Here is a 57,671-nt window from a genome sequence, read left to right on the forward strand (position 1 = left end):
GACGCGCTGCCCGCCAAAGGTGTTATTGAGTTGGATGGTCGTGCAATCAGTGCCGGTGATGAAATCAGTCGTGCAGACATCGAAGCGGGCAAGCTGACCTTCCTGCCTGATGCCCATGAAAGTGCTACGGATTATTCCAGCTTCCAGTTTCGGGTACACGACGGTGAGCTTTCATCATTCCCTCAGGCATTTACCTTCTCTGTCACCCCGGTTGTCGATGCTGCTGAGCTGTCGTTGAATCTTCCAGATGCTGCGGCAGTTTACTCAGACCCCGCTTATGACTACAGCATCAGCAGCCTTGAGGATGTACCCTTATCATTAGAGCTAACTCAGTCTCTGGTAGACACTGACGGTTCCGAAAGCATCAGTTTAAAACTGTCAGGTTTGCCTGCTGACAGCGTTTTAACAGATGGCACCAACACTGTTACGTCTGACGGCAGTGATCTTGATATCAGCAACTGGCAGCTCAACCAGTTGCAAATGACGCCCCCGGCTAACAGCAATACAGACTTTACGCTGACATTTACTTCTACAACCACTGAGTCTGCAACCGGAGAAACAGCTTCCGTCGCCAAGAGTCTGCATGTTGATCTGATTCCGGTTAATGATGCTCCTGAAACGGTCAGTACTGCAGCAACGATTGATGAAGATACGCCCTATATTTTCTCATCCAGTGATTTTGCATTCACCGATATTGATACCGGGGATGCCTTTGAGCGTATACAGATTGCTGAGCTTCCTGTTGCAGGGAAGCTGTTATACAACGGTTCAGAGATTACCGTTGGCCAGGATGTATCAAAGCTTGATCTTCTTGCAGGACGTTTAAAATTTGAGCCGGACCTTCATGAAAATGGTGCGAACTATGCATCCTTTGAATTTAAAGTCAGCGACGGAGAGCTTCTTTCTGAAGCTGTCAGTTTTGGTTTCAATGTTACACCGGTCAACGATGCTCCTGTCGTTGATGGCTACGCTGATAACAATAACCTGATCATTGAAGAAAACAGTGTCAATGGCTCAGTGGTTGCGACCATCAATGCCACCGACATTGAAGGCGATACTCTGACCTACAACCTGACAAACGATGCTGACGGACGCTTTGTTATCAACAGCAGTTCCGGAGAAATCACTGTTGCCGATGGTTCCCGCCTGAATCACGAAGACAGTGCCAGTCACTCTATCACGGTAAAAATCAGCGATGGCGAGGGTGGAGTCACCACCAGAAACTACACGGTTGATATTTCCGACCAGAGTGAAGCCGCCCTTATCGACGGTGAAGATGCTAGCAGTGTCACAGAAGACGATGCCAGTATGCTGACAACCAATGGCATTCTGGATCTAACGGAACAGGACGAAGGTGAAGACAGCTTCGTTGCAGAAACAGTTACTGGCAGTTATGGCTCCCTGACCATTGATGCTAGTGGCAACTGGAGCTATTCGGCGGATAACAGTCAGTCAGCTATCCAGGCACTGGGCGACGGTGACAGCCTGACGGAAACCATCACGGTTAAGTCTTTTGATAACACCACCCACGATATCGTCATTACCCTCAACGGTACCAACGATGACGCAGTGATTGGTGGTGTTGATACCGCCTCGATAACGGAAGACGACGCGGCCACATTAACCGCTTCTGGTGCGTTGACCGTTTCTGATACCGATACTGGCGAAGCCAGCTTCGCTGCAGAAACGGTCAGTGGTAGTTATGGTTCCCTGACCATTGATGCCAGTGGCAACTGGAGCTATTCCGCAGACAACAGTCAATCAGCTATCCAGGCACTGGGCGACGGTGACAGCCTGACAGAAACCATCACGGTTAAGTCCTTTGATAACACCACCCACGATATCGTCATTACCCTCAATGGCACCAACGATGCGGCAGTGATTGGTGGTGTTGATACCGCCTCGATAACGGAAGACGACGCAGCCGCATTAACCGCTTCTGGTGCGCTGACTGTCAGCGATACCGATACCGGCGAAGCGAGCTTCGCCGCAGAAACGGTCAGTGGTAGTTATGGCTCCCTGACGATTGATGCCAGCGGTAACTGGAGCTATTCCGCAGGCAACAGTCAATCAGCTATCCAGGCACTGGGTGATGGTGACAGCCTGACAGAAACCATTACGGTTAAGTCCTTTGATAACACCACGCACGATATCGTCATTACCCTCAACGGTACTAACGATGCGGCAGTGATTGGTGGTGTTGATACCGCTTCGATAACGGAAGACGATGCGGCCACATTAACCGCTTCCGGTACACTGACTGTCAGCGATACCGATACTGGCGAAGACAGCTTCGCCGCAGAAACGGTCAGCGGCACTTATGGCTCCCTGACGATTGATGCCAGCGGTAACTGGAGCTATTCCGCAGACAACAGTCAGTCAGCTATCCAGGCACTGGGCGACGGAGACAGCCTGACGGAAACCATTACGGTTAAGTCCTTTGATAACACCATCCACGATATTGTCATTACCCTCAACGGTACCAACGATGACGCAGTGATTGGTGGTGTTGATACCGCCTCGATAACGGAAGACGACGCAGCCACATTAACCGCTTCTGGTGCGCTGATGGTTTCTGATACGGATACCGGCGAAGCCAGCTTCGCCGCAGAAACCATCACCGGCAGTTATGGCTCCCTGACCATTGATGCCAGTGGCAGCTGGAGCTATTCCGCAGACAACAGTCAGTCAGCTATCCAGGCACTGGGCGACGGTGACAGCCTGACGGAAACCATCACGGTTAAGTCCTTTGATAACACCACGCACAATATCGTCATTACCCTCAACGGTACCAACGATGCGGCAGTGATTGGTGGTGTTGATACCGGCTCGATAACGGAAGACGACGCGGCCACATTAATGGCTTCTGGTGCGTTGACCGTTTCTGATATCGATACCGGCGAAGCCAGCTTTACTGCAGAAACGATTAGTGGCACTTATGGCACCCTGACCATTGATGCCAGTGGCAACTGGAGCTATTCCGCAGACAACAGCCAGTCAGCTATCCAGGCGCTAGGCGACGGTGACAGCCTGACGGAAACCATCACGGTTAAGTCCTTTGATAACACCACGCACAATATCGTCATTACCCTCAACGGCACCAACGATGCGGCAGTGATTGGTGGTGTTGATACCGCCTCGATAACGGAAGACGACGCGGCCACATTAATGGCTTCTGGTGCGTTGACCGTTTCTGATATCGATACCGGCGAAGCCAGCTTTACTGCAGAAACGATTAGTGGCACTTATGGCACCCTGACCATTGATGCCAGTGGCAACTGGAGCTATTCCGCAGACAACAGTCAGTCAGCTATCCAGGCACTGGGTGATGGTGACAGCCTGACGGAAACGATCACGGTTAAGTCCTTTGATAACACCACGCACGATATTGTCATTACCCTCAACGGTACCAACGATGCGGCCGTCATAGGTGGTGTTGATACCGGCTCGATAACGGAAGACGACGCGGCCACATTAACCGCTTCCGGTGCGCTGACTGTCAGCGATACCGATACCGGCGAAGCCAGCTTCGCCGCAGAAACGGTCAGTGGCAGTTATGGCTCCCTGACGATTGATGCCAGCGGTAACTGGAGCTATTCCGCAGACAACAGTCAATCAGCTATCCAGGCACTGGGCGACGGTGACAGCCTGACGGAAACCATCAGCATCAAGTCATTCGATAACACCACGCACAATATCGTCATTACCCTCAACGGTACCAACGATGACGCAGTGATTGGTGGTGTTGATACCGCCTCGATAACGGAAGACGACGCAGCCACATTAACCGCTTCTGGTGCGCTGATGGTTTCTGATACGGATACCGGCGAAGCCAGCTTCGCCGCAGAAACCATCACCGGCAGTTATGGCTCCCTGACCATTGATGCCAGTGGCAGCTGGAGCTATTCCGCAGACAACAGCCAGTCAGCTATCCAGGCACTGGGTGATGGTGACAGCCTGACGGAAACGATCACGGTTAAGTCCTTTGATAACACCACGCACGATATTGTCATTACCCTCAACGGTACCAACGATGCGGCCGTCATAGGTGGTGTTGATACCGCCTCTGTCATGGAAGACGACGCAGCCACATTAACCGCTTCCGGTGCGTTGACCGTTTCTGATACGGATACCGGCGAAGCTAGCTTCGCCGCAGAAACCATCACCGGCAGTTATGGCTCCCTGACGATTGATGCCAGCGGCAACTGGAGCTATTCCGCAGACAACAGTCAATCAGCTATCCAGGCACTGGGTGATGGCGACAGCCTGACAGAAACCATCACGGTTAAGTCCTTTGATAACACCATCCACGATATCGTCATTACCCTCAACGGTACCAACGATGACGCAGTGATTGGTGGTGTTGATACCGCCTCGATAACGGAAGACGACGCAGCCACATTAACCGCTTCTGGTGCGCTGACTGTCAGCGATACCGATACTGGCGAAGCCAGCTTCGCCGCAGAAACCATCACCGGCAGTTATGGCTCCCTGACCATTGATGCCAGTGGCAACTGGAGCTATTCCGCAGACAACAGCCAGTCAGCTATCCAGGCACTGGGTGATGGTGACAGCCTGACGGAAACGATCACGGTTAAGTCCTTTGATAACACCACGCACGATATTGTCATTACCCTCAACGGTACCAACGATGCGGCCGTCATAGGTGGTGTTGATACCGGCTCGATAACGGAAGACGATGCGGCCACATTAACGGCATCCGGCAAGCTCGATATCACCGATGTTGATACTGGCGAGGCTGCCTTCTCAGCAGAAACAGTTTCTGGAACCTATGGTTCACTGACTATTGATGCTGATGGCAACTGGAACTACGAAGCCGACAACACCCAGAGCGCTATCCAGGCACTGGGCGACGGTGACAGCCTGACTGACACCATCACCGTTCAGTCGGTGGATGGTACGAGTAAAGACATCACGGTCACCATCAACGGCAGCAACGATGTTGCGGTGATTAGCGGCACAGAGGCAGCCTCAGTCACTGAAGACGACGCAGCCACATTAACGGCATCCGGCAAGCTCGATATCACCGATGTTGATACCGGCGAGGCTGCCTTCTCAGCGGAAACTGTCTCTGGTACTTACGGTAATCTCACCATCGACGCCGGCGGCAACTGGAGCTACGAAGCCGACAATACCCAGAATGCTATTCAGGCATTGGGCGACGGTGACAGTCTGACAGATACCATCACGGTTCAGTCCGTTGACGGCACAGCTAAAGACATCGTTATTACCATTAATGGCAACAATGATGTTGCGGTGATCAGCGGTACAGAGTCTGGCTCGGTTACTGAAGACGAAGCCGCCATATTAACTGCATCCGGCAAACTCGATATCACCGATGTTGATACCGGCGAGGCTGTCTTCTCAGCGGAAACTGTCTCTGGTACTTACGGTAATCTCACCATCGACGCCGACGGCAACTGGAGCTATTCAGCAGACAACACCCAAGATGCTATTCAGGCATTGGGCGACGGTGACAGTCTGACAGATACCATCACGGTTCAGTCCGTTGATGGCACAGCTAAAGACCTCGTTATTACCATTAATGGCAACAATGATGTTGCGGTGATCAGCGGTATAGAGTCTGGCTCGGTTACTGAAGACGAAGCCGCCATATTAACTGCATCCGGCAAGCTTGATATCACCGATGTTGATACCGGCGAGGCTGTCTTCTCAGCGGAAACTGTCTCTGGTACTTACGGTAATCTCACCATCGACGTCGACGGCAACTGGAGCTACGAAGTCGACAATACCCAGACAGCTATTCAGGCACTGGGCGACGGTGGCAGCCTGACAGACACCATCACCGTTCAGTCGGTGGATGGTACGAGTAAAGACATCACCATCAATATTAACGGCACCAATGATGTTGCAGTGATCAGCGGTACAGAGTCTGGCTCGGTTACTGAAGACGAAGCCGCCATATTAACGGCATCCGGCAAGCTCGATATCACCGATGTTGATACCGGCGAGGCTGTCTTCTCAGCGGAAACTGTCTCTGGTACTTACGGTAATCTCACCATCGACGCCGACGGCAACTGGAGCTACGAAGCCGACAATACCCAGACAGCTATTCAGGCACTGGGCGACGGTGACAGCCTGACAGAAACCATCACGGTTAAGTCCGTCGATAACACCACGCACAATATCGTCATTACCCTCAACGGCACCAACGATGCGGCAGTGATTGGTGGCGTTGATACCGCCTCGATAACGGAAGACGATGCGGCCACATTAACCGCTTCCGGTACACTGACTGTCAGCGATACCGATACTGGCGAGGCTGCCTTCTCAGCAGAAACCGTTTCTGGCAGTTATGGTTCACTGACTATTGATGCTAATGGCAACTGGAACTACGAAGCCGACAACACCCAGAGCGCTATCCAGGCGCTGGGCGACGGTGACAGCCTGACTGACACCATCACCGTTCACTCGTTGGATGGCACTGCTAAAGACATCGTTATTAGCATTAATGGCACCAACGATGCGCCCGAGCTGACAGGTACTCTGGAAGATCAGACGACGGCGGAAGAAACCGCATTCTCTTACACCATTGATGCGAATGCCTTCACAGATGCAGAGGGTGAGAGCATTACCTACTCGGCCAGTCTCAATAACGGCGATCCATTGCCTGACTGGTTAAGCTTCGATGCCGCCACCCGAACCTTCAGTGGTACACCGGATGATGCCGACCTTGGTACCCTTCAGGTGACCGTCACCGCCAGCGACGGTGCCTTAAGTTCGTCTGCTGATGTCAGTATCACTGTCACCGGTGTTAATGACACTGCCGTGATTACCGAAGTCGCAGTGCCTAATCCGGATGTGGTTGCAGCCTATGACATGAGCAGCAACAGTGACATTTCCGGTCATAATCACGATGTGACCTTTGGCAATGGTGCTGTTATTGCCAATGGTGCGGTTGACCTAAATGGTGCCGGAGGCAACCTCGGTGCCATCCAGATGGGCGGTGCAATCACTATCGCAACGTCGTTTACCTTCGACAGCTTCCATGGCTGGGCGCGTATTGTCGATTTTGGTAACGGCGGTGGCGGAGACAACATACTCATAGGCACTACCAGTGAAGGGTCGCTGGGCGTTGACATTTACCGCAGTGGCGAAGGTGCCAAATTCCTCAGGGTCAATGACTTCTACGAACTGGGAGAAGAGTTCCACGTCACACTGACCGTTGACGACAATGGTCATATGCGCCTGTACAAAGACGGCGTACTGATGGGTGAAAACGCCAACGGCCATACACCCAATGATGTGGTGCGAACCAACAGTTACATCGGTCAAAGTAACTGGGCAGAAGCCAATACCGACGGCTCCATGAGCGACCTGATACTGCTGAACCATAGTCTTGATGCTAATGGCGTCAATGACCTCTACACATCGGTCAGCAACAACGACTTCAGTGCTTACTCAGCATTAACCACCGACTATGCCGTCACAGAAGACAACGCTGCGACACTGGCGACCTCTGGCAAGCTGGATATTACCGACGCTGATGCGGGTGAAGAAAGCTTTACTGCAGAAACCATCACCGGCACTTACGGCGACCTGACCATTGATGCAGAAGGTAACTGGAGCTACGAAGCCGACAATACCCAGAATGCTATTCAGGCACTGGGCGACGGTGACAGCCTGACCGACACCATCACCGTTCAGTCGGTGGATGGTACGACCAAAGACATTACCGTCACTATTAACGGCACTAACGATGTTGCGGTGATTACTGGCGTAGAGACTGCCGCAGTCACTGAAGACGACTCAGCCACCTTAAGTGCTTCCGGCAAACTCGATATCACCGATGTTGATACCGGCGAAGCTGTCTTCTCAGCGGAAACGGTTTCTGGTACTTACGGCGATCTCACCATCGACGCTGACGGCAACTGGAGCTACGAAGCCGACAGTACCCAGTCAGCCATCCAGGCACTGGGCGACGGTGACAGCCTGACCGACACGATCACCGTTCAGTCGGTGGATGGCACGACCAAAGACATCATCGTTACCATTAACGGCACCAATGATGTTGCAGTGATCAGCGGTACAGAGTCTGGCTCGGTCACTGAAGACGACGCAGCCACATTAACGGCATCCGGCAAGCTCGATATCACCGATATTGATACCGGCGAGGCTGTCTTCTCAGCGGAAACGGTTTCTGGTACTTACGGCGATCTCACCATCGACGCTGACGGCAACTGGAGCTACGAAGCCGACAGTACCCAGTCAGCCATCCAGACACTGGGCGACGGTGAGAGCCTGACAGATACCATCACGGTTCAGTCGGTGGATGGCACAAGCAAGGACATCACCGTTACTATTAACGGTACCAACGATGTTGCAGTGATCAGCGGCACAGAGTCCGGCTCGGTCACTGAAGGCGACGCAGCCATCTTAAGTGCTTCCGGCAAGCTCGATATCACCGATGTTGATACCGGCGAGGCAGCATTCTCAGCGGAAACCGTTTCTGGCTCTTATGGCGACCTTACCATCGACGCCAACGGCAACTGGAGCTACGAAGCTGACAATACCCAGACCGCTATCCAGGCACTGGGCGACGGTGACAGCCTGATAGACACCATCACCGTTCAGTCGGTGGACGGTACGACCAAAGACATTACCGTCACTATTAACGGCACTAACGATGTTGCAGTGATTAGTGGCGCAGAGACTGCCGCAGTCACTGAAGACGCCGCAGCCACATTAACCGCTTCCGGCAAACTAGATATCACCGATGTTGATACTGGCGAGGCTGCCTTCTCAGCAGAAACAGTTTCTGGTTCTTATGGCGACCTTACCATCGACACCGACGGCAACTGGAGCTACGAAGCTGACAACACCCAGTCAGCTATCCAGGCACTGGGCGACGGTGACAGCCTGACCGACACGATCACCGTTCAGTCGGTGGATGGCACGACCAAAGACATCATCGTTACCATTAACGGCACCAATGATGTTGCAGTGATCAGCGGTACAGAGTCTGGCTCGGTTACTGAAGACGAAGCCGCCACATTAACCGCTTCCGGCAAGCTCGATATAACCGATGTTGATACCGGCGAGGCTGTCTTCTCAGCGGAAACCGTCTCTGGAACCTATGGTTCACTGACTATTGATGCTGATGGTAACTGGAACTACGAAGCCGACAACACCCAGACCGCTATCCAGGCACTGGGCGACGGTGACAGCCTGACTGACACCATCACCGTTCAGTCGGTGGATGGCACAAGCAAGGACATCACTGTCACCATTAACGGCAGCAACGATGCTGCGGTGATTAGTGGCGCAGAGACTGCCGCAGTCACTGAAGACGACGCAGCCACATTAACGGCTTCCGGCAAACTCGATATCACCGATGTTGATACCGGCGAAGCTGTCTTCTCAGCGGAAACGGTTTCTGGTACTTACGGCGATCTCACCATCGACGCTGACGGCAACTGGAGCTACGAAGCCGACAGTACCCAGTCAGCCATCCAGGCACTGGGCGACGGTGACAGCCTGACCGACACGATCACCGTTCAGTCGGTGGATGGTACGAGCAAAGACATTACCGTCACCATCAACGGTACCAACGATGCTGCAGTGATCAGCGGTACAGAGTCCGGCTCGGTGACTGAAGACGCCGCAGCCACATTAACCGCTTCCGGCAAGCTCGATATCACCGATGTTGATACTGGCGAGGCTGTCTTCTCAGCGGAAACGGTTTCTGGCTCTTATGGCGACCTTACCATCGACGCCGACGGCAACTGGAGCTATTCAGCAGACAACACCCAAGATGCTATTCAGGCATTGGGCGACGGTGACAGCCTGACAGACACCATCACCGTTCAGTCGGTGGATGGTACGAGTAAAGACATCACCATCACTATTAACGGCACTAACGATGCTGCGGTGATTAGTGGCGTAGAGACTGCCGCAGTCACTGAAGACGACTCAGCCACATTAACCGCTTCCGGCAAACTCGATATCACCGATGTTGATACCGGCGAAGCTGCCTTCTCAGCGGAAACCGTTTCCGGTTCTTATGGCGACCTTACCATCGACGCCGACGGCAACTGGAGCTACGAAGCTGACAACACCCAGTCAGCTATCCAGGCGCTGGGTGACGGTGACAGCCTGACCGATACCATCACCGTTCAGTCGGTTGATGGTACGAGTAAGGACATTACCGTCACTATTAACGGCGTCAATGACGCTGCCGTCACAACACAGGTTGACCTTGGCAGCACCAACGAAGATACCGCGATAGTTATCACCAAAGACCAGCTGTTAGCCAACGCATCCGACGCTGATGGCGACACCTTAAGCGTCAACAGTCTTGCACTGGCTGATAACAGTCATGGCTCTCTGGTGGACAATGGCAACGACACCTGGACGTTTACGCCGGCTGCTGACTTTAACGGTGATGATGTTGCGTTTACCTACAACGTTAATGATGGTTCTGTCGATACCGCAGGTAGTGCAGTTATTGATGTTGCAGCTGTTAATGACGCACCTGATGTGACCAGCCCGGCTCCGGATCAGCTGGACTTTACCTGGGGTGGCAGCAGTATCGGTAACTCAGCGGGTAGCTATGCATTCCCGGATGACTACCAGATGGGTGAATCCGTCTGGTTAACCATGTCGGATAATACCCATACAAAAGCGGTTCAGATCGAGATTAATGAGAACGACAGTGGCACCCTGACAGTCAGGACTCTGCAAGCTAAATACACAGATACAAGTGTATGGAATGGTCTTACGGAAGCCCAGCAAACCACGTATTTTGATACATCAGGCATACCTTTTTCTGTTTCAACATCCGACAGTCAGTCTGGTTATGGCATAAAAGATATCTCCATAAATGGCGGCGAAGTGGTAACAGGCTTTGTGGACACCATCACCGGTCAGGATGTAGTGCCTCCCTATCATTTCCGCATTGATGAAAACAGTATTGACGGAGCCGTGGTTGCACAAGTCAATGCAGCGGATATTGATAACGACACACTGACCTTCAGCCTGACCGATGACGCAGGCGGACGGTTTGCTATTGATGCCAGCACAGGTGAGATCAGTGTTGCAGACGGCTCCCTGCTGAACCATGAGGCAGAGGACTCACACTCCATCACCGTACAGGTGGACGACGGTAATGGTGGTGTAACAGAAAAGAGTTACACCCTGAGCGTTAACGATATCAATGATGCACCGTTGCTCGACTCCCATGTATTAATTGACGAAGTCACAGCGGCTTTCAGCTTTGACGATACCACCGATGCCACTGGCAACGGGCATAGCCTGACCCTGAGTGGCAGTGCCACCCTGGGAACGGGTCATGATGGTTCGGGTACCGCTTTTGAAATGAATGGCACTAGCGGTGGCGGTGAAATTGAAGGGTTGGTGACAGGTGGAGCTATGTCGGTGTCTACCTGGGTAAGGTATGACAACTTCAACCAAAACTATATCCGAATTTTTGATTTTGGTGATGGGCAAGCTGATAACAATATTCTGTTGGCGCGTAACAATGACGACCTTCGCCTCCATATTGTCAACGACCCGAACGTAGGTGGGATTCAGGTTGCGGTTCAGGACTTTTTCACGGTGGGTGAGTGGGTACACGTTACAGCGACCATAGCCGATGATGGCACCATAAGTCTCTATAAAAACGGTGAGCTGGCGGGAGAAATGGCAGGCATTGTCCCTACTGAAATGGTTCGGAACAATAACTACATCGGTAAGAGTAACTGGGATCAGAATGGTTACCTGGATGGTGCTGTCGACGAGTTTGCGGTCTACAGCAAAGCGCTCAGTGCCGCTGAAGTACAGGCGGTCTTTATGGCCAGTGATGTCGATAACCAGCTCGGTCACTCAATGCACATTCAGGAGAACAGTGCCGATGCGACAGTGGTTGGCACTGTGTCCTCTCAGGATGAAGATAACGACAGTGTTACCTACTCGCTCACAGACGACGCTGGCGGACGTTTTGCTATTGATGCGTCAACGGGTGAAATCACCGTAGCCAATGGCGCACTGCTTGATCATGAGGTGGCGGACAGTCATACGGTGACGGTTGAGGCCAGTGACGGCAGTGCCAGCTCAACCCAAACTTATACCGTTTATGTAACCGATTCTAACGATGCAGCGTTGACCAGCACGGTAGACTTGGGTGCCACTGATGAAGGTAATTCTATTGTCATCACCGAAGCGCAATTGCTGGCCAATGCCAGCGATGTGGACGGTGATAGCCTCAGCGTTAACAGTTTAGTCTTGGCTGATGCGGGTCAGGGTACCCTGGTGGATAACGGTGACAGTACCTGGACGTTTACGCCTGCTGCTGACTTCAATGGCAACGATGTAGCCTTTACCTATAACATCAACGACGGCACAGTGGATACTGCAGGCAATGCTTTGATTGATGTGCGTGCGATAAACGATGTGGCCGTAACCAGCACCGTAGACTTGGGTACCACGGATGAAGACACGGCCATCATCATCACCGAGGCGCAATTGCTGGCCAATGCCAGCGATGTAGACGGTGATAGCCTCAGTGTTAACAGTCTGGCTCTGGCTGATACGGGTCAGGGCAGACTGGTGGATAACGGTGACAGCACCTGGACGTTTACGCCTGCTGCTGACTTCAATGGCAACGATGTAGCCTTTACCTATAACGTCAACGACGGCGCAGTGGATACTGCAGGCAATGCCCTGATTGATGTGCGTGCGGTGAACGATGCAGCTGTGACCAGCACAGTTGACCTTGGCAGCACCAATGAAGATACCGCAATTGTTATCACCAAAGACCAGCTGTTAGCCAACGCATCAGACGTTGATGGCGACACTTTAAACGTCAACAGTCTTGTACTGTCTGATAGTAGTCATGGCACTCTGGTAGATAATGGTGACGACACCTGGTCGTTTACACCTGCGGCTGACTTCAATGGTAACGATGTTGCCTTTGCCTATAACGTCAACGACGGCACAGCGGATACTGCAGGCAATGCCCTGATTGATGTGCGTGCGGTGAACGATGCAGCTGTGACCAGCACAGTTGACCTTGGCAGCACCAACGAAGATACCGCAATTGTTATCACCAAAGACCAGCTGTTAGCCAACGCATCAGACGTTGATGGCGACGCCTTAAGCGTCAACAGTCTTGCACTGGCTGATAACAGTCATGGTTCTCTGGTGGACAATGGCGACGACACCTGGACGTTTACGCCTGCTGCTGACTTCAATGGTAACGATATAGAATTTACCTACAGCATAAACGATGGCTCCGGGGATACCGCAGGCAGTGCCGTTATTGATGTGACGGCAGTGAATGACGGACCGGACTTTGCTCCTGTCGGCCTGGTTCAACTGGACTTCACCTGGGCGGGAGGCAGTTTAGGCGAGGGTTCCGGTAGCTACACATTCCCGGAGAATTATCAGTTAGGCGAGTCGCTCTGGATAGCCAGACCGGGCTCTCCCCATATAAAAGCGGTTCAGATTGAGATCGCTGAGAACGACAGTGGCACCCTGACGGTCAAGACACTCCAAGCTAAATACACCGAGACCAGCGTATGGGATGGCCTGACAGAAGCCCAGCAAGCCACATATCTTGATACCTCCGGTACTTCTCAACCTGTTGCCACATCCGGTGATGAATCGGGATATGGCATAAAGGATATTTCCATTAACGGTGGAGAGACCGTATCGGGCTTTGTGGATAACCTCTCCGGCACCGATGTAGACATTAATGCCGACCGTCTCTACCTGAGGGTTGATGAAAACAGCTCTGACGGCACTGTTGTTGGCCAGGTCAGTGCGACGGATACTGAAAACGACACACTGACCTTCAGCCTGACAGATGATGCAGGCGGACGGTTTGCCATCGATGCTGCTACTGGCGAGATCAGTGTTGCAGACGGCTCCCTGCTGAACCATGAGGCAGATGCCTCACATACCGTCACCGTGCAGGTGGACGACGGTAACGGTGGTGTGACAGAAAAGAGTTATACCCTGAGCGTTAACGATATCAGTGAGACAGCCGTGATTGACGGCACCAATGCCGCTACCGTCACAGAAGATAATGCTGCCACTTTGACCGTTTCCGGTGCCTTGACTGTTGCTGATGAAGACGCTGGTGAAGCTGGCTTTACCGCCGAAACGGTGACCGGAACTTATGGTTCTTTGACTATCGACTCTGATGGCAACTGGAGCTACTCAGCGGACAATACCCAGACCACTATCCAGGCACTGGGCGACGGTGACAGCCTGACTGACACCATCACCGTTCACTCGTTGGATGGCACTGCTAAAGACATCGTTATTAGCATTAATGGCACCAACGATGCGCCCGAGCTGACAGGTACTCTGGAAGATCAGACGACGGCGGAAGAAACCGCATTCTCTTACACCATTGATGCGAATGCCTTCACGGATGCAGAGGGTGACAGCATTGCCTACTCGGCCAGTCTCAATAACGGCGATCCATTGCCTGACTGGTTAAGCTTCGATGCCGCCACCCGAACCTTCAGTGGTACACCGGATGATGCCAACCTTGGTACCCTTCAGGTGACCGTCACCGCCAGCGACGGTGCCTTAAGTTCGTCTGCTGATGTCAGTATCACTGTCACCGGTGTTAATGACACTGCCGTGATTACCGAAGCCGCAGTGCCTAATCCGGATGTGGTTGCAGCCTATGACATGAGCGGCAACAGTGACATTTCCGGTCATAACCACGATGCGACCTTTGGCAATGGTGCTGTTATTGCCAATGGTGCGGTTGACCTAAATGGTGCCGGAGGCAACCTTGGTGCCATCCAGATGGGCGGTGCAATCACCATAGCAACGTCGTTTACCTTCAACAGCTTCCATGGCTGGGCGCGTATCGTTGATTTTGGCAACGGTGCAGGATCGGACAATATTATAATGGGTACCACCAGCCAGGGAACACTGGCGGTTGATATTTATCGGGGTGCCAGAAGTGTTAAAAGCATCAGTGTAGACAACTTCTACGAACTGGGTGAAGAGTTCCATGTCACTCTGACGATCGACGACAACGGTCACATGCGTCTGTATAAAGATGGCGCATTAATGGGCGAAAATGCCAATGGTCATACACCGAACGACCTGGTTCGCACCAACAGTTACATTGGTCAAAGCAACTGGGCAGAAGCCAATACCGACGGCTCCATGACCGACCTGATACTGCTGAACCATAGTCTTGATGCTGATGGCGTCAATGACCTCTACACATCGGTCAGCAACAACGACTTCAGTGCTTACTCAGCATTAACCACCGACTATGCCGTCACAGAAGACAACGCTGCGACACTGGCGACCTCTGGCAAGCTGGATATTACCGACGCTGATGCGGGTGAAGAAAGCTTTACTGCAGAAACCATCACCGGCACTTACGGCGACCTGACCATTGATGCAGAAGGTAACTGGAGCTACGAAGCCGACAATACCCAGAATGCTATTCAGGCACTGGGCGACGGTGACAGCCTGGCCGACACCATCACCGTTCAGTCGGTGGACGGTACGACCAAAGACATTACCGTCACTATTAACGGTACCAACGATGTTGCAGTGATCAGCGGCACAGAGTCCGGCTCGGTCACTGAAGACGACGCAGCCACATTAACGGCATCCGGCAAGCTCGATATCACCGATGTTGATACTGGCGAAGCCACCTTCTCAGCGGAAACCGTTTCTGGTTCTTATGGCGATCTTACCATCGACGCCGATGGCAACTGGAGCTATTCAGCAGACAACACCCAAGATGCTATTCAGGCACTGGGCGACGGTGACAGCCTGACAGACACCATCACCGTTCAGTCGGTGGACGGTACGACCAAAGACATCATCGTTACCATTAACGGCAGCAACGATGCTGCGGTGATTAGTGGCGCAGAGACTGCCGCAGTCACTGAAGACGACGCAGCCACATTAACGGCATCCGGCAAGCTCGATATCACGGATGTTGATACCGGCGAAGCCACCTTCTCAGCGGAAACAGTTTCTGGTACTTACGGCGATCTCACCATCGACGCTGACGGCAACTGGAGCTACGAAGCCGACAATAACCAGAATGCTATCCAGACACTGGGCGACGGTGACAGTCTGACAGATACCATCACGGTTCAGTCCGTTGATGGCACAGCTAAAGACCTCGTTATTACCATTAATGGCAACAATGATGTTGCGGTGATCAGTGGTACAGAGTCCGGCTCGGTCACTGAAGACGACGCAGCCACATTAACCGCTTCCGGCAAGCTTGATATCACCGATGTTGATACCGGCGAGGCTGTCTTCTCAGCGGAAACGGTTTCTGGTACTTACGGCGATCTCACCATCGACGCCGACGGCAACTGGAGCTACGAAGTCGACAATACCCAGACAGCTATTCAGGCACTGGGCGACGGTGACAGCCTGACTGACACCATCACGGTTCAGTCCGTTGATGGCACAGCTAAAGACCTCGTTATTACCATTAATGGCACCAATGATGTTGCGGTGATTAGTGGCGCAGAGACTGCCGCAGTCACTGAAGATGACGCAGCCACATTAACGGCATCCGGCAAACTCGATATCACCGACGTTGATACTGGCGAGGCTGCCTTCTCAGCAGAAACAGTTTCTGGAACCTATGGTTCACTGACTATTGATGCTGATGGCAACTGGAACTACGAAGCCGACAACACCCAGACCGCTATCCAGGCACTGGGCAACGGTGACAGCCTGACCGACACGATCACCGTTCAGTCGGTGGATGGTACGAGCAAAGACATTACCGTCACCATCAACGGTACCAACGATGCTGCAGTGATCAGCGGTACAGAGTCCGGCTCGGTCACTGAAGACGCCGCAGCCACATTAACCGCTTCCGGCAAACTCGATATCACGGATGTTGATACTGGCGAAGCCGTCTTCTCAGCGGAAACCGTTTCTGGCACTTATGGTTCACTGACTATTGATGCTGATGGTAACTGGAACTACGAAGCCGACAATACCCAGACAGCTATTCAGGCATTAGGCGACGGTGACAGCCTGACAGACACGATCACCGTTCAGTCGGTGGACGGTACGACCAAAGACATTACCGTCACTATTAACGGCACTAACGATGTTGCAGTGATCAGTGGCACAGAGTCCGGCTCGGTCACCGAAGACAACGCAGCCACATTAGCGGCATCCGGCAAGCTCGATATCACCGATGTTGATACTGGCGAGGCTGCCTTCTCAGCAGAAACAGTTTCTGGAACCTATGGTTCACTGACTATTGATGCTGATGGCAACTGGAACTACGAAGCCGACAACACCCAGACCGCTATCCAGGCACTGGGCGACGGTGACAGCCTGACCGACACGATCACCGTTCAGTCGGTGGATGGTACGACCAAAGACATCATCGTTACCATTAACGGCACCAACGATGTTGCAGTGATCAGCGGCACAGAGTCCGGCTCGGTCACTGAAGACGACGCAGCCACATTAACCGCTTCCGGCAAACTCGATATCACCGATGTTGATACTGGCGAAGCTGTCTTCTCAGCGGAAACCGTTTCTGGTACTTACGGCGATCTCACCATCGACGCCGACGGCAACTGGAGCTACGAAGCTGACAGTACCCAGTCAGCCATCCAGGCACTGGGCGACGGTGACAGCCTGACTGACACCATCACCGTTCAGTCGGTGGATGGCACAAGCAAGGACATCACTGTCACCATTAACGGCACTAACGATGTTGCAGTGATTAGTGGCGTAGAGACTGCCGCAGTCACTGAAGACGACGCAGCGACCTTAACCGCTTCCGGCAAGCTCGATATCACCGATGTTGATACTGGCGAAGCCGTCTTCTCAGCGGAAACAGTTTCTGGCAGTTATGGTTCACTGACTATTGATGCTGATGGCAACTGGAACTACGAAGCCGACAACACCCAGAGCGCTATCCAGGCGCTGGGCGATGGTGACAGCCTGACTGACACCATCACCGTTCACTCGTTGGATGGCACTGCTAAAGACATCGTTATTAGCATTAATGGCACCAACGATGCGCCCGAGCTGACAGGTACTCTGGAAGATCAGACGACGGCGGAAGAAACCGCATTCTCCTATACCATTGATGCGAATGCCTTCACAGATGCAGACGGTGACAGCATTACCTACTCGGCCAGTCTCAATAACGGCGATCCATTGCCTGACTGGTTAAGCTTCGATGCCGCCACCCGAACCTTCAGTGGTACACCGGATGATGCCGACATTGGCACCCTTCAGGTGACTGTTACTGCCAGCGACGGTGCCTTAAGTTCGTCTGCTGATGTCAGTATCACTGTCACCGGTGTTAATGACACTGCCGTGATTACCGAAGTCGCAGTGCCTAATCCGGATGTGGTTGCAGCCTATGACATGAGCAGCAACAGCGACATTTCCGGTCATAATCACGATGCGACCTTTGGCAATGGTGCTGTTATTGCCAATGGTGCGGTTGACCTAAATGGTGCCGGAGGCAACCTCGGTGCCATCCAGATGGGCGGTGCAATCACTATCGCAACGTCGTTTACCTTCGACAGCTTCCATGGCTGGGCGCGTATTGTCGATTTTGGTAACGGTGCAGGATCGGACAATATTATAATCGGTACCACCAGCCAGGGAACACTGGCGGTTGATATTTATCGGGGTTCCAATGATGTAGAAATACTCAGAGTCGAAAACTTCTACGAACTGGGTGAAGAGTTCCATGTCACTCTGACGATCGACGACAACGGTCACATGCGTCTGTATAAAGATGGCGCATTAATGGGCGAAAATGCTAATGGTCATACACCGAACGACATGGTTCGGACTAACAGTTACATTGGTGAAAGCAACTTTAATGAGGCCAACACCAATGGGTCAATGAGCGACCTGATTCTTCTGAATCACAGTCTGGATGCAGATGGTGTTACAGAGCTCTATGAATCAGTCAGCAACAATGACTTCAGCGCTTATGCAGGGCTGACAAATGCCTATGCCGTTACGGAAGACAGCGGCGCAACACTGGGAACATCAGGTAAGTTGGATATCACCGATGTCGATGCTGGTGAGTCGGCGTTTGTGGCAGAAACGGTTTCAGGTACTTACGGTTCTCTGACCATTGATGCCAATGGCAACTGGAGCTATTCAGCGGATAACAGCCAATCAGTCATCCAGGCTCTTGGTGATGGTGACAGCCTGACGGAAACTATCACTATTAAATCTGTTGATAACACCACGCACGATATTGAGATCACTATCAATGGCACTAACGATGCCGCCGTCACAACTCAGATTGACCTTGGCAGTACCAACGAAGATACCGCGATTGTTATCACCAAAAACCAGCTGTTAGCCAACGCATCCGACGTTGATGGCGACACCTTAAGCGTCAACAGTCTTGCACTGGCTGATAGCAGTCATGGTGCTCTGGTGGATAACGGTGATGACACATGGACGTTTACCCCTGCAGCTGATTTTAATGGCAATGACATTGAATTGAGTTACAACGTCAATGATGGTTCAGAGGATACTGCTACCAGTGCGGTTATCGATGTCATCGCTGTGAATGACGCACCTGTGTTTAAACCTGCCGAACTGGTGGCTCATTTCACTCTGGATAACATTACCAGCACAACTTCAACGATCACCGATACGGTGGCGGGGCTGGAAGGTACTGCTGTGGGTACTCTGGAGGAAGGCGTTGGTGAGTCGAAGGACGGAGGGCATGCCCACTTTGACGGTACTCAGGAAATTCAGGTAGCGAGCACCGGTGTCGATGCCGAAGCGTCAGATGTCACGGTTAGCTTCTGGATGAAATGGGATGGAAGCAGCAATGTGATGCCGGTTACGTTTGGGTCTTACGCCCTCTGGATCCAGTCAGGGCGCATTGGTTTCAATACGGGTAATAATGAAATATTCGGAACTTCTTTTAATCAGTTGAGTTTGCCGGAAGGTTCTGTCGGGCTGGCGAATGAATGGCACCATATTACGGCGACTTTCCATGATGGCGACTCAACCCAGTCGACTCTGCGCATCGACGGGATAACTCAGGATATGGGTTTTGTTTTTGGCAACGGTACCAGGCCTGCAAATGCCAATATTCATCAGGGCATGACTATTGGTGGTAATCGTTTTTCAGCTCTTTATGGTTTTAAAGGCGAGCTGGACGATGTTCAAATCTTCGACAGAGCCTTCACGGATGCCGAAGCAACAGAACTTTACAATGCCGCCCGGAACGAATTTCCAGTGGATGAAAATACTACGGCAGGTACTTTGATACTGGATGGCTCAGCTACAGATGTCGACACTGGCGATACGCTTACTTACTCACTGGCCGACGATGCGGGTGGGCGGTTTGTAATAGACAGCCTCACTGGTGAGGTTTCTGTGGCTGAAGGTGCAGACCTGAACTTCGAAGCCATCAATGAGCATAGCCTGACCATCAGGGTAACGGATTCGGGAGGTCTGTTCTCTGATAAAAACATTACGGTCCGTCTGAACGATATCAATGATGCACCGGATCTAATTGGAGACACAGATTCAGGCAATGCCAGTGGTGGCGGTCAGACCATTACCGGAGCCACTAGTGTACTGAGCAATGATTCAGACGAAGATGGTGACAGCCTGACCGTTTCTGATGTGAATGGTACGGCAGTATCTGGCTCAACGGTGATTGCCGGAGTCTTTGGTGACCTGACCATCGCAGAGGACGGTAACTGGACTTATACACCAGCATCCCTTGATCTCGACCTTGAGTCTGACCTGATTGCTCACTGGACCTTTGACGAGGCATCCGGTTCTGTTGCCAGTGATATAGCCCCGGGTGATGCAGAAGCTGATGACATGACTCTGCAGGAGGGTGCACTCTTTGTGGGAGATGGCGTCAATGGCGGGGCGATGGAGTTTGATGGCGGCAGTTCACGGGCATCCTTCGATAGTTCCGTAGAAATAAGTCACTACGATGGCAGTAAAAACCAGCGCACGATTAACTTTGAATTCCAGCTGGATGCTGACAATGACTTGAGTGGCCGGCAGGTTGTTTACCAAGAGGGAGGAGCCGCCAGCGGCTATAACATTTACATCGATAACGGCACACTTTATGTGGGGGCATGGTCAGATTCAAATGGCTGGGATGGTGCCTGGATCAGTGCTGATATCAGTGGTCTGGATTCATCGCAATGGCATCAGGTCGCCCTGGTTCTGAATGCGGATAACAATACAATGGAAGCCTGGTTAGAGGGGCAGTCTATCGGCTCGTCTACAGCCTCTCTGATGGCATCCCATGATTACGGAAGCTTTGGTAGCCTGATCGGAAATACTAAATTTCATGATGGTGACAGCGTCTCGTCTGAAGACTATGGCTTCAATGGCCGTATCGACGAAGCACGCCTCTACGACCGCGCCTTGAGCCATCAGGAAGTCAACGCACTCAAGCAGGAGTTTGAGTCAGACAGTCTGCAGGATATCTTCACCTATACCGTTTCTGATGGTACTGACACCGCCAGTACTACCTTAACCATTGATGTTAACCGGGTTCCGGAAGCATTAAGTGGCACTCTATCGGCTACGGAAGATGGTGGCAGCATTGTGGGGCAGCTTGAAGCTATTGACCATGATACCAGCGACACCCTGACTTACAGCGTTGAAACCCAACCGGCGGAAGGCAGTGTCACCATTAATGCCGATGGCAGCTACAGCTTTCACCCCGGTGCAGATTTCCAGGATCTGGCGCAGGGTGCCACACGAGATGTGACCTTTGACTACCGGGTGACGGATTCACAGGGCGACTCCAGCACTGCGACGGTAACGGTAACGGTGACGGGAGTGAACGACGCTACCGTCACAACACAGGTTGACCTTGGCAGCACCAACGAAGATACCGCGATTGTTATCACCAAAGACCAGCTGTTAGCCAACGCATCCGACGTTGATGGCGATACTTTAAGCGTCAACAGTCTTGCACTGGCTGATAACAGTCATGGCACTCTGGTGGACAATGGCGACAGCACCTGGACGTTTACGCCGGCTGCGGACTTCAATGGCAACGATATTGAATTTACCTACAACGTTAATGACGGTTCTGTCGATACCGCAGGTAGCGCGGTTATTGATGTCGCAGCTGTTAATGACGCGCCAGAAGTGGTCACAGCCCTGACTGAACCGTTCGCTTCAGCAGAAGCTCTGTTCACTTACACACTGCCTGCCGAAGCCTTTAACGATCCGGACGGCGATACCATTACGTTCTCTGCCAGCCTGCCCAATGGTGACCCGTTACCAGACTGGTTAAGCTTTGATGCAGCCACCCGAACCTTCAGTGGTACACCGGAGGTGCAGGATATTGGCTCTCTGGCCGTAGAGATTACGCTGTCGGATGGTTCTGAGACAACTGAGGTACTCTGGTCTATCGAAGTGACTGAAGTCAATGACCCGCCCTTACTGGACTCTCATGTCTTAATTGATGAAGTAGTGGCAGCTTATAGCTTTGACGACAATGATGATGCCACAGGAAACGGGCATAACCTGACGCTGAGTGGCAGTGCTACTCAGGGAACTGGTTATGATGGCTCAGGTACAGCCCTGGAAATGAATGGAACCAGTGGTGCGGCTGAAATAGGCGGGCTGGAAACCGGTGGAGCCATGACCGTGTCTACCTGGGTACGGTTCGACAGTTTTGCCCAGAGCTGGTCCCGGATTTATGAATTTGGTGATGGACAGGGTGATAACAATATATTTTTAGGTCATGCTGGCACCAGCAATGCACTGGCTCTTCATGTTATTAATGATCCAAATGCAGGTTCGTTCACGTTTGAAATACCGGACTTCTTCACAGCTGGTGAGTGGGTACACGTCACGACGACCTTTGCTGCTGATGGCACCATGAGCGTCTATAAAGACGGTGAACTGGTTGAAGCACGAGACGGTGTAGTAATCACTGAGGCGGTTCGGAACAATAACTACATCGGTAAGAGCAACTGGTGGTATGATGGTTATCTTGATGGTGCCATTGATGAGTTTGCTGTGTTTGACAAAGCCCTCAGTGCTGAGGAAGTCAAAGCAGTCTTTATGGTCAGTGATGTTGATAACCAGCTGAACGATGCCCTGCATATTGAGGAAAACAGTGCTGATGCCAGCGTGGTTGGCACAGTATCGGCTCAGGATGTACAGAATGACAGCATTACTTATTCGCTGACAGACGACGCCGGTGGACGCTTTGCCATAAACGCTACAACAGGTGAAATCACCGTAGCGAATGGCGCGCTGCTTGATCACGAGGCTGCAACCAGCCATACCGTGACGGTTGAGGCCAGTGATGGCCGTGCCAGCTCTACCCGGGACTACACCGTTTATGTGACCGATACCAACGATGCGCCCGAAGCCAGCGATAACACCTTGCTTCTCAGTGAGAATGACAGTTACACCTTCAAGGCAAGTGACTTTAATTTCAGTGATGATGACGCTGGCGAGACGCTGCAATCGGTTACCATTACGGCACTGCCTGCATCCGGTTCGTTAATGTTGAGTGGTGCAGCTGTTACCGCTGACCAGGTCATTACTGTGGCAGATATAGAAAATCTGTCCTACGTATCACCGACAACCGATACCGATGTCAGCAGCAGCTTTAACTTTATCGTCAGCGATGGCAACCTGAGCAGCCAGGCACAGACATTCTCCTTGAATGTGAAAGGTTCATTATCTGATAACTTCACCGGAACCGATCAGTCGGAAGTCATTCACGGCACTGGTGGCGCAGATATTGTTGAAGCCGGAGATGGTGGTGATACGCTGATCGGTGGCACAGGAGATGACATCCTGACTGGTGGTGGAGGGGATGACATCCTGACCGGAGGCGACGGTTCGGACAGCTTTATCTGGCATGCGGATGATGTGGGTACGGCAGCCAGCCCGGCAGAAGACACGATTACGGATTTCCACGCCGGGCAGGGTGGTGACGTGCTTGATCTCAGTGATGTACTGGTGGATGAAGAAAACCATCAGCTGGATGAGTACCTGCACTTTAATTTTGCCGATGGTGACACAACCGTAGAAATCAGCAGTGAAGCTAATGGTGATGTGACTCAAAAGGTGACACTGAAAGGTGTCGATTTATCCTCCATGGGCAGTACGGACTCTGAAATCATCAGTAACTTGCTGGATGATGGTAATTTGCAGATTGATCAATAATCGACCTGTAGTGGCTATTCAATCAATGTCTGGCTGTCCATACCTGCGTGGGTCACTGTTCAGTCGTTGACGTTTGAGTTGTTGATGAAAGTTGCAACAAAGTCGCTTTGTTTGAATCTGGCATTAAGCAGGTCTGTCTGCCTGATGCGAGACTGCCCAAAGCGACATTGACCAAAGGCTGGTTCCTGTTGGTTATTCGTCTTCCATTACGTGATTTGCCAGATCCAGAACGACATGGCGAATGTGGTAATCGTCCAGTTCATACAACATCTGCTTTCCCTTTCGAGATGATTTCAGGATGCGTGCTTCCCTCAGTCCTCGCAGATGGTGACTGGTAAGAGGTTGAGACATGCCTGCGATTTCAGACAGGCAACATACCGGCTGTGGGCCATCAAGGCAGGCCATGACGAGTCGTAACCGTCCCTCATCACCCAGCAGGCGAAACAGTGAAGCGAGTCGGGCCAAACGCTCATCAGATAAGCTGGGGATATCTGCACAACATGTCTGCTGGGAGTCTGTCATAGATTACTTTTTCTGGGTGTTACTGATTTCAGTGCTCGCTATGGAGTCTAACCTCTTCAATCAAATAGAAAAAGTCAGTGTTCACCTGAAACGAAAAACCATTGAAGCTAGCTTTTTTTAAATTTGTTTTAGAGGCTGTCTGAACGTGTTTTTATCAGTCTTATGCGGCAGATACTCAGAGTCATGAGACTGACGACTGGTTAGCATTAAAAAGAATATAGCGTATTGGAAACGAGAAAAGTTCTAAAAAAAGAAGGCAGCTTTATTATTCTTGTTATTTCGCTGCTCGACTGCAGGAAGGGAATTATTGTTATTATTGGGACTGTTATTATTCTTGTCACCTGTACTTATACAACCAACGTGCCAGTTTTCGAGGTTCTACCAAAACAAAAGAGGTACGTAGTTTCCCTTAGTGTATTTGATCTATACTGAGCAAAATTCAGCCAGGCAATGTGTTACGTATCGATACAAAAAGTGTAACGTCAGATCCTATGTGTTACGTCACTGAAACACTAAAAGTCTTTAGTCGTCTACTAGATTGGGTGTCGTTTAACAATCAGAATCATCGTAATCAGCACAGATATTTAAAAAACAGCTTGTTTCCTGTTTTGCTCAAGAAGGTGCGGTGCATTCACGCATGGCGTTGCGGTATGTCCTGTCTGTTTTATGATCACTGCTACCTCTAGTATTCACATACGACCTCTTTTTTAAACATGAGTGAGCAATTTCGCAATGAGCCGAGCTGAATCCCACAATATCCATACAGGTTTGTCCGGACGGATGTTGTTAGAGAACCCACTGCTGAATAAAGGCACAGCCTTCACTTTGGAAGAGCGGAGCGAGCTGGACCTTCATGGTCTTCTGCCACCTCGTGTTGAAACACTGGAAGAGCAGTGTCGTCGAGCCTACAAGTCGTTTTCGGTTAAGCCCACTCCGATTCTGAAACATATTTATCTGCGCTCCCTGCAGGATACGAACGAAACCTTGTTTTTTGCCCTGGTGAAGCGTCATCTGGAAGAAATGCTGCCCATTATTTATACGCCGGTAGTCGGGCAGGCCTGTCAGCGTTTCAGCGACCTTTACCGTCGTCCCCGTGGCCTTTACATCTCCTATCCGGAACGTGCCCGCATGGATGCTATGCTGGCAAACTTCAAACGCAATATTGAAGTGATTGTTGTAACCGACGGTGAACGTATTCTTGGCCTGGGAGACCAGGGTGTTGGTGGTATGGGCATCTGTATCGGTAAGCTGTCGCTTTACAGCGCTGTTGGTGGCATTACGCCAAATCAGACGCTGCCGATCATGCTTGATTGCGGTACCAACAACCAGAAGCTGTTGGAAGACCCGAACTACCTGGGCTGGAGACACACACGAATTGACGATGAGCAATACTACGAGTTTGTAGAGAGCTTTATTAAGGCTCTGAAGCGTCGCTGGCCAAATGCCCTTCTGCAGTTTGAAGATTTTGCCATTAACCATGCTACTCCGCTTCTGGAAACTTACCGCGACGAGCTGTGCAGCTTTAACGATGATATTCAGGGTACTGCAGGCGTTGCTGCTGCAACGCTGCTGGCGGCTGCCAAGGCTGCTGATAAATCCATTGAGGATATGAACGTTGCATTCCTTGGTGCTGGTTCTGCAGGCTGCGGTATTGCAGAACAGATTGTCCGTCTGATGATGGCGAAAGGTTTGTCTGAAGAAGAAGCCCGCAAGCGTATCTACATGGTGGACCGTTTTGGTCTGGTACACGATGAAATGTCTGACCTGCGCGCATTCCAGCAGAAACTGGCGCAAAAGCACGATGATATTCAGCCATGGATGACTGATGGCTCTGTGTCACTGGCTGATGTTGTGAAGCATGCCAGACCTGACGCCATCATTGGGGTTTCCGGGCAGCCGGGTCTGTTCACTCAGGAGATCATCGAGCAGATGTCTCTGAACCACGAACAGCCCATTATCTTCCCGCTGTCTAACCCGATCAGTCAGGTTGAAGCCGCTCCTGAAGATATTATCAAGTGGAGTAAAGGCAAGGCTCTTGTTGCTACTGGCAGTCCGTTTGATCCGGTGAGCTTTGAAGGTCGTAGCTACCCGGTCGCCCAGTGCAACAATATTTATATTTTCCCGGGTCTGGGTCTGGGCGCACTGGCTAGCGGCGCACGTCGTATTTCTGATGGCATGCTGGACGCTGCGGTTCAGACTCTGGCTCTGTCCTCCCCGGCACTGATTAACCGTGAAGCGCCTCTGTTGCCTACTCTGGACAACATTCAGCGAGTGACAAACGACATTGCGCTGGCAGTGGCTTTGCAGGCTCAGAAGGAAGAGCTGGCTCCGGAAACCGAGCTTACGGAAATTGAACAGCGTATTCGTGAAAAGCGCTGGAGCCCGGAATATAGACGTATTCGTATGTCTTACTGCTGATTAAGGCATCTGACTGGGTCGGACTTTCAGGAGGCTGGAATCAGGTGAAATAAAAAAGAAAGTAAGTGGATTGGTTTTCAGACCGTTGCGAACAACCCTGCAAACCAATCCACTTAACACCAGCCTTTATTATTTTTATTATCGGCTGACTCACTGCCTTATTATTATTTTTATTGCGGCAATGTTTGCTTTCAGTCGTGTATATACAAGCTGTATGCCAACTTTTTTATGACTCACTAACCAACTGATTTTTATAAGCTTATTCTTTATTTCAATCCATAGCTCCAGGCTGGAAGCGACTTCATTGCGTTACCTGCTTAACGGAATATGTAACCTTTCTGTTTGCACGTAACGCTGACGTTTATTGGAGAACGGTTCTTGATCGCAGTCCCCACTACACTCACAATGTGCAGCGCAAAGCTTTAAAACAGCAGATTTCAACCCAATATAATCAAAACGACGTATTCCAGGGCTTGGGAGCCATATTGATGACAACAGATACACACTTTGACTATCTGGTAATTGGTGGTGGCAGCGGCGGCATCGGTACGGCAAACCGTGCCGCCATGCACGGTGCCAAAGTAGGTCTGATTGAAGCTAAATACCTCGGCGGTACTTGCGTGAATGTTGGATGTGTTCCTAAAAAAGCCATGTGGTTTGCCGGTCAGATATCCGATGCGGTGAAGTATGGCCCGGATTATGGCTTTGATCTTGACCATGATTCTGTACTTAAAAACTTCAGCTGGAAAAAACTGGTTGAAAGTCGCGAAGCGTATATTGGTCGCATTCATCAGTCTTATGATCGGGTACTGGGCAACAACAACGTTACGGTTATTAACGGCTATGGTCGTTTTGTTGATGCAAAAACCGTTGAAGTCAATGGTGTACAGTACACCGCTAACCACATCACGATTGCCACCGGTGGTGAGCCAGCCATTCCACAGGTTCCCGGAGCTGAATACGGCATTGACTCTGATGGCTTCTTTGATTTGAACGACCGCCCTGAACGGGTTGCAGTTTTGGGGGCTGGATATATCGCAGTGGAGCTGGCAGGCGTACTTCATGCACTGGGCAGTGAAACGCATCTGCTGGTTCGAAGACATAAGCCTCTGCGCAGTTTTGATGACATGTTGTCTGATACGCTGGTGGACATCATGGCAGCAGAAGGCCCGGCCCTGCATACGCATTCCGTACCAAAAGAAATCACCAAAGAAAACGACGGTAGCCTGACGGTTCATCTGGAAGATGGTAACAGCCTGAACGTCGACACAGTCATCTGGGCAGTGGGACGGAAACCTCACACTCATAGCATTAATCTCGAAGCCGCAGGTGTTGAGACCGATCAGCGTGGTTATATCGCTGTGGATAAATTCCAGAATACCAATGTACCGGGCATTTATGCGGTGGGTGACAACATTGGCAAGATAGAACTGACACCTGTTGCCGTAGCGGCTGGTCGTCGCTTGTCTGAGCGACTGTTTAATAACAAGCCGGAAGAACACCTGAATTATGACAATGTAGCGACCGTTGTCTTCAGCCACCCTACCATTGGAACCGTTGGCCTGACTGAAAAAGAAGCCGTTGAACGTTACGGTGAAGATAATATCAAAGTGTATGGCAGTGGCTTCACTGCGATGTACTCAGCCCTGACCAGTCATCGACAGCCCAGCAAAATGAAGCTGGTAACGGCTGGCAGAGAAGAGAAAATTGTGGGCATTCACTGTATCGGACACGGTTCTGATGAAATGCTGCAAGGCTTTGCTGTTGCCTTAAAAATGGGGGCAACTAAGGCAGATTTTGACAATACCGTTGCGATTCATCCAACGTCAGCGGAAGAGTTTGTTACCATGCGGTAGTGAATTTTTTGGTTGACCGTAAAACTTCCGTCAACTGGTAAAAATTTGGTCAACTAGGAAAATATTGGTCAACTTCACCCAGTTGAACTACCCTCCATAGGAGTACTCTACAGTACTCCTTTTTTGTTTTTTAGTCCCCTGTTTTCTACTGTATTGAGAATGTGCCTGATGTCAGTTGCTCCCAAACTTAGCTACGAAGCTTGGCAAGCTTTCGTTGAAAAGAATGGATATCGAGGATACATCACCAACCGGAATTTCAGCTCACATGCTACCTCATCAGAGTGGTATAGTTTCAAAAATGAACGCATGATTTTCTCTGCATCTCCGTCTGAGAAGAGGCATCACTTTAACCTTGAGTTTGAGGATGAGGTTTCATCGTACTTTGATCAATTTCCAATTCATCCTGAAATCAGTGAGCGAGTCTGCAGGCAGAATGGTTTAAGGCACCATCTTAACGGTGAATTTGTTGTAACAGTGGATGCACTAAAAGTCTTGTCTGATCGAGATGATGCTACCTGTGATTCTGTCAAGGCGGACAGTGACCTGCATCCTGAACTTACCACTCTTACTAAAACCCAATACCGAAGACTTCAAGAAAAATTATTAATAGAAATGCTCTCAGGTTTAGAGTTCTTAAAACATGAACGTTCGGTAAAATATTTAGCGTCGGCGCAGCCAACCCCGTCAGGCACACAATTTAAACCTGCCTGAACCGTTTAAATCATTGGTTCTGAGTTCATTTATGTCGTTTTTCCAAAAAAACTATCCGAACGTTCGTTTTTATCCGGCAATTTCAGCTCTAATTTTTGCTCATATCGGTTCCAGCAGCCACGAATTCGAAACTGCGGAATAATCCAAAACAGCGCGCGCCTAAGCATTCCGGCCGTGACTGTATGGGGGTTCCTCCAGGCAGTTTTGGCCAACGCAATGGCCGCAGGATTTTGACAAATGGTCAGCAATTGCACCAGCGCATACCCTGCCATTTTAATGTGCATCCATCGTAACAGCGTTCTGAGTTTCTGCTGCCATAAATGCTTGCATCCAAACTCGTGTTTAAGTTGCTGGAACATAGGCTCTATAGGCCACCTGAGCGAGTAGGCTAATAGCACTTCATCGGCTTTCAGGTCAGGATTTGTGGACAGAAATAGTTTGGTTTCTGTTTCTCCCTTGTCGTTTTCAAAACGACTCCAGACGACTCGGACAATACGGCCTTTCAAAAAACGAGCCCGGCAAATACAGGAACGAAAAGAGACAGTCCGGTTCTTTCTGTAAAGCCAGAGAGTCATCTTGGTCTCTGGTAATTTCTCTACTTCCTCAGGTGTCATTTTGACACCATACTTACGCTTGCGGCCTTTCCTTTTGAAAGGAGAGGGAGGAAGTGCATCGACTGGAAGCGCATAAAGTGCCCGGTTTTTGGGTATATGACCAATGACCTCATACCCAAGCTCAAGCGCGGGCTGCATCATGGTGTGATTCATAAACCAGCAGTCAGTGAGTAGCCGAAAAGCTCGCCCCTGAAGAGTCTGCCGTACAGATTTCAGCATGGCCTTTGCAATTTTAAGTTTACTGATATTGCCTGATTTAGGTGATGGAAATGCCATCACTGGAACCGCAGTATGCACCTTGTCTGATGGTCTCTGGAAAGGAATAGCCAGAAAGACCCAGCATTGACCAAGAAGATAAGTACACCGGTTCTTTTTCTTGCTGTGTTGGTGATGTATTCGGCATGCCGGTGCTTTGTCAGAGCAACGTTCGAGTGTCAGGTCGTCAAGAATCAGGGGAATGGTCTGACCGTCAGGCACTTTAGAACTGACCAGCAATATCAGACGATGCGCCAGGTTTCGCCAACGCCACTTACCTTGAGAGACCCAATGATGGTAGCTGTTCCAGAAATTCTCGTAGTGGATCGTCAGGAGAGCCTGTGTAACAAAGCCTTCGCCAGAAAGCATGCCACCCAGAAGTAACTCACAGAACGTTGGTGCCGCAAGTGGTGATAGCGCTTTTGCAAGAAATGTCGTATATAAAGAAAGCTCTCGAAGGATTACTTTCTGATCTGAAGTGAGCATGGCAACCGCTTTTTCCTGGTAGATGAAGCGGTTGCTTAACCTATTTCGGCATCAAAAAATACAAAACGTTAGTACTTATAATTCTCTAAACTCGAGTCCATTATTGATACGGATCAATAACTATGCAGGCTGTCAGGAGTGCTTGCCCGGTAGTGTCTGGTGGGTGTTTTTATCTGTAGTTTTCGGGTTTTAACTGTTATTTAACATATTCATTTTGTGGCAGGTTGTTAGTCTTGAAAAAAGGGCTTCAATTCAGAAGCCCTTTTATACGACAAGATGTGTTGGAAATTAGTCCAGCATATCTTCAGCAGCCGCCACAATGTTATCGACAGTAAATCCAAAGAACGGGAACAGGTCACCGGCTGGCGCAGACTCACCGAAAGAAGTCATGCCGATAATGCGACCGTCCAGACCTACGTACTTGTACCAGAAGTCAGCGTGAGCGGCTTCGATAGCGATACGGGCCGGAACTTCCAGAGGCAGAACCTGTTGCTTGTATTCAGCATCCTGAGCGTCGAACACTTCAGTAGAAGGCATGGATACAACGCGAACCTTGCGACCCTGTTCGGTCAGTCTGGCTTCGGCGTTCATAGCCAGTTCGATCTCAGAACCAGTGGCGATGAGGATCAGCTCTGGCGTACCTGCACAGTCTTTCAGAATGTAACCGCCACGGGCGATGTTAGCGATTTTCTCTTCATCACGAGCCATGCAAGGCAGACCCTGACGGGAGAAGATCAACGCGCTTGGGCCGTCGTTACGCTCGATGGCGTACTTCCACGCTACGGCAGATTCAACGGTGTCGCATGGACGCCAGGTGTTCATGTTGGGTGTGGAGCGCAGGTTAGCCAGTTGTTCGATGGGCTGGTGGGTCGGACCGTCTTCGCCCAGACCGATGGAGTCGTGGGTATAAACGAAGATGGAACGCTGCTTCATCAGGGCAGCCATGCGAACGGCGTTACGGGCGTACTCCATGAAGATCAGGAAGGTGGCGCCGTAAGGTACGAACCCACCGTGCAGGGCGATACCGTTCATCATGGCGCTCATGCCAAATTCGCGCACGCCGTAGTACAGGTAGTTACCGGCAGCGTCGTCTTTCTCAACGCCTTTGCAACCGCTCCACAGAGTCAGGTTGGAGCCGGCCAGGTCGGCAGAGCCGCCCAGCAGTTCTGGCAGTAGAGGACCATAAGCATTCAGGGTGTTCTGGGACGCTTTACGGCTGGCGACTTTCTCGGCTTTTTCCTGACACTCACGAATGTAAGCGTCGGCTTTTTCAGAGAAGTCTGCTGGCAGTTCGCCACTCATACGACGCTTGAATTCAGCAGCCAGCTCCGGATGAGCTGCAGCGTAAGCTGCGAATTTCTCGTTCCAGTCTGCTTCTTTAGCAGCACCGGCTTTCTTCGCATCCCAGCCTTCGTAAACGTTGGCAGGCACTTCGAAAGCACCATGGTTCCAGCCCAGACGCTCGCGAGTCAGTTTGATCTCGTCATCGCCCAGAGGCGCACCGTGGCACTCTTCCTTGCCTTCCTTGTTAGGAGAGCCGAAGCCGATAACGGTCTTGCAGCAGATCAGGGTTGGCTTGTCAGTTTCCGCACGACCGGCTTCGATGGCAGCCTTGATGGCTTCCGGATCATGACCGTCAACATTTGGAACAACGTGCCAGTTGTAGGATTCAAAACGTTTAACGGTGTCGTCGGTGAACCAGCCTTCTACTTCACCGTCGATGGAAATGCCGTTGTCATCGTAGAAGGCAATCAGCTTACCCAGACCCAGAGTACCAGCCAGGGAGCAGGACTCGTGGGAGATGCCTTCCATCATGCAGCCGTCGCCCATGAATACGTAGGTGTAGTGGTCTACGATGTCATGGCCTTCACGGTTGAACTGACCTGCCAGTGCTTTTTCAGCAGCAGCAAAACCAACGGCGTTGGCAATACCCTGACCCAGCGGGCCAGTAGTGGTTTCGATACCAGGTGCATAACCGTATTCCGGGTGACCGGCGGTTTTAGAATGCAGCTGGCGGAAGTTTTTCAGGTCTTCGATGGATACATCGTAACCAGAAAGGTGCAGCAGGGAGTACAGAAGCATGGAGCCGTGTCCATTAGACAGGACAAAACGGTCACGGTCGGCCCACTCCGGGTTAACCGGGTTGTGGTTCATGTAGTCGCGCCACAGCACTTCGGCGATATCGGCCATACCCATTGGGGCGCCAGGGTGTCCGGATTTGGCTTTTTGGACGGCATCCATGCTCAGGGCACGGATGGCATTGGCTAGCTCACGACGTGGAGACATAGAAATCAGGGCTCCTGATGATCAAGTCATTAAAATGTGGGAGCGTATTCTAATCGCTATCAGGGCAAAACGGTATTGCAGAAAGCACCAAAAATGATCAAAGGGTGATTTTTGGGAATGTCCGACAGGCTTCTAGAAAAGACCAGTACTGGTGAAATACACGGGAGGATTGCCGGCCTTGTCACTGCGGTTATTTATACCTGATTGCTACGACCCTAAAGTAGACGATTCATCGGAATCTCAGGTTATTTCTGCCAAGCTCCTGAATGTTTCTGCAGCCCATCAGCTTCATATCCCTGACCAGTTCGGCGTGCAGGCATGAAAGCGCCTTCTCTACACCGGCCTGCCCGGCTGCTGCCAGCGCATAAAGGTATAGTCGCCCCCCGGAACAGGCTTTAGCCCCAAGGGAGAGTGCCTTTAATACATGTGTGCCTCTGCGAATGCCACCGTCACAGATGACGTCGATCTTGTCACCTGTGGCATCGACAATTTCAGCCAGCTGATCAAAAGGCGAGCGTGATCCGTCCAGCTGACGGCCGCCATGGTTGGAAACCATAATGCCTGCTGCACCGATATCAATGGCTTTTCGGGCATCATGCACCGACATAATGCCTTTGATGATAAACGGTTTTCCCCAGTATTTAGCCAGTGCTTCGGCATCCTGCCAGTTCATGGACTGATCCAGCATGGTATTAAAATAATTGGCCACTGATAGCGGAATACTGGAGCCTTCATTCACATAAGCCTGTAACTGAGGGAGTTCGAATTTCTGCCGGAAATAATAGTTGAAAGCCCAGGCGGGATGCAGGGCAAAGCTGATCAGGCTTTGCAGGGTAGGTTTAGGGGGTACGGTAAAACCTGTCACCAGGTCTCTTTCCCGGTTGCCGCCAACCGTGGTATCAACCGTCAGTGCCATGACATCGAAGTGAGCGGCTTTGCAGCGATCTATCATGTCTCTGGTCAGCCCTTTGTCTTTATGGACGTAAAGCTGGAACAGTTTTGGCGTTTTAATCAGCGTGCTGATTTCTTCAATGCTAACGGTACCAAGAGATGATAATCCAAACATGGTTCCAAACTGTTCGGCAGCCCTGCCTACAGCCAGTTCACCTTCGTAATGAAACAGTCGTTGCAGGGCTGTGGGAGAGAGAAAAAGCGGCATATCCAGTTGTTGCCCGACAACGGTTGTTGATAAATCAACTTCATCGGTTCCCCTGAGTACGTTGGGTACAAGATCGCAGCGGTCGAAAGCCAGGGTGTTTTGTTGGCAGGTCTTTTCATCATCAGCGGCACCATCAATGTAATGAAAGATGGGAGACGGCAGACGTCTTTTAGCCAGTTGGCGAAAGTCATAAACTGAATGGCAGTGTTTCAGTCGCATGGGTTAGCCAGCCTGAAGGTGCAAAGCAATCGTTATAGAAGGTAGTAGTTATAGAGGGTTTTCAGGAAACGGGGTGACTATTTTCTTTCAGAAGGTTTTTTTCAGAAGAGCTGTTGCTGATGAGTTGTTGAGGGATAGCTGCCGGGGAGTGCTTTTCAGGGGGGGGAGATAAAACAAAGGCAGCTTAAGGAAGCTGCCTTTGGGAGACTGAATCGAAGTTACAGAACAACGATGTCTTCAGCCTGAGGACCTTTCTGGCCTTGAGTTACGGTGAACTCAACGCGCTGACCTTCTTTCAGGGTTCTGAAACCGTCGCCTTTGATCTGACGAAAGTGAGCGAAAACGTCTGGTCCGCCATTTTCCTGAGCGATGAAACCAAAACCTTTCTCTTCGTTAAACCACTTAACAGTACCTGTGGAAGTAGACATATTTATATCCTGACAGTTGATAAATTTGTTTTTGCCTCATTACAAGGCGGTTGAGCTAGAAGTTTTGTTATTGTTTATGAAAAGCAGGATGCGCTACGACACACAGTACATCTGAATTAAACATAAAGAACTAAACACACTTTTAACCCAATCATTGTATAGCACTCTATCGAATGCACAATGAGTATTTCTTTCAATGTTCCTCTGGAATTATCCTATCAGGCACAATTTCAGGGGAAAAATGAGCATTATACCAGTTAAAATTCTCAGCTTCATCGTGTGTATTTCCGCAAGAGCCTGTGCAGACAGGCAGGTTCTTTCATTTCAGCCCTCCTCTTTTTCTCTGAAGCCCTTTTCTATAAAGCCATAGCGACGGTACTGTTTCGATAAAGCACCCACAGATACCATCCAGACAATGGTAATGATCATGAATATACTGGCCAGCCAGTGCATTGAGGCGGTCAGTGAGCCCAGGGTAACGATCAGAAACTGCTGTACAAGAGCGCTGGACGATTTTCCCGCACGGCTGACGATCAGCTCGATGGATGCCTTGCCTTTCAGCTTTTGTTCATTATTCAGGGGGACAAAAGCCATTTCCTTGGTGACATCAAACAGAGTGTATTTTGCCGATTTACTGGCAACATTACACAGTGTTCCAATGCTGATACCTGCCAGCAGCATTGGAGCTGAAAGCGCTTCAGGCAGCCAGCTGCTGTTCGATAGTGCGACGGCAAGAAAGAAAGGAATGCCGGTACACACCATCAGCAGCGGAGTCCCCAGAGCAGCAATTCGCCAGCCGAAGCGCATCAGTCGCATCGTTACTACTGCCATCAGTAAGCATCCCAGGCCGGTATAAAATGTTAACTGTCCCATCAGCATGGAGTACTCGGATTCGGTGGAGTACACACGCACGAGCTGGCTCTTCCATGCGACTTCCGCCATGTTAATGGCGATACAGTAACCCAGCATGATCAGGGCGATACTTCTCAGGTAAGGACACTTTGCCAGGAAAAGAAAGCTGCTTTTTAAAGGCAACCGGGTAGCGGTATCGCCATGATTTTTCTGTGGGGCAGAAAGGGAAGGGGCCAGCGTCATGCTGTGATAGTAAAGCCAGATAATAATCAGCCCGCAGACCACAAAAATCATTGAGAGATAGATCAGACTTACCTGCCAGCCATTGTCATTGTGTCCGGTCAGCTCGCGAACCAGTAACAGGATCATTGGACCAGAGAGCAATGAGGCGCTGTTTCCAACGAGTGTCAGCAATGGGTACTCCCTTGACGCTGATTTAACCGTACTTGTGTCGTTTACCGTAGACCAGAACAGTGTGCAGAGAACCCCGGTACCCCAGAGTTCGGCACAGGCAAACAGAATGGTTAAAGGCCAGTTTTCCAGTAGCCCGCTGATCAGGGTCAGGTTGTCTGGCAGATAGTCGGACATCATCTGACAAATAGAGCTGGGGGCGAGTTCAGCCAGGTTGGGGTAGAGATACAGCGAAAAGACGGGCATCCAGACCAGAAATGGCACAATGGTAAAAACAAACAGGTGTTGTTTGGAAAGGCGGTTCGCCAAAAAACTGTAACAGAAGACAAAGAGAAAGGCTGATGGGGTAACGACCCACAACTTGATAAATGGAATAATCTCTGCACCCATTCGAGTGACCAGCAGAGATTCTTTCAGATTGCGCAGTATGTCGAAGTTGATGATGCACAAAAACATCATAAAGGCGTGGTTGAGGAAAAGAGAGTGTTTTTGCAGGCATCCCGGAAGCATGGATGTACCTCTTGCGTTGAGTGGCATACGTTTTGATACAATCAGAGCTATATCAAAAAATTTTGATATACATCATAGTGCTTGCTAAAATTCGCAATGAAGTAATGGATGCGAAACTAAAAAGCTGCAATAACCGCAGGTCTTTTTTCATGGCATGAGGAGCATAGCTTGTCAGATACTGAAATGGTCGATCAGCTTGCCATTTTCGGCAAAGCCATTGGTGACGCTCTCAGACTGCAGGTCCTCAGGGTGCTCAGCACTGACTCTTTCGGGGTGCTGGAGTTAAGCCATGTGTTTGGCATGCGTCAGCCAGCCATGAGTCATCACCTCAAAGTACTTTCCCAGGCCGGACTGGTGTCAACACGCAAGGAAGGTAATACCGTTTTTTACCGCAGGTCACTGCCACCCTCTGTCGAAGCTTTTGGTGATGCGGTTCGCTCCCTGTTCAGGGCGGTTGACGGGTTAGTTCTGCCTGCTGAGCTGGAACTCCGGCTTGAAGCCATCAGGGAGCAGCGTGCAGAACAGTCCATGGCGTTTTTTGCCCGGCACGTGGAGGAGTTTCGACAGCATCAGGAGCTGATTGCTGACCACGAGCTTTATGCCCGGTGTGTTGCCGATGTACTCAAAAGCACAGAAATGCCTGAGCGGGCTCTGGCTCTGGAGCTGGGTCCGGGAGAAGGGGAATTTCTGCAAACCCTCAGCCAACGCTTTAATCAGGTCTATGCTGTTGATAATTCTGGAGAGATGCTCGCCAGTAGCCAGCATTTCGCTGAAAAATACGCTCTGAAAAACATAGAGTTTATCCATGGTGAGCTGAAAACACTGCAACATCTTGAAGAGCAGTTCGACTGTATTGTCGCCAACATGGTGTTGCACCACATACCCAGTCCTTCAGGAATTTTCAAACAGGTAGCCAGCCTGCTGAAGCCCGGTGGCAGTTTTCTGATCAGTGACCTGAGTCAGCACGATCAGGACTGGGTACGGGAATCCTGCGGTGATATTTGGCTGGGGTTCAGTAGCGATGACCTCGATAACTGGGCTCAGGATGCAGGTCTGAACTCCGGAGAATCGCAGTATCTGGGGTTACGTAACGGGTTTCAGATTCAGGTTCGCCGATTTTATCGCTAGCGAATGATCGATAGCTGATGGTCGGTAAACGACGATTATCTAATGATTAAGAGGCTGGCTGGGAATAGTTTTAATGATTTTATTCGCAGCCAGCTTCAACGTACTAATTTTCTGTGGTGCGGTTTTATCCCGGTAAAGGATAAACGGCATCATGGTTGTTTAATGAGGCACAAGAAGACAATGGCAGATTATTCTCTGTTTACCTCCGAGTCTGTATCGGAAGGTCATCCGGATAAAGTAGCGGATCAGATTTCTGATGCGATTCTGGATGCGATCCTGAAAGACGACCCGGATGCCCGTGTTGCGGTTGAAACCATGGTTAAAACCGGCATGGTGATCGTGGCGGGTGAGGTTCGTACCGAGACTTACGTTGATATTGAAGAGCTGGTGCGTAAGGTCGTGACAGGGATCGGTTATAATCATGGCGACCTGGGCTTTGACGGTGAATGCGTTGCTGTCCTGAACGCCATCGGTAAGCAGTCCCCGGACATTGCTGTTGGTGTAGACGAAACCGAAGAACACGAAATGGGTGCTGGCGACCAGGGCCTGATGTTCGGTTATGCCACCAACGAAACGCCGGTTCTGATGCCTGCGCCTATTTATTACTCCCATATGTTGGTAAAGCGTCAGGCTGAACTGCGCAAAAATGGCACACTGCCATGGTTGCGTCCGGATGCCAAGAGTCAGGTTACTATGCGTTACGACGCACAGGGCAAGGTTCAGAGTGTTGATGCTGTTGTCCTGTCTACCCAGCACGACCCTGAAATCTCTCAGGAACAATTGCAGAAAGACATTCTGGAACATGTTATCAAGCCAGTGTTTCCGGCGGAGTGGCTGCACGAAGAGACTCAGTACCACATCAACCCAACGGGTATCTTTGTTATCGGTGGCCCGGTTGGCGACTGCGGCCTGACGGGTCGTAAGATCATTGTTGACACCTATGGCGGTATGGCTCGTCACGGTGGTGGTGCGTTCTCCGGTAAAGACCCCTCCAAGGTTGACCGTTCCGCTGCTTACGCAGGTCGTTATGTAGCCAAAAACATTGTAGCTGCGGGTCTGGCAGATAAGTGTGAGATTCAGGTGTCTTACGCGATTGGAGTGGCAGAGCCGACTTCAATCTCCATCAACACCTTTGACACTGGCAAGATTGCCGACGAGAAAATTGTTGAGCTGGTGCGTGCACACTTTGATCTGCGCCCTAAAGGTCTGATCAGCATGCTGGACCTGAAGCGTCCGATCTATCAGAAAACCGCTGCCTATGGTCACTTTGGTCGTGAAGACGAAGAGTTCACCTGGGAGCAAACCGACAAGGCTGATGCCCTGCGCGCTGCCGCAGGCCTGTAAACACAGACCTTGTTCTGATCCCGCTTTGAAGGCTGTCATCTGGCAGCCTTTTTTTTGAGTTGGGCAACAACGATTCAGACAGGTGCAAGTGCGATTAACACGGTTGTCAGTGTTTTTGCCACTGACCGGTACAAAGCCGGGTTACTGTATTCTAAAGTCACGCAAACCGCTAAAATGAAAGAGCCTGATGGCTCATCCTTCTAAAAAGAGAGGTATTGTTTATGGAACTGAATCACCCTGAACGCCTTGAACCTCATATCCTGCTTGGGATCGCCAACGAACGGTTGCGTCATGACTGTAAAAACCTCCAGCAGCTGTCTGATGATCTGGATGTTCCGGTCAAACAACTGGAACGGTTGATGAAGCAGATTCATTACCACTATCGGCTCAAAAATAACCAGTTTACCCACGATTGACGAACGGCTGCATTCAGCTGAACCTGATAACCTATATCAAAATTAATTGATATAGGTTTTTTGCACTGCTAGACTCCTTAACACACTTCGGAAAATACGCAGACAGGTTCTACCTATGAGCGCCATTCTTGAAACACAGACAGCTTCTACTGACTATCGTGTGGCTGATATCAGCCTGGCAGACTGGGGACGACGTGAAATTCAAATCGCTGAAGGTGAAATGCCTGCACTGATGGCGATCCGCAATAAGTATCGTGATCAGCAGCCTCTGAAAGGTGCCCGCATCATGGGCTGTATTCACATGACCATTCAGACCGCCGTATTGATTGAAACACTGGTGGAACTGGGCGCAGAGGTTCGCTGGTCATCCTGCAATATTTTCTCAACACAAGACCATGCCGCTGCTGCGGTTGCTGCCGCTGGTGTTCCTGTCTTTGCCTGGAAAGGCGAAACTGAAGAAGAGTTCTGGTGGTGTATTGAACAAACCATTCTTAATCAGGATGGGACACCCTGGGACTCCAATATGATTCTGGACGACGGTGGTGACCTGACCCTGTTGATGCACGACAAATTCCCTGAATTGCTGGATAACATTCACGGTATTTCTGAGGAAACCACCACCGGTGTTCACCGTCTGCTGGAAATGCTGGAAAAAGGCACCCTGAAAGTGCCCGCCATCAATGTAAACGACGCAGTTACCAAGAGTAAGAACGATAACAAATACGGCTGTCGCCACTCCCTTAACGATGCCATCAAGCGTGGTACTGACCATCTGCTGGCCGGTAAGAAAGCCCTGGTCATTGGTTACGGCGATGTGGGCAAAGGGTCTGCCGCTTCCCTGCGTCAGGAAGGCATGATTGTGAAAGTCAGTGAGGTTGATCCAATCTGTGCCATGCAGGCGTGTATGGACGGTTTCGAGGTGGTGTCGCCGTACATCAATGGCGAAAACGACGGCACTGAAAACAGCATTAACAAAGAACTTCTGGCGACAACGGATCTGCTGGTCACCACCACCGGCAACGTACACGTGTGCGACCGCAATATGCTGAAAACCCTGAAGAGCAGTTGTGTAGTCTGCAATATTGGCCACTTTGATACCGAAATTGATACCACCTTTATGCGTGAACACTGGGAGTGGGAGGAGGTTAAACCTCAGGTGCATAAAATATGGCGCAATAAAGGTGACAACGATCATTTGATTCTGCTGTCAGAAGGACGACTCGTGAATCTTGGTAATGCTACCGGACATCCGTCGCGCATTATGGACGGTTCCTTTGCCAACCAGGTGCTGGCTCAGATTCACCTCTATGCAGCGGGTTTTGCCAGCCTGTCTGCTGAAGACAAGGTAGCAAACCTTTACGTCACCCTGCTGCCCAAGAAGCTGGATGAAGAAGTGGCGAGTTACATGGTTGAAGGTTTTGGCGGTGTTGTTACGCAACTGACACAAGAACAGGCGGATTACATTAACGTGCCGGTTGAAGGTCCGTTTAAAGGTGATGACTACAAATACTGAGTCATCACACCTGCCACGGATGGTGGGTTATACAAGCGTGATGGCTGCTGACTGCAAGTTGCGGCCCACGGTCAATAACAAAAGCATACAGCCGTAAAGAAGATGACAATGACAACAAACACGCCGCCCATCAGTTTTGAGTTTTTTCCCGCCAAGACCCCAGAGGGGGCGAAAAAACTCGAAATCACTGCCAGTCAGCTGGCAGAGAACAAGCCGGAATTCTTTTCGGTGACATACGGGGCTGGTGGCTCAACCCGGGATCGTACCCTTGAGACGGTGACAGGGTTAAGTCAGGTGACAGGTGTCAGCACAGTGCCTCACCTCTCTTGTGTTGGTGACACCCGACAGGAACTGAGAGCATTGCTCAAACAGTACCAGCAACTGGGTATTAACCGACTCGTTGCCCTTCGTGGTGACCGGCCTTCCGGTATGGGAGGGTTTCATGGTGAGCTTCACTATGCCAACGAACTGGTCAGTTTTATTCGTGAAGAGACCGGTGACCACTTTACTCTTGAAGTAGCCGCTTATCCTGAATCACACCCCCAGGCGCAGAACTTTGAGCAGGATTTGCTGAACTTTAAACGCAAAGTCAACGCCGGAGCCAATTCGGCGATTACCCAGTATTTCTTTAATGCAGAAGCCTATTTTTATTTCCGCGATCGTGCCACTGCTCTGGGGATCGAAATCCCTATTGTTCCCGGTATTATGCCGATTACCAATTACACCAGGCTGGCCCGGTTCTCGGATGCCTGTGGCGCTGAAATTCCACGCTGGATTCGCAAACAGCTTGAGGCTTATGGTGACGATGTGCAGAGCATCAGGCAGTTTGGCGAGGAAGTGGTTACTAAGCTGTGCGAACGATTGATCGCTGATGGTGTACCGGGATTGCACTTTTATACCCTGAACCAGGCTCCTGCCGTACAGAGGATTTGCCGGAACCTTGAGCTTTAAGAGGGCTAAATCGGATTCCGTGCACTGGTTGTATGGGATTCGGTGTTTGTGAGTGCTTACAAATAGCTAATTTGAGGGCGCTCGACGGTAGCAGTTTCTGCGGCTATATTCTGTCTGTGTATTCAAAGTTTGCGGATTTCTTATGTCTCTGTCTTCCGCTCAAGAACTTCTGGAATTAAGCCGTAGTTTCTATAAGGGTTCCGTGAAGTCTTCAAACAAGCGCTATTCCTATGGCTATGGAGCCACTCCCTTCAATCGAAAATTTCAACGCAACTTCAACTCCAAAAAAGCAAGTAGCGCACTGGCAACCATAAAAGCCCCGGGAGATATATACAGAACTTTAGAAGCATGTGAACCGCAAAACAGGTTTGGTAACTGCTCTCAATATTCATTGATTGCAGCTAGATATGGCCTTATGAAAAAAATTCCAAATATCTGGATAGCAGTTCATGAGGACGGAGTGCACACTTTTTTAGTGCTGGCACGGGAATCTTTTAACTTTGAGAGCCTGACGTTTGCCGACTTCAGCGAAGTTGGTGACAGGGCATTTTTCGTATGTGATCCGTGGTTTAATGTTGCCTGCGAAGTGGGTCTTTACAAAATCATGATCTTAATGAAATCCTCTCAGTGGGCAGATCAGGGTAAAGAAATACTTTCAATATTTTCTCCCGACCCTGAGAAAGCTACTGAGTGGGTTAAGAGGTTATTTATTGGTCGTATACTGTTTTATCAATTGACCGATAATAATGGAAACCCCACCCGATTTTACGCAGAAGATTTTTTAGGCTCAAATTTTTCATAGGTGAGCACTATTAAAACCTCTTTAACTCATTGACAGTACTGTTTTTTTATCCAAGCGAGATTCTGGCACTGGTGCCTTCCCGGGCAGTTCTCTAACCTGCTGAGGGAGCTCAGGCTCATTTTATATGGGAGAAGGCTGGAGCTTTGATTATGCTTTTTTAGTGACTATATTTTTATTAGCACTGTTTCATTGCCTCTTTTCTGTTTAGGCTTAAGGTACGTCCCTATAAATATGAGAATCAAGTGACCTTATGAAAGCGTTAATTATTACTGCTGAAGGGATTGAACAGCAATATGTCACTCAGCAATTAATGGCTGCACTGGGCGATCAGGTATGTGGCATTGTTGTTGAACAACACAAAAAGAAACGAAGTGTTCTTGCGTCATTGAAACATGGAATGAAACGTTATAATCCATTGGTGTTTTGTGAAAGAATCATCACCAAGTCATTACGCTCACTGATGCGGATAGATCATAAGCAGTTATCAATTCTAAAGAGTTATCTTGGTTCAATAAATAAGGAAGATTATATTCCAACCGACTTGCCGGTTTGTACTCCGTATTCGGCAAATAGTGCAGAAAGTATTGCTTTTATTAAAGAACTCGCTCCCGATTATATTTTTGTTTATGGTACCGGCATTATTAAACAACAGGTCATCAGTTTAGCAAAGTCATCAATACTGAATTTACATACTGGGATTTCACCCTATTATCGCGGCTGCTCATGTGCATTCTGGCCTTTATATAACAGAGAACCCCACATGGTAGGAGCGACAGTCCATCAATGCTCTCTGGAAGTAGATGGTGGCGATATCTACGGTCGAGCCAGCGTAAAAATCACTGCGCAGGATGATCATCACACGGCGTTCGCAAAGTCAGTAAAAGTTGGGGCCGGGTTATACGCTGCGGTGGCAAAAAAATTACTTCAGGGTGAAGCAGTCAAGACCATCAGGCAAGATATGAGTATCGGTAAAGAGTATCAGTTTAAACACCGAACGATATTGCATGATATAAAATTGCTTGCTTATATTTTCCGTGGCGGGCTGCAAAAGACCCTCCGGGGAATAGAACATAAACCACTTCCTTTTAATGACTTCAATATCAGTGAGGAATAGTGCAGTGTTAAATCGATCTATCATTTTTGCTACTGATTTATTTGGCACAATACTATGTAAATCGGATTTTAATTCTCATGTACGAAAAGATAATGATATACGAACCGTCTTTTATCATGGCATTGGTATGAAATCAGCGCCCTGTATGACCTATTTAAATGATGAGATTTCAGAGCAGGCATTTACACGTCAGTTGGATTATTTAACTCGTCATTACACGGTCTTATCCTTGCAGGAAGCGATAAAGCTTATTGAAAATAATGAGCTACCTCAGGACAAGCCTGTCTGTACAATATCTTTTGATGATGGGCTGAAATCGGTTTACACAAAAGCATTCCCCATACTCAAACAAAAAGGGGTTTTATTTGATGTATTTCTCAATACAGCCGTAGTCGATAACAATCAGCTTTTATGGCTACACGAACTGAATTATTTGCTAAGCAATTTTGGGGCAATTGAAACATCCAAAGCATTTAACAAATATATTGAAAACAACATAGAAAAAGCACCTTCAAATGCCAGGGGTATTGAAATATGGTGTCGCCAGCATTGTGAGTACCTATATGAAAATAAACTTCTGGCCACTCTTTTCAGACATTTCAATTTAGATGCAACTGCCATTGCGCAAGAGCAGCAAATGTACCTTACCTGGCAACAAGTCGATGAAATGAGTCAGTATGGTGCAGGCTTCTATTCACATACACACCAGCATCATCCTTTAAATGCTTTTTCAGGGACCGAACATGCCGAACGGGAGATTACGCTGGCACGGGACATCATGATGCAACACGGCAAAAGTGGCGACTTCGTTAGTTTTCCATTTGGCATGGAAGTCGATTATGGCAAGGCGAATATTCATAATGCCCTGCAAGCAGGTCATAAATATGCCGTTGAAGTGGGGGATGGTATAAATTCCAGAGAAAGAATCCTTGAGCAGCGGATCATGTCTCGTGTCGAACTGGGAAATGTTTCCGGTGATGATGGTCATTTATATTCTGCGATAGAACTGCGACCTGTGATAAAAAGTCGGTTAAAAGCGATCAAAGGCTGGCTACGGTAATTGACAGTCGTTGTGCGTAATCCGTTGTTCATTATGCTCACTATTACTTTTCCGCTCAGTTATAATTCAGGCTGTTTCTGAATTAACCACTGTCATACAAATGCGTAATCCCCGAATTTATTTTCCCCAGCCTATGAGTGCTGGCGCAATGGTTGAGTTGACCGACAGCGCGGCAAACCATGTCGGTAAAGTTCTGCGAATGAAACCTCAGGACTCCCTGATATTGTTCGACGGCGAAGGTTCTGCCTATCAGGGGAAAGTTGAGTCCGTCAGTAAAAAAAGTGTGACGGTGATGCTTGAGCATCCCATTGAAAAGACAAATGAATCGCCGTTGTCGATTCATCTGGGTCAGAGTCTTAGTCGTGGAGAACGCATGGATTATGCGATTCAGAAGGCGACAGAGGTGGGCGTTACGGAAATAACACCGCTGTTCAGTGAGCGCTGTGAAGTCAAACTGAACAAGGAACGGCTGGAAAAACGTTTACGACACTGGCAACAGGTAGCCATCAGTGCCTGTGAGCAATGTGGCAGAAATCGTGTGCCAGTGATACACCCAGCCGTTTCTGTGGATGAATGGATCACGCAGCAGGCTTCGGATTTGAAGTTTGTGTTGCATCACCGCACAGAGCGCAGGCTGGAAGGCTATGATCAGCCGGCATCGGTTTCCCTTCTGATTGGTCCTGAAGGTGGGCTGACGGTTGATGAAATAGGGCGTGCGGAGCAAAATGGTTTCAATGCGCTGGCCCTGGGGCCAAGGGTCTTGCGCACTGAAACCGCACCGGTTTCAGCCATTACACTGATGCAGTATCTGTGGGGTGATGTTCGGGGTGACATCCGGGGAGACGTCCGGGGAGAGAATGAGTAAGGCTCTTAAGCTTTTCATCAACCAGCTCAAGATCTGGAATGCAGGCGGGTAGCTGATTAACAATGACCTGCGCCTTTTCTGCAGCACCAGCCTCTGCTTCGGTCGTTTGAATGTCGGAAAACAGCAGTTCAAGCGACCGGGGCAGCCCCTGTATAACCATCCCATAGAACGGAGTTTCTGACCCTTCTGACAGGGTGTTGAAAATAGCCAGTTTGGCGCTGGCTGAAAATTCAGCACACCGTCGCTGGTTCAGGCGTTCAAAAACAATCAGGGGGATTTGTTGCCCGCGCCAGAGGATATCCCCCGGATACCAGTCTTCAGAATGGCTTTTACCAGTGGGTCGGGTGTAGTCGATGATGTCCACCACACACACCGCAGGCACCAGTAATGGCTTTTGTTGCATGGGAATCAGCAGCGACGAAAGGGTTCTGGTATTCATCAGAGTTTAAACCTCTTACTCATATCAGGCGTTCAACGGTTGATGGGCATAATACTGGTTGACTCTGAACTGGCGAATCAGTGCCGCCGGGTCAATAACAATCACAACCCGACCATCACCCAGAATCGTGGCACCCTTCACACCAGACAAGGTGGCAAACTGAGGACCAGGATTTTTGCTGACAATGTCCCTTCTGCCAATCAGCTCATCCACCTGCAGGGCGTATTTCTGTCCACCCCGGTCAAGCAGAACCATATGACAAGAGGCTTCCCGAATCTCTGGTGCTGTATTACCGGTCAGTTGTCCCAGAGTTAGCACCTGATACTCTTCCCCTGCGAACTCAAGAGGCAGTAAGTCCTGAAAGCAGCTTAACAGAGTGTTTGCTGCAATGGTGGTGACGCCAGCAATAGATTGCAGAGGTAAGGCGTACAGGCTATCACCGGCCTGTACCACCAGAACACGGTGCATTGACAGGGTAAAGGGCAGCCTGAGCCTGAAGCAGCAGCCTTTACCACGGGTGCTTTCAATTTGCATACTGCCGCCCATCTGTCTTATTTCTGTGTTGACCCTGTCCAGCCCAACACTATGGGCTGAGGTGTCAGTGGTAGAGAAACCAGGCTCAAGAATTAACTGAATCAGGTCGGAATCAGGTAGCTGGTCATCGGGTGCGATCAGGTGCATTTCCACAGCTTTTGTCTGAATGGCATCGACATCAATACCTTCTCCATCGTCGTGTAACTCCAGAACAATCTCTGCACCTTCTCTTTTAACCACCAGTTCCAGCTGCCCGGCTTCGGTTTTTCCTGTGGCTCTGCGATCATCAGCGTCTTCAATGCTGTGACTGATTGCATGACGAATCAGATACTCAAGCGGTGAAAGAATCCGATCCAGCATGGTTCGATCCATTTCACCTTCTGCATTTTGAACGTTCAGCTTTACAGTTTTTTTCAGCTCTTCAGAAACCTGTGCTGTTATTTTTTTCAGCCTTGGCAGCAAGCGGGCAAACGACACCATTCGTGCCTGTATCAGTTTGTCCTGCAGCTGAATTTGTGTCCTGGACTGCTGCAGAAGGAGGGATTCGGTTTCACTGTTCTTGTCTGAAACAGCCAGCCGAAGGTCGGCAAGGTCTGTGGCTGACTCCATCAGTGAGTGCGACAGCTGAGTAAGCCCGGAGTAACGATCCATCTCCAGCGGATCAAAATCGGACGTGTGCTGTTCGCCTTCATAGCGGGACAGAATTTGAGTCTGGGTTTCCAGATCCAGGCGCCTTAACTGCTCCGTGAGCCGGCTGATGGTGGTTTCCATTTCATCCAGAGTATGACGGATTTCAGTCACTTCCTGCTCAATACGGGAGCGAGTAATGCTGGACTCACCTGAGAGGTTGATAAGGTGTTCAAATAACTCTGCAGAGACCCGAACCATCTCCCGGTTTTGTTTTAATTGTCGGGATACGGGTGAAGCGTGCGCGTCCTGTTGTATATCACCGGGTGGTTCGTCAACCGATGGTTGGGCAAGATAATCGGGCAGATGATGAACTTCATCTGTCGTCAGAAATTCAGGTTCAACGGTTAACGCTTCAGGCTTATCGCCCGTCGCATTTTGATGTTGCGCCTGCCATTCATTCAGTTTTTGTATATAAATGAAAGCGTCCGGAACAGGCTGATCTGCCTTAAGAGCCTGAAGCATCTGGTCAATATGGTTGTGGGAAGCCTGCATTAAGCCCAGGGGGATATCGGCTGTCCATGTTTGTCTGGTGAACAGCCGGGAAGCAATTAACTCGTAGACGCCCTCCAGGGCATGGCTGAGGTCTGCCAGATCAGGCTGCTCTGACATTCGCGCACCGCCTTTTAATGAATGCAGCAGACGCTGAAGTTCTTTGACGGGTTCCGGACTGGATGTTTCCTTAATCCAGTTTTTCAGAGCCTGGTGGGCATCTTCGCTGATCTCAAAAGCTTCATCGAGGAACAGGTCCAGCAGTTCTATTTCTTCAACTTCAATGTTGTGTTGAATAGGGTGGTCCGCAGCTGCTTTTACTGGCTCTTCATGCCTTTCCTCTTCATGCAGGAGCAGCGCTTCCAGGGCATGACGGAGCCCCGTGAAAACGGCCTGAGAGGGTTCGGGTGTCTGCTGTCCTGCCGTCTGGTTGAGCATATTCAGTAATGCGTCGAAACCGTTTGTCAGTGGTTTTACCAGTGGCTCTGGAAGAGTCGTTGCATGCGAATCCAGGTAGTTGCAGATGTCTTTTAAAATATCACTCAGTTCGGCAACGGGTTGCAGCTGCTGTTCCCGGCAGCGCTGACCCAGTGTGTCCAGATCTTTCAGCAACCGCTTCAGCTGAGAATGGTCAATGCCCTGCTGCCAGAGTTCAGGCAAGGTATCTGCCAGCAGCAGATACTCAAGCCCTTCAGCAGGCAGGAGGCGTTTCCCAGACTGGGCTTCGGACTGTGGAATAAGCTGTTGATGCAGTATATCCAGCCATGAAAGATAACCGTCACTGTCCAGGTATAACTCTGTCGGATTGTCAATGAGCTGGTTAAGGGCGTCAGCGATTAGCAGACAGCCTTCCTGCAGCGTTCGGGTTACTTCCTCATCAGCGGGAACATTGTGGCTTTTGAACTCTTTAACATGGTATTCCAGAGCATTAACCAGCTGTGCCAGCGTATCAAACCCGGACATTTGGGTAATACCCTTGAGGGTATGCAAAGCCCTATGGACGCTGTCACTAATCTGTAGAGGGTTGCCAGTGTTCCGGACGTTGTTAATGAACGTTTGAATGGTCTCCAGATGATCTCTGGCTTCAGTCTGGAATACCGTCAGGAGTTGATCTTCGTCGGAGGTAATACCCGTCGTTTCAAGCTGCTGTGGCGGTATTAATCCGACGGGTTCAGGCTGGTCGCTGATCACTTCTCCGAACTGGACTGCAATACTGTTATCGTCGTCTTCCTCAGGCGCATCGGGGTGTTCTGGTGCCAGATACTGTTCACCGTTAGCCAGGGCATCTGCCATTTCCATGCAGACCAGTACATCAGGAGTCAGAAGCTCGTTATCCTGGATGTAATCGTCCAGCAATGCCGGAAGCATGTTATTGGCTCTGGCAATCAGGTTCAGCATATCCGGATTAAATGCTGTGGTACCCTCAATCAGGCGATTGAGCATATTCTCAATCGACCAGGCCAGTTCGCCAATGACATTGGCTTCAACCATACGCCCACTGCCTTTCAGAGTATGAAATGATCGTCGTATATCAGACAGTATCGCCGGTTGCCGGTCTGCGGATGACTGCCACTGGGGGATAAGACTCGCCAGTTGTGCCTGAACGTCACTTGCTTCTTCCCTGAAAACCTCCAGCAAATCTTCATCGATCAGGCCTGTTGTTGCTGGCTCTGCCCTGTGTTTTTCAGGGGTGAACTCTATAGCACTATCCAGATCCTCAGGTAACTCAGGCAAAGACTCTGGCAGTTCTTCCTGTGGGTCATCAATCTGGAAAACAGCTTTTGATGAACGTTTGGGTTCAGTCGTGTCCTGTTCAATCTCAACCAGCGTCAGGTTGTCGGAGGTAAAAGCAGAGAGGTTATTCTCTACAGGTTCCGGAGTATAAGTTGCTATTCCGACCGGACCGGGAGTGACTGGAACTTCCAGCAGTTTCGACAGGCTTTCCTGAGCCGTTTCCAGAATGGTATCGGAATGGCCGGTGCCAGGATCGGCGAGTCGATCCAGATAGTATTCGATGGCAGTAACAACCTCTGCAGTATTCTCAAGCGCTTGTTTGTCAGGCAGGTTCCCCGGGTTTTCTATCCACTGGCTATTTATAAAGTCTGCACATTGACGGATAACGTCGGCAGCACTGGTAAAAGGGGTCATCCCAAGACCACCATAAGCGATTTGCAGAAGATCGCAGGCATTTCGCAGATAACTCTGGTCGAACTGATGGTCTACATACTCAGTAATGGCATCTTTGGTTTGTTCCAGGTTCTCACGCGTTTGTTCTATGACGGTGACAAATGCTTCATTCAGCAGAGGTGTTGAATCAGCCTGTTGTCCGTTGGCAAACTGATGAAGAACGGTTTCCAGTTTCAACAGTCCTGTTGCGATAGCCATAAGTGCCGTTTCGGCATCGCTACCCCGGGAGCTGAGTCTGGATTCAATCACATCATGAAGCTGTTGTTTAAATTGCAGAACCTGTTGCCCCTGCTCTTCCAGCCCCAGCATCGACAGAGTGCCGCTCACCTGCTGAATAATCGGGAGCTGGTTCTGGAGGATCAATGGGTCTGGCTCAGTAGCCAGCAGGTACAGGTCAAAGGCATCTTTGATGCCTGCCAGTTCATCATTCAAAGCTTGCATGACGGAGGGGGCTGCTTCGTTTCCAACAAAGGTGTTGCCTTCACTGTTATTCAGTGCTTCATGAAGTTTGTAGCGAGCTTTCATGGCACTGCCAAAGCTTCCATCGTCATCAGACAGGGCAATAAAATACAGTAATCCCCTGAATAACTGGTCGTCGGGTGTTGTATTGATAAACGACGGCCCTTTGATAACAAAAGATCTAAGCTGCAGGTCTACGGATCGAAGAAGATTGGTGATGTGCAGGGTTTGCTTAATGCTGTCATTCTGTAAACCTTCGACCAGAGCAATACAGGCTTCCCATAATGGACTCAGGGGGGCATCCCAGCATAGGTTCTGCAGTTTGGCGAAGATACGAGCCATAACTTGCAACTGTTGTTCTCTGTGCTGTTCACGGAGATAGGCAGCCAGTACAACCTGATATTTCTGTCGTATTTTAGGTAACAGGCTAGTGAGACCGGACTGTTTCAGCTTCTGGATCTGTTCATCACTGAGAGAAGGGGGAAAGCCGGATATTGGTGGATAGAAAAAGACAGCTCTGGATAATGCGTCTGCGCCGCGCAGGCTGCGCATTTTATTAATTAATGGCAGCAGGGGCATTGGACGGTCCATGCCGGAATGAACCGCCTGTTCTATATAGGCGGGGAGCTGCAGAATCGACTGCATCAGGCATTCGTGAACAACATCCAGATCCTGAACCGCTTTGCGACTCAGCGCCTCCAGCAGCTTTTTTAGCTCTTCTGCAAGCAGCGTTGCACCAACCTGTTGCAGCATTTTCAGAGTATTGTGAACCTGTCCGACCCGGTTCAGACAGGCTTCAAGGTGTGTTGGGTTGCCAGGGTCGCTCAGGTGCCTTTCCAGTGCCTGACGCGCTTCTGTCAGAACGCTGTTTATTTCCCCCCTGACACCGCCAGGTCCAGCATGGTTCTCGATAGCGCTCTTATCAGGAAGGCTCTTATCAAGATGGCTCTTATCAAGATGGCTCTTATCAAGATAGTTATTATCGGCATAGCCCTGTTGTTCTGCCATGAACGGCTCCGTTAAAAGCAACCTTAGCGTATTGTTGTCAACGCATCGTTTTCAGCATTTTGTGACTTAAGCGGTCGCGCTGAACTCATCATCGTCAATGTCCGGATTGATTTCAGTTCCAACAGACTGCCCGATAAAGGCCTCAGTGGATGAACCCAGTCCCGGGTCAGGGAGCCGGAAGCCGGAGACGGACTGACGCATTTCTACCGCCATTTCAGCCAGAGTCCCTACCGAATTCGCGGTTGCTGTGGTTCCGGAGGCGGTCTGGTTTGTGATGTCGCGAATCGTTAACATGCGCTGGGAAATCTGCGCAGCGGATTCTGTCTGGTCCCTTGCTGTGGCAGAGATATCCCTGACCAGTGCTGCCAGATTACCAGACACCTGTTCAATTTCTGCCAGCGCTATACCGGCGTCCTGAGCCAGTTGCGCACCGCTGACTACCTGAGACGTCGTCTGTTCCATAGACGTAACGGCTTCGTTGGTATCGTTCTGGATAGCGGTGACCAGTGTTTCCACCTGTCGGGTTGCACCAGACACCCGCTCGGCCAGACGCTGCACTTCGTCTGCCACTACCGCAAAACCCCGGCCCGTTTCACCCGCCATGGAGGCCTGAATGGCTGCATTCAGGGACAGTATGTTGGTCTGGTCAGCGATGTCATTGATCAGTGAGATGATGTTACCAATTTCCTGAGAAGACTCACCCAGTCGTTTAATTCGTTTGGAAGTGTCCTGAATCTGTTCCCGGATAATGTTCATGCCATTGATGGTGTTGCGCACCACCTGAGCACCGTTGGTTGCAATATCCACAGAGCGGCTCGCCACTTCGGCGGATTGAGCCGCATCCCTTGATACCAGACGCATGGATTCGGACATATCGTTAACGGATTGTGTGGTAATGCTGATTTCCTGAGCCTGGTTTTCAGCAGCCTGTGCCATCTCGATAGCCGTACTCTGGGTTTTCTGGGCAGAGTTGTCCACCTCAACCGCAGACTGGTTAATGGTTTTGACCAGGGCGCGAAGCTGCTCAATGGAGAAGTTGATAGAGTCTGCAATGGCACCTGTAAAGTCTTCTGTAACGGTGGCAGAAACGGTCAGGTCACCGTCTGCAAGGTCTTCCATTTCATTCAGCAGACGCATGATGGCTTTCTGGTTGGCTTCATTCTGAGCCCGGGTTTCAGCCAGTCGCAGCTGGGTGGCGCGGTTAATGCTTATGGCAACCAGCACCAGAGCAATAAAGGCCAGTACTCCAATAACAATCGCGAAGGTTTCATTAACAAAGCGGGACCGGGCTGTTTCTTCAAAGGTGTCCTGCAGGATGGAGGTCTGTTGTAGCAATTGTTGGGCATCGGTGAAAATCATGTTGGATGCCGCACGCACCCGGAACAACTCCGGCGAGATTTCCAGAATGTCGTCCACGCTGTTCTCTACAAAACTGAACAGGTCGGCAATTTCTGCAAGCCGGTCCAGCGCTTCATCGTCGGTGATCTGGTTGATGCGCATGGCCTGGTTTCCATACAGCATGCCTTCAAGAACCCGACCAAAAATTTTAGCGTCACGGTCAAAGGTATCTGCGGCCATAATCGCATCTTCACCACCGCGCAGTACCCTGGAAACGTTGGCCACAATTCTTTCAGCCAGCCATGGTTGGCGTTGTGCCAGGGCAACCTGGTCTGCCGGAGTACCGTTTTCCAGAAGAATATCAATAACTTCGTCGTATTCCACCTGCAGTTGTGGGATGGTGTCGCTGAGAGTGCCTGCCATATCGTGCAGGTTCAGAACGGTTTCTTCGGCAGCCAGAATGCTGTCGGCTTCGGTTCGCAGTTCTGCCCATGAGGCTTCAATGGATTTAAGCTGGCTCAGGGCTGAGATATCGCCGGGCTGCATATAGGGCGAAACGGTTACATCAGAGTCGTTCAGCGAATTGAACGTTTTGTCGAACTCGTTGCGCGCCTCCCTCAGCAGGGTAAAGGCTTCTTCCTTACCTTCGGCAGCTTCGGAAGCGTTGGTGGATATTCTCTGTGACAGTACCCGCAATTCACCAGAGCTGGAAATCAGTTGCTGGCTGAGGCTGTTTTCCTGGCTTATATAAACAAACGCAGCCGACATAACCACAAGCAATACGATTAACAGTGTGATAGCCCCGGCAGTTGCGCGATTGCCTGATCTCCTCTGGGCGCTGTCTGCATTGATGCCTTTCATTATTATTATTCCCGGTTATGTTATTCACTGGCCGCCATCAAAAAATCTGAATGGCTGACCAGTTTGTCGATGCTGAAAACTGGGTGGTTTTTTTCCTGGCTGTAACAACCTTCAATGAAATAGTTAACAGCTTCTGTGTTGTCAGCAGTGGTTGTCTGAGCTTCTTCAGTAAAACACTCTGGCGGAAACTGTACCATTCCCTGTACCTCGTCAACGATCAGGCCGACAACCAGCTGTTTCCGGTCGACCACCATAATTCGTCGTGTGGTTCGGTCTGATGGTGCCGGTAAACCAAGAAATTCTGGCAGGTCGATAATGGGAACCAGACGTCCACGGACGTTAGATACACCTTTTGCCCAGCTCTTTGTTCCGGGCAGCGGTGTTATATTCGGGACAGGCAGAATTTCGGTGACATCCCCAATACCTGTAACATAGCTCTGCTGGTTCATTCTGAAGCCTATACCCAACCACGGTGCCTTTTGCTCCCTGTATTCCGGAGGCTCTTTGGCATGCAGGATCACCTGGGTTTGTATCTGCTGAAGCAAATCAAATGGCTTTAAAACCGTTGGTTCGTCATTGCTTGCAGGTGCCTTTTCGTCTGTTGGTGTTGGCATGGCTGTTTCTTCGCTCATGGCTGCTTTTTCTGGGCTCATGGCCGTTAATCAGGCAGGTACCGGGCTGGTGACTTTTGTCAGTGTATTCAGCAGCACTTTTTCATCAATGGGTTTGGTCAGGTAGTCTTTTGCCCCCTGTCGAAGCCCCCATGTTTTGTCGGTTTCCTGATCTTTAGTCGTGATGATGATAATGGGAATTTGATGAGTTTCTGAGTCTTTAGACAGTTGTCGTGTTGCCTGGAAGCCGTTTAAACCCGGCATGACTATGTCCATCAAAACTGCATCCGGTTTTTCCCGCCTGCATAGTGCAACCCCATCGGCACCGTTTTCGGCGGTAATGACGTTGTAACCGTTTTTTTCCAGTATGGCTTTTAGGCGATACAGCTCTTTGGGCGAATCATCAACTACCAAGACATTGGTCATTTTGTCCCCTTGCTCAGGTTCACCTTATTATTTTTAATCAATCTGCCGTATACAGGGTACGGCTTCAGGTTAGCTGCCCTGCTATTCTGGTGTACCAGTATCTGCATTTTTTAGCACATAAGTGTTACCTGTGACCAGAGACAACCCGTGGTTTGTTCGCTTAATGAGGGTCAGAGCTAAAGGTTTCTGTTAGCCAGTCGATGCTGCCTGTATTCAAATCCAAACAAAATGGCAGGGAATGCTAATGAAAATGAGAGTGTCACTGGCAGCGGGAGTATTCCTGGGTTGCCTTTCAATAACAACTGCCAGCTCTGCTGAAACCCTTCAGGAAGTGCTGAACAAAGCGTTGAAAGCAAATCCTCAGGCGCTCGCCAGTCTGAACCGTTACCGTGCTGAAATGGAGAATGCAGACGCGGTCTGGGGAAGGTATTTCCCTTCAGTGGATATAACAACAGGGGTTGGCAAGCAGAAGAGATACGTTGATGGAAATACCATTAATGACAAAATGGTTACTCGTAAAGAGGCTTCTTTTTCTGTAAAGCAAAACCTGTTTTCTGGATTCAACACCAAAAACAGTGTTGATCAGGCCCGTCACAAGGCTAAAGCCGAATTACTGCGTTTGAAGAACACCCTGCAGGATGTAAGCCTGAAGATTGTCGATGCCTATCTAAAGGTTCTTGAACGCAGGGATATGATTGATCTGTCCATTGAAAATCTGAAAACGCACGATGTTATTTTTCAACAGATTCAGCAGCGTGCTCAGCAGGGGGTTGCCAGAAGTTCTGACCTCGCCCAGATTGAAGGACGGCGAGCCCGTGCCAATGCCAATGTCATCAATGCCCGTAATAACCTTGCGGATGCTGAAAGTGAGTTTATGGCTCTGGTAGGCTCTATGCCTGCCGATCTTGAACAGCCAGGCTCATGGAAACTAAAAATGCCAGAGTCGCTGGAAGCTGCCTTGCAGAGTGCGGTTGACTCTCATCCTAATGCCCTGGCATCAGCCCATGAAATCAAGGCTTCACAGTCTCAGTATGAATCATTGAAAAGTAGTTTCTATCCAACACTGGATGTGGAACTGGATCAAAGTTGGAAAAAAAATGTAGACGGCCAGACAGGCAGGGTTCGCGATGCAGCGGCAGTACTGAAATTAAGGTACAACCTCTTCAGAGGAGGGTCTGACAAAGCCCGCCTTGATGAAAGTGCCTACCGTGCTGAAGAAAGCCGGGCCCAGCGTGACAGAGTGCTGCGTACCCTCGAAGAAACCCTTCGGATAGCCTGGGCTGCATACGAATTCAATATGCAGCAGCAGAAGTTTCTGCGCCTGCACGAAGAGTCCAGCCGCGAGAGTGTTGAAGCTTATCGGGAGCAGTTCAATATTGGTAAAAGGACACTGCTGGACCTGCTGGACAGTGAAAATGAACTGTTTCAGTCCAGCCGCAGCCTGACCACAGCCATCTATCAGGAAGCCTTTGCCCGTTACCGGGTCTTTGCAGCCAGCGGAGAGTTGATGAACGTTCTTGAAATCAACATGCCTGCAGGCTGGGAGTAAAAAAGCTTTTACGATCAGTCATCATTACTTTGCGAAAGCCGGATCAATTGATCCGGCTTTTTCTTTTCATAGTGTCCAATCTTCTACTAGCCTTATCCTCCGAAGCAAAACAGCAGTAGGGCTGCCTGTTATCGGTAAGACTCTATCTGTTCACCATTTAAAGAATAAATTCCAGACAGGTAATTATGAGAACTGATGACGCTGACTTTATCTCAATTGCCTTGAAGCTGACTGCACGTCAGATACAAATTATTGAAGGCTTGCAGTACTTTGATGGCTTGCAACACAAGAGGGCTGTTTTATGAAAGTCGTTGTAGTAACAGCCTGTCCCACAGGTATTGCGCACACCTATATGGCAGCGGAAAAACTGACAGAAGCCGCTTTATCACAGGGACATGATGTAAAGGTTGAAACTCAGGGGGCGATGGGGATTGAAAATGAAATCACGGCTCTCGATATTGAAGAGGCCGACATCGCCCTGTTTGCCGTTGATATTGCCGTTGAGGGCGAGGATCGCTTTGGTGATCTGAAGGTTGTCAAAGTGCCTGTTGCTGAAGCTATTCGAAACCCGGACGCTGTGATGACCCAGCTGGGGCGGAGTGTGTCTGTATCCTGATTACAGAGGTGACGGTATTTTACTTTTCTGCTCACTGTTGCAGAGGTTTAGGGACGATTGTGATTGTCAATTATTAAAACAGAACAACAGGAGATGTCGTGGGCAATGAGCAGCAAGGAACTGGTTTTTACCTGTGAGTTGATTAATGGGCTGCACGCCCGACCAGCCAGTGCTTTCGTTAAGGAAATTCAGGCGTTCAGTGTTGAAGTAGTACTCGAAAACCAGCGAAATGGCAGGACTGCAAACGGCAACAGTGCTCTTTCTTTAATTTCTGCAGACATTACTCACCGTGACGTGTGTAAGCTGACCATCACGGGGGTTGATGCCAACCGGGCATTGGCTCGACTGCGATATTTTATTC

Annotated in this window: 27 protein-coding genes (2 of these 27 only partly in view); 16 read left to right on the forward strand and 11 right to left on the reverse strand. The window is 50.1% G+C overall.

Features of this window, described 5'->3' with window-relative positions:
- Positions 1-24,183, forward strand: partial view of a VCBS domain-containing protein gene (locus NX722_RS20335; protein ID WP_262564683.1) — the 3' portion only. Its footprint begins 1,911 nt before the window's first position; 24,183 of the gene's 26,094 nt are visible here — the last part of the coding sequence; its start codon lies beyond the left edge, outside the window; it ends in the stop codon at positions 24,181-24,183.
- A 192-nt stretch (positions 24,184-24,375) separates the two neighbouring features.
- Here the strand turns inward: NX722_RS20335 and NX722_RS20340 are convergent, their stop codons facing one another.
- The gene (locus NX722_RS20340; protein ID WP_262564684.1) at positions 24,376-24,705 is read right to left on the reverse strand and encodes an ArsR/SmtB family transcription factor; all 330 of its coding nucleotides are present in this window, start codon (positions 24,703-24,705) and stop codon (positions 24,376-24,378) included.
- A 732-nt stretch (positions 24,706-25,437) separates the two neighbouring features.
- On the opposite strand from NX722_RS20340, the gene NX722_RS20345 reads away from it, so the two are divergent.
- The 3 genes from NX722_RS20345 to NX722_RS20355 all read left to right on the forward strand — a co-directional run bounded on the left by NX722_RS20345 (position 25,438) and on the right by NX722_RS20355 (position 29,690).
- Positions 25,438-27,123, forward strand: a complete 1,686-nt coding sequence (locus tag NX722_RS20345) for an NAD-dependent malic enzyme (RefSeq protein WP_262564685.1) — start codon at positions 25,438-25,440, stop codon at positions 27,121-27,123.
- Between the two features lie 488 nt (positions 27,124-27,611).
- Positions 27,612-28,979 carry a glutathione-disulfide reductase gene (gorA, locus tag NX722_RS20350; RefSeq protein ID WP_262564686.1) on the forward strand — a complete coding sequence of 456 codons (1,368 nt, stop codon included), beginning with the start codon at positions 27,612-27,614 and terminating at the stop codon, positions 28,977-28,979.
- Between the two features lie 168 nt (positions 28,980-29,147).
- Positions 29,148-29,690: a PDDEXK family nuclease gene (locus tag NX722_RS20355; RefSeq protein WP_262564687.1), complete on the forward strand. Its 543-nt coding sequence runs from the start codon at positions 29,148-29,150 to the stop codon at positions 29,688-29,690.
- 29 nt (positions 29,691-29,719) lie between these two features.
- Here the strand turns inward: NX722_RS20355 and NX722_RS20360 are convergent, their stop codons facing one another.
- From NX722_RS20360 to NX722_RS20380, 5 genes are all read right to left on the reverse strand, one after another.
- Positions 29,720-31,045, reverse strand: coding sequence for an IS701 family transposase (locus NX722_RS20360; RefSeq protein WP_262563599.1), 1,326 nt, complete (start codon positions 31,043-31,045; stop codon positions 29,720-29,722).
- Positions 31,046-31,333: 288 nt separating this feature from the next.
- A complete protein-coding gene (tkt, locus tag NX722_RS20365) occupies positions 31,334-33,331 on the reverse strand; it encodes a transketolase (protein WP_262564688.1) in 1,998 nt (665 codons plus the stop codon).
- A 229-nt stretch (positions 33,332-33,560) separates the two neighbouring features.
- Positions 33,561-34,709, reverse strand: a complete 1,149-nt coding sequence (locus NX722_RS20370) for an alpha-hydroxy acid oxidase (protein WP_262564689.1) — start codon at positions 34,707-34,709, stop codon at positions 33,561-33,563.
- Positions 34,710-34,927: 218 nt separating this feature from the next.
- Positions 34,928-35,137 carry a transcription antiterminator/RNA stability regulator CspE gene (gene cspE, locus NX722_RS20375; protein ID WP_034879436.1) on the reverse strand — a complete coding sequence of 70 codons (210 nt, stop codon included), beginning with the start codon at positions 35,135-35,137 and terminating at the stop codon, positions 34,928-34,930.
- 324 nt (positions 35,138-35,461) lie between these two features.
- Entirely contained in the window at positions 35,462-36,910 is a 1,449-nt protein-coding gene (locus tag NX722_RS20380) for an NTP/NDP exchange transporter (protein ID WP_262564690.1), read from the reverse strand.
- 168 nt (positions 36,911-37,078) lie between these two features.
- Here NX722_RS20380 and NX722_RS20385 point away from each other — a divergent pair, with 168 nt between their 5' ends.
- The 9 genes from NX722_RS20385 to NX722_RS20425 all read left to right on the forward strand — a co-directional run bounded on the left by NX722_RS20385 (position 37,079) and on the right by NX722_RS20425 (position 46,103).
- Entirely contained in the window at positions 37,079-38,038 is a 960-nt protein-coding gene (locus NX722_RS20385; protein WP_262564691.1) for a metalloregulator ArsR/SmtB family transcription factor, read from the forward strand.
- 180 nt (positions 38,039-38,218) lie between these two features.
- The gene (metK, locus tag NX722_RS20390) at positions 38,219-39,382 is read left to right on the forward strand and encodes a methionine adenosyltransferase (RefSeq protein WP_262564692.1); all 1,164 of its coding nucleotides are present in this window, start codon (positions 38,219-38,221) and stop codon (positions 39,380-39,382) included.
- 221 nt (positions 39,383-39,603) lie between these two features.
- On the forward strand, positions 39,604-39,798 hold the full coding sequence (locus NX722_RS20395) for a DUF4250 domain-containing protein (protein WP_262564693.1): 195 nt from the start codon (positions 39,604-39,606) through the stop codon (positions 39,796-39,798).
- 115 nt (positions 39,799-39,913) lie between these two features.
- Positions 39,914-41,311, forward strand: coding sequence for an adenosylhomocysteinase (gene ahcY / locus NX722_RS20400; protein WP_262564694.1), 1,398 nt, complete (start codon positions 39,914-39,916; stop codon positions 41,309-41,311).
- A gap of 108 nt (positions 41,312-41,419) precedes the next feature.
- Positions 41,420-42,262 (forward strand): methylenetetrahydrofolate reductase [NAD(P)H], encoded by an 843-nt coding sequence (gene metF / locus NX722_RS20405; protein WP_262564695.1) that lies wholly within the window; start codon positions 41,420-41,422, stop codon positions 42,260-42,262.
- Between the two features lie 142 nt (positions 42,263-42,404).
- A complete protein-coding gene (locus NX722_RS20410) occupies positions 42,405-43,064 on the forward strand; it encodes a hypothetical protein (RefSeq protein WP_262564696.1) in 660 nt (219 codons plus the stop codon).
- Positions 43,065-43,314: 250 nt separating this feature from the next.
- Positions 43,315-44,178: a formyl transferase gene (locus NX722_RS20415; protein WP_262564697.1), complete on the forward strand. Its 864-nt coding sequence runs from the start codon at positions 43,315-43,317 to the stop codon at positions 44,176-44,178.
- Positions 44,179-44,182: 4 nt separating this feature from the next.
- Positions 44,183-45,238 carry a polysaccharide deacetylase family protein gene (locus NX722_RS20420; protein ID WP_262564698.1) on the forward strand — a complete coding sequence of 352 codons (1,056 nt, stop codon included), beginning with the start codon at positions 44,183-44,185 and terminating at the stop codon, positions 45,236-45,238.
- A gap of 100 nt (positions 45,239-45,338) precedes the next feature.
- Complete coding sequence (locus tag NX722_RS20425) at positions 45,339-46,103, forward strand: 16S rRNA (uracil(1498)-N(3))-methyltransferase (protein WP_262564699.1); 765 nt, start codon at positions 45,339-45,341, stop codon at positions 46,101-46,103.
- Here the strand turns inward: NX722_RS20425 and NX722_RS20430 are convergent.
- The 5 genes from NX722_RS20430 to pilH all read right to left on the reverse strand — a co-directional run bounded on the left by NX722_RS20430 (position 46,030) and on the right by pilH (position 55,145).
- Entirely contained in the window at positions 46,030-46,542 is a 513-nt protein-coding gene (locus NX722_RS20430) for a chemotaxis protein CheW (RefSeq protein ID WP_262564700.1), read from the reverse strand. The two genes, NX722_RS20425 and NX722_RS20430, sit on opposite strands and share 74 nt — an antisense overlap.
- A gap of 24 nt (positions 46,543-46,566) precedes the next feature.
- Complete coding sequence (locus NX722_RS20435; RefSeq protein WP_262564701.1) at positions 46,567-51,909, reverse strand: chemotaxis protein CheA; 5,343 nt, start codon at positions 51,907-51,909, stop codon at positions 46,567-46,569.
- Positions 51,910-51,975: 66 nt separating this feature from the next.
- The gene (locus NX722_RS20440) at positions 51,976-54,108 is read right to left on the reverse strand and encodes a methyl-accepting chemotaxis protein (RefSeq protein ID WP_322740943.1); all 2,133 of its coding nucleotides are present in this window, start codon (positions 54,106-54,108) and stop codon (positions 51,976-51,978) included.
- A 20-nt stretch (positions 54,109-54,128) separates the two neighbouring features.
- On the reverse strand, positions 54,129-54,740 hold the full coding sequence (locus tag NX722_RS20445) for a chemotaxis protein CheW (protein WP_262564702.1): 612 nt from the start codon (positions 54,738-54,740) through the stop codon (positions 54,129-54,131).
- A 30-nt stretch (positions 54,741-54,770) separates the two neighbouring features.
- Positions 54,771-55,145, reverse strand: a complete 375-nt coding sequence (gene pilH, locus NX722_RS20450; protein ID WP_262564703.1) for a twitching motility response regulator PilH — start codon at positions 55,143-55,145, stop codon at positions 54,771-54,773.
- A gap of 244 nt (positions 55,146-55,389) precedes the next feature.
- Between pilH and NX722_RS20455 the strand changes: the two genes are divergently transcribed.
- The 3 genes from NX722_RS20455 to ptsP form a co-directional block, all read left to right on the forward strand.
- On the forward strand, positions 55,390-56,694 hold the full coding sequence (locus NX722_RS20455; RefSeq protein ID WP_262564704.1) for a TolC family outer membrane protein: 1,305 nt from the start codon (positions 55,390-55,392) through the stop codon (positions 56,692-56,694).
- 301 nt (positions 56,695-56,995) lie between these two features.
- A complete protein-coding gene (locus NX722_RS20460) occupies positions 56,996-57,310 on the forward strand; it encodes a PTS fructose transporter subunit IIB (protein WP_262564705.1) in 315 nt (104 codons plus the stop codon).
- A 105-nt stretch (positions 57,311-57,415) separates the two neighbouring features.
- Positions 57,416-57,671 carry the 5' portion of a phosphoenolpyruvate--protein phosphotransferase gene (gene ptsP / locus NX722_RS20465; protein ID WP_262564706.1) on the forward strand. It continues 2,258 nt past the right edge of the window, so only the first 256 of its 2,514 coding nucleotides appear in the window; the start codon lies at positions 57,416-57,418; its stop codon lies off the right edge, out of view.

The organism is Endozoicomonas gorgoniicola, from assembly GCF_025562715.2.
Lineage (GTDB): Bacteria > Pseudomonadota > Gammaproteobacteria > Pseudomonadales > Endozoicomonadaceae > Endozoicomonas_A > Endozoicomonas_A gorgoniicola.

What these genes read in the sequence shown, in the direction of transcription:
- NX722_RS20340 (WP_262564684.1), bottom strand. Translation starts at nt 24,705, where the DNA reads ATGACAGACTCCCAGCAGACATGTTGTGCAGATATCCCCAGCTTATCT.
- NX722_RS20345 (WP_262564685.1), top strand. Translation starts at nt 25,438, where the DNA reads ATGAGCCGAGCTGAATCCCACAATATCCATACAGGTTTGTCCGGACGG.
- gorA (WP_262564686.1), top strand. Translation starts at nt 27,612, where the DNA reads ATGACAACAGATACACACTTTGACTATCTGGTAATTGGTGGTGGCAGC.
- NX722_RS20355 (WP_262564687.1), top strand. Translation starts at nt 29,148, where the DNA reads ATGTCAGTTGCTCCCAAACTTAGCTACGAAGCTTGGCAAGCTTTCGTT.
- NX722_RS20360 (WP_262563599.1), bottom strand. Translation starts at nt 31,045, where the DNA reads ATGCTCACTTCAGATCAGAAAGTAATCCTTCGAGAGCTTTCTTTATAT.
- tkt (WP_262564688.1), bottom strand. Translation starts at nt 33,331, where the DNA reads ATGTCTCCACGTCGTGAGCTAGCCAATGCCATCCGTGCCCTGAGCATG.
- NX722_RS20370 (WP_262564689.1), bottom strand. Translation starts at nt 34,709, where the DNA reads ATGCGACTGAAACACTGCCATTCAGTTTATGACTTTCGCCAACTGGCT.
- cspE (WP_034879436.1), bottom strand. Translation starts at nt 35,137, where the DNA reads ATGTCTACTTCCACAGGTACTGTTAAGTGGTTTAACGAAGAGAAAGGT.
- NX722_RS20380 (WP_262564690.1), bottom strand. Translation starts at nt 36,910, where the DNA reads ATGCTTCCGGGATGCCTGCAAAAACACTCTCTTTTCCTCAACCACGCC.
- metK (WP_262564692.1), top strand. Translation starts at nt 38,219, where the DNA reads ATGGCAGATTATTCTCTGTTTACCTCCGAGTCTGTATCGGAAGGTCAT.
- NX722_RS20395 (WP_262564693.1), top strand. Translation starts at nt 39,604, where the DNA reads ATGGAACTGAATCACCCTGAACGCCTTGAACCTCATATCCTGCTTGGG.
- ahcY (WP_262564694.1), top strand. Translation starts at nt 39,914, where the DNA reads ATGAGCGCCATTCTTGAAACACAGACAGCTTCTACTGACTATCGTGTG.
- metF (WP_262564695.1), top strand. Translation starts at nt 41,420, where the DNA reads ATGACAACAAACACGCCGCCCATCAGTTTTGAGTTTTTTCCCGCCAAG.
- NX722_RS20410 (WP_262564696.1), top strand. Translation starts at nt 42,405, where the DNA reads ATGTCTCTGTCTTCCGCTCAAGAACTTCTGGAATTAAGCCGTAGTTTC.
- NX722_RS20415 (WP_262564697.1), top strand. Translation starts at nt 43,315, where the DNA reads ATGAAAGCGTTAATTATTACTGCTGAAGGGATTGAACAGCAATATGTC.
- NX722_RS20425 (WP_262564699.1), top strand. Translation starts at nt 45,339, where the DNA reads ATGCGTAATCCCCGAATTTATTTTCCCCAGCCTATGAGTGCTGGCGCA.
- NX722_RS20430 (WP_262564700.1), bottom strand. Translation starts at nt 46,542, where the DNA reads ATGAATACCAGAACCCTTTCGTCGCTGCTGATTCCCATGCAACAAAAG.
- NX722_RS20435 (WP_262564701.1), bottom strand. Translation starts at nt 51,909, where the DNA reads ATGGCAGAACAACAGGGCTATGCCGATAATAACTATCTTGATAAGAGC.
- NX722_RS20440 (WP_322740943.1), bottom strand. Translation starts at nt 54,108, where the DNA reads ATGAAAGGCATCAATGCAGACAGCGCCCAGAGGAGATCAGGCAATCGC.
- NX722_RS20445 (WP_262564702.1), bottom strand. Translation starts at nt 54,740, where the DNA reads ATGAGCGAAGAAACAGCCATGCCAACACCAACAGACGAAAAGGCACCT.
- pilH (WP_262564703.1), bottom strand. Translation starts at nt 55,145, where the DNA reads ATGACCAATGTCTTGGTAGTTGATGATTCGCCCAAAGAGCTGTATCGC.
- NX722_RS20455 (WP_262564704.1), top strand. Translation starts at nt 55,390, where the DNA reads ATGAAAATGAGAGTGTCACTGGCAGCGGGAGTATTCCTGGGTTGCCTT.
- NX722_RS20460 (WP_262564705.1), top strand. Translation starts at nt 56,996, where the DNA reads ATGAAAGTCGTTGTAGTAACAGCCTGTCCCACAGGTATTGCGCACACC.